Origin of the sequence: Microbacterium sp. NPDC056057 (assembly GCF_042266945.1) — a bacterium.
Classification (GTDB): domain Bacteria; phylum Actinomycetota; class Actinomycetes; order Actinomycetales; family Microbacteriaceae; genus Microbacterium; species Microbacterium trichothecenolyticum_C.
The window spans coordinates 745,120-801,431 of record NZ_JBHJWS010000001.1; the positions used below are offsets into that span (position 1 = coordinate 745,120).

The window sequence follows — 56,312 nt, forward strand, 5'->3', positions numbered from 1 at the left end:
AGCGCCGCGGCGAACGACTTCGCCCACAGCAGCTCGATGACGAGGATCGCGGCCGACGAACCCGGCTCGAGGTTCTCGGCCAAGTACAGGATGTCGTCCTGGCCCGCGAGTCCGGCGAGGTCGAGCGCCGGAGCGCCGTCATCGACGGTGTCGGAGAGCTCGAGCACCTCGATCTCGCCCTCGGGCGAGCGGCGGGCGAACACGAGGTCGAGCACGTTCACCGTGCCCGAGGCGACGAGGTCGTCGATCGCCTGGAGCACCGCCGGACCCGGGCGGTCGCCCTCGAAGCCGATCGCGTAGAACTCGATCGGGCCGTAGTCGAAGGTCGTCATGTCTTCTCCTTGTTCCGGTGCCGGCTTACGCCGCCAGCGCCTTGGCCTTGAGGGCGTCGAACTCCGCCTGCGAGATCGCGCCCGAGTCGAGCAGCGACTTGGCCTTCGCGATGTCGTCGGTCGCGCTGGAGCCGCCGGAGCCCGCCGTCTGGCGGATGTAGGCGTCCTGTGCGGCGCGGAGCTCCTGCGCCTGCGCGATCGAGCGCTTCTGCATGCCGTTGCCGCGGGCGATCAGGTAGATCAGCGCGGTGAGGAACGGAACGAAGATCAGGAACAGGATCCAGATCGCCTTCAGCCAGCCGTTGAGCGAGTCGTCGCGGAAAAGGTCGCCGATGATCGAGAACAGCACCATCAGGTACGCGACGAAGACGAAGATCCAGAAGAACCAGAGGATGAAGTCCCAGATGCCGCCACCCATGTCACACCAGCTTTCTCGACGGGACGAGCCGTCGGAATCGAATTGTCGAAGGGCCGACGCTGTCGCGGTCATCCCCTGGCAGAACCGTACTACCTAAACGCGGCAGACGAGCAAGGAAAATCCGTGCCGCGTCGGACTGTTCCCCCGGCGTTCAAAGGCCCCATTATTAGGGCATGACCGACCCCGCCGACCTCGCCTCGTCGTCCGTGTCCGCCGAGCAGGTGGTCGCGGTGGAGCAGGAGCGCCCCCGCCGCTTGGCCAAGGTGCTGGCAGGGCTCGACCATCCGCTCGCGACCGGCTTCCTCGTCACCATCGGCGTGCTGGGCGCGATTCTGCTCGGATCGGCCATCGGGTCGATCTCGACGATCCTCGTCTACATCATCCTGGGCATGTTCCTCGCCATCGGCCTCGACCCGATCGTGCGGATGCTCGAGCGCCACAAGGTCAAGCGCGGCGCCGGCATCGCCATCGTGTTCGGCGGCTTCGCGCTCATCGCGGTGGCGTTCTTCGTCTTCGTCCTGCCGCCGGTCATCGCCCAGATCGTGCAGCTGGTGCAGGCGATCCCGGAACTCGTCGAGAACATCCCGCAGTCCGACTGGTTCGCGCGGCTCGCCCCCGACGCGCAGGTCGCGGTGCTCGGCGCCCTCGAGCAGATCGCCGCGTGGATCTCGGCGCCGTCGACCCTCGCGGCACTGGGCGGCGGTGTGCTGGCGGTCGGCGTCGGCTTCGTCGCGGCGATCTCGGCGAGCTTCGTCGTCATCGCGCTGACCCTGTACTTCCTCGCGTCGCTGACGGCCGCGAAGCGCGCCTTCTACGACCTCGCTCCTGCCCACAGCCGCGTGCGCCTCGCGGACCTCACGGAACGCATCACCGACTCCGTCGGCAGCGCCCTCATCGGGTCGGTCATCCTCTCGTCGATCAACGCGGCCGTGGTGTTCGTGCTCCACGTTGTGATCCAGCTGCCGTTCCCCGCACTCATGGCCGTCATCGCCTTCGTGGTGACGCTGATCCCGCTGTTCGGCTCGGTGATCTTCTGGATCTTCGCGTCGATCATCGCTCTGTTCACGAGCCCCGAGCAGGCGCTGATCTTCTTCGTCGCGTACCTCGTCTACATCCAGATCGAGTCCTACGTCGTGAGCCCGCGCGTCATGAACAAGGCGATCGAGATCCCCGCCGCGCTCGTCCTCATCGGCGCCCTCGCCGGCGGCGCGCTCGCCGGCATCGTCGGCGTCCTGGTCGCCCTGCCCGTGATGGCGTCGATCCTGCTGATCATCCGCGAGGTCGTCGTACCCCGGCAGAACCTCAAGGTCTAGCCGGCTCCCTGCGGGTGGCGGACGGATGCCTCGGGCCGAGGCATCCGTCCGCCCCATGCGTGCGCCCCCGCTGCCCGTTCGCACCGAGACAGGGGATTCCCGCCGATACCGAGGGTGACGTCATCGGGTTCGGCGCAGATCCCTTGGTTCGACGAGGTCGACGCCCGGGGCAGCAGCATCCCTCGCGCGGCCGCTATCCGCGAGACAGGGGATTCCAGCCGAGACTTAGGACCTCCCGCCCGGTTTCGGCGATTCTGCTTTGGGTCGCGGAGCGAACGACCGCGGATTCTGCGCAAGCGTGCGCAGCATCAGCGACTGCCGCGGGTGCGCCGGCACCAGCCCCGTGGCCCGCAGCTTCTTGTCCAGCGGCTCGAACCGCAATGTGTCAGCCCAGTCCCACCGTGCGAAGCCACCCTCGTACCGGCGCAATCGGTCTTCGCGCGTCTTCTCCGCCACGAAGTGTGCCTTCATCGCCTCGGGATCGTCGGCGTCGTACTTGCCGTAGCCGTCGGATTCGCCGATGATCCGCAGACGGCGCCAGTAGAAGTCCGAGCGATCGGTCTCGCCCTCGTAGTGGAACACCTTCTGGAGCAGCGGCGCCTCGTATCCCAGCCATTCGATGACGGCACGGCTCACCGACTCTCCCACCGATTCCGAGACCGGACAGGCACGCGCCTGCACCCAATCGAGTTGACGCACCCCACGGCGATTTCTCTGTGTGCGACCGCGCTCGCTGACATCGATGCTCTCGCCGCGCCTTTCCAGAATCCGGACGGCCGCGTCCACGACAGCGAGCGCAAAAGCCGGCGGAAGCACGCGGGCCAGGTCGACGGCGGTATCGCCGAGCGCTGTCACCTTCATGCCCAGGGCGCCCGTCACATCCCGAGGATCGACGTGACCGTGCACGATCACGTCGCCTTCGGACCACGATCGGCCACCCGCGCTCAGCACATGGATGTGCGTAGGTTCGCCGAAGATCGGCAAACCCTGCAGCACCGCGGCCGACTCGAGACAGAAGACCGGCGACTGCCAGGTGCGGGCCACGGCGAGCACTCGCAGGCGATAGCGCTCCCAGGGGTCGAGGTGGTCCCAGACCTTCTTCCGCACGTAGGCCCCCGCGCGGACGCGATGGAGCTGTCGGTCGCGATCGAGCCGTGCGACGTCGAACGGCTGCTCGCGGGTGAGCAGCAAGGTCGCACCGGGGCTCGCGTTCATCGCTCCAGCCTGCGTGTGCGTGCTGCGCTGCGTGGCGTCTGCCGCCCCGGTTGTGGGCTGTCGACTCGATTGCCCCCGCGCGGACCGCGGGGGAGGAGAGGCGCGCGCCGAGCAGCCGATCGGCGAGGCAGGGGATTCCCACCGAGACCGAAGGCGACGTCCTCGGTCTCGGCGGAAACGCCATGGCTCGACGGTTCAGGGCTCTCCAGCTACTCGAGCGCGGGCGCGCGGGCGGCGCGGCCCGGTGCTCCAGGGAGCGCGGCGGCCACCCGGGGGTTTCGGCGAGACCTGGGGTGACGGCCCCCGGTCTCGGCCGGGATGCCTTGGTTCGCGAATGGGACGATGGGGGGCAGCATCCGTTCGCTCGCGTCCGCTGTCGCCGAGACAGGGGGTTCTCGGCGAGACCGGGGGTGACGGCCCCGGTCTCGGCCGGGATGCCTTGGTTCGCGAATGGGACGGTGGGGGCAGCATCCGCCAGCTCCCGTCCGCTGGCGCCGAGACAGGGGGTTCTCGGCGAGATGCGGGGTGAGGTCCCCGGTTTCGGCAGGGATGCTGTGGTTCGCGAGTAGACGCCGGCAAGCAGCGCGGGAGCGGGGGACGGCGGGCCGCGGAGACACCGGAGGGGACGGATGCCTCGGGCCGAGGCATCCGTCGCCAGGAACGTCAGTTCAGCGCAGAGGTGAGGCGCATCAGGCCGTCGAGGAAGGTCGCCTTGGCGGGCTCGCGGCGCCACTCCTCGAGGGTGAGCTCGCGGCCGGCGTCGCGGTAGGCCTGCTCGACCTCGCGCATGCCGGCGACGAAGGACTCGCCGCGCACCATCAGCGAGACCTCGCTGTTGAGGCTGAAGGAGCGGATGTCCATGTTGCTCGAGCCGATGACGGCGATGTCGTCGTCGATCGAGAAGTGCTTCGAGTGCAGGATGAACGGCTCGGGGTACAGGAAGATGCGCACGCCTGCCTCGAGGAGCACCTGGTAGTACGAGCGCTGCGCGTGCCAGACCATGAACTGGTCGCCGATCTCGGAGACGAACAGCTGCACCTCGAGCCCGCGCTGGCAGGCGCTCGTGATCGCGTAGACCATCGCCTCGTCGGGCACGAAGTACGGGCTCGTCAGGATGACCTTCTCGGTCGCGCCGTAGATGAGCGACAGGAACAGGCGCAGGTTGTTCTCGGTGTCGTAGCCTGGCCCGCTCGGGATGACCTGGCACTGCAGGGCGTCGGGCGCGGTCGAGACGGGAAGCTGTGCGGGCGGCACCTGGGCGGTCTGCGAGAGGTCCTCACCGGTCTCGATGAGCCAGTCCGACAGGAAGACGGTATTGACGGATGCCACGACCGGCCCGGTCAGCCGCGTCATGAGCTCCTGCCACTTGAGGCCGCGCTTGATGTTCTTCGGCGAGTCGTAGTGCCGGGCGATGAGGTTCTGCGAGCCCATGAATGCGACGCGGCCGTCGACCACGACGATCTTGCGGTGGTTGCGCAGGTCGGGGCGCTGGTACTTGCCCTTGAAGGGCTCGACCGGGAGCATCCACGCCCATTTGACCCCGATGCGGTCGAGCTCGGCCAGCATCTTCTTGCTGTCGGCCACCTTCTTCGTCGCGACGTAGTCGGCCAGGAGACGCACCGTGACGCCGCGCGCGACGGCGCGCTCCATCGCGGCGAAGAATCCGCGGGTGGTGTCGTCCCACCCGACGATGAAGAACTCGATGTGGACGAAGTCCTTCGCGGTGTCGACCTCGGCGGCCATCGCGTCGATCGACTCCTGGTAGTGCGGCAGGAGCGTCGCCTCGTTGCCGTCCGAGGCGGGGAGCGCCGTCAGGTTCTGGTTCTGCTGCACCACACGCTGGAACCAGCGCGGCCACGAGGCATCCGTCTCGTCCAGCGCATTCGCGGTCACTCTGCCGCGGATGATCTCGTCGATGCGCGCCTGCTCGGCACGCCGCTTCGCCGGCAGGCGGAAGTTGCCGATGACGAGGTAGAGCACCACGCCGACGCCCGGCAGCACGACGATGAGCAGGATCCACGCCATCGCCGCCGTGGGCTTTCGGCCCCGGGGAATGACGATGAGCGCGGTGATGACGATCGCGGCGTGCACGAGCGCGGCGAGCGACCAGGTCAGGTTGGCGAAGAAACCGGAGTCCACGGGGTAAGTGTGGCACCGCCCACCGCCGCGACGCGTCGTTCACAGCGCGTGATTTCGCGGCGCGTCGCACGCCTCCCGGGCGCGCTCGAGCCGGGGCGCGTTGTCGGATGGATGCTGCGTGCGCGGTGTGTGGCGACGGATCGGCGTGCCCCACGGCCCGGGTGGACCGGTGCGAGTGGCGGGCCTCGCTAGATTCGGCACATGACGACGACCGCACCTGCGCCGCGCCCGCGGTGGCTGTTGCCGACCTTCGCCGCGTACCGGCGCGAGTGGCTGGCGCCCGACATCATCGGGGGCCTCTCGGCGGGCGCCGTCGTCGTGCCCCAGGCGATGGCGTACGCGACGATCGCGAACCTGCCGGTGCAGGTCGGCCTGTACACCTGCATCGTGCCGATGCTCGTGTACGCCCTGCTCGGCGGCAGCCGTGCGATGAGCGTCTCGACCACCTCCACGATCGCGACACTTACCGCGACCACGTTGGTCTCGGCCGGGGTCGCCCGGAGCGCCGACGACGCCCTCGGCTCGCTCATGATGCTGACGCTCCTCGTCGGGGCGATCCTCCTGCTGTGCCGGCTGTTCACGCTCGGCTCGCTCGTGGAGAACATCAGCGGCGCGACGCTGCTCGGCATGAAGATCGGCGTCGGCGCGACGGTGGCGGTCGGGCAGCTGCCCAAGCTCCTGGGCGAGACGTACAACTTCTCGGGTCACGGCTTCATCCGCTCGCTCGTCGCCGTCGGCGAGGCGTTCGGCAGTGTCAACGGGCCCACGGTCGTGCTCTCGGCGGCGTCGATCGCCACGCTGCTCGTGCTCAAGCGCTTCGCGCCCAAGGTGCCCGGGACCCTCATCGTGGTCGTCGGCGGCATCCTCCTCGTCGCGTTCGCCGGCCTGGCCGACGCCGGCGTAGACCTCATCGACCCGGTCCCTTCGGGACTGCCGGTGCCGGGCCTGCCGGACTTCACACACCTGCCGGCGCTCGTGCCGGGCGCGCTGGCCATCGCGGTGATGGCGTTCCTGGAGTCGGCGGCGGTGGCCCGCGGCATCCGTCAGTCCACCGAGCCGCAGATCGACAGCAACCAGGAGCTCTTCGCGACCGGTGCCGCCAACGTCGCCGGTGCGTTCTTCACGACGATGCCCGCGGCGGGCGGCTTCTCGCAGAGCGCCGTCAACCAGAGCGCCGGGGCCAAGACGCAGCTCTCGACCCTCGTGACCGTCGCGCTCGCCGTGCTGGTCGCGCTGTTCCTCGGGCCGGTGCTCAGCCTGCTGCCCGAGGCGACCCTCGCCGCCATGGTGTTCGTCGCGGTGATCGGCCTCATCGACATCCCCGAGCTCATGCGGTGGCGACGCATCAGCCCGCGCGACTTCTGGGTCGCGGTCGCCGTCGCGGTGATCGGCCTGGTCGCCGGGCTTCTCCCCGCCGTGTTCCTCGGCGTCGTCGTGACCCTGGTGATGGTGCTGCGCGAGCTCAACATCCCCAAGGTCGAGGTCGAGGACTCGCGCGGCGACGCGGTGGTCCTGCACGTGATCCGCGCCATGTACACGGCGAACGCGCTCGAGAACGAGCAGGCGATCCTCGCGCTCGCCGCCGACCGGGACGCCGCGGCGGTCGTGCTCGACCTCGAGCGGCAGTACCTCATCACGATCACGGTGCTGGACATGCTCGAGGACCTCGACCGCGAGCTGTCGCAGCGGGGCGTCGTCCTGCACATCGCGGGTCTGCCCGAGACGGCCGCGACGGTCGCGCGTCGAACGCCGTGGTACCAGCGGCTGCAGGCCGCGGGCCGCGTGCACGCGAGCGTCGAGGAGGGGCTGGCGGCGGCATTCGGGTGATCTGCGCCCGGCCGTCTTCGCTGAGCCCGGGTATTTGCGCCGAAACCGAGGGTGAGGTCCCCGATTTCGGCCGAGATCCCTTGGTTCGGCAGACGACGCCGGGCGAAGACAGAGAGCGGATGCCGCAGCCCTGGGCCGCGGCATCCGTGCGCGCTGCTCCCCGGCCTTGCCCGAGGCAGGGGATTTGGGCCGAGACCGAGGGCGACGTTCCCGGTCTCGGCGGAGATCCCTCGGCTGGGCGGGACTCCACGCCGGACCGAACGACAGAGGACGGATGCTGCGACCCGAGGCCGCAGCATCCGTCCTCGTTCGTCCGGGTCAGTCGCGCGCGTAGGCGGCCGCGAGGTGCGCCTCGAGGTCGAGGTACACGTCGTCGGCGATGACGAACACGACCTTGGAGATCTCGCCGCCGGTGAAGTCGAACCCGTAGCCGTACAGCGACGACACCGGGTCGGCGCTGTCGCGGCCGATGGTGAGGCCCTCGCCGCAGAGCGAGAAGTGGCCGAGCACCGTGCGGATCTGCTTCTCGCCGACCTGCTGATCGTCGATGTAGAGCCGCACGGGACCCTTCGGCTCGCGGTAGTCGCCGGTGCCCTCCTTGACGAACTCGACGCCGATGATGTGCTTGCCCGAGGTGGGGGCGGGCGCCGAGACGCGGTCCTCCGGAGGGATCCCGAGGAAGTTGTACACGTAGTGGACCTCGCCGTCCTTGACCACCAGCGCGTGACCGCCGAACCGCGAGCCGTGCGCGAAGATCACGCCCTCGGTGTCGGGAGTGAACTCCACCTCGGCCGCGATCTTGTACGACCCGCCGTGCACGTTCGCCGCCGACCGCTCCGGCACCTCGCTCGTGCCGGGGTAGTAGACGAACTGCCCCGACGGCGGTGCCGGCTGGTGGAACTCCATCGCAACGAAGGTCTCGAAGTCCTTCGGGTTGCCGATGATCTGCAGGTCGTTCAGCGGCAGCACCTTGTTCGCCTTCGCCTCCTCGAGCCAGAGCGCCTTGAGCTCCTCGAGCTTGTCGGGGTGCTCCGCCGCGAGATCGTGCGCTTCCGCGCGGTCGACGTCGGTGTGGAAGAGCTGCCACGTGTCTTCGTCGAAGCGGCTGCGGCCGGCCATGGGCCCGTGCTCGGTCACTGCCTTCCATCCCTCGTGCCAGATTCCCCGGTTGCCGAGCATCTCGTAGTACTGCGTCTGCTTCTGCGTGGGCCCGTCCGCCTCGGCGTCGAAGGAGTAGCGCATCGAAACGCCCGACAGCGGGGTCTGCTCGACACCGTTGTAGGTGTCGGGGAAGGCCACGCCGCACGCCTCGAGGATCGTCGGCACGATGTCGGTGGAGTGGTGATACTGGTGGCGCACCTCGCCCTTCGCCGTGAACCCGGCCGGCCAGTGGATCACCATCGGGTCGCACACGCCGCCCTGGTAGACGTAGCGCTTGAACATCTTGTACGGCGTCGAGAACGCCGCCGCCCACCCGGTGGGGTAGTGGTTGTAGGTGTCGGGCGAGCCGAGCTTGTCGACCAGGCGAAGGTTGTCTTCGAGGCTGTCCGGGTAGCCGCCGAAGACCTTGCCCTCGTTGACCGAACCGTTGGGGCTGCCCTCACCCGAGGCGCCGTTGTCGGCGCAGTAGATGATGAGCGTGTTGTCGAGCTGGCCGGACTCCTCGAGGTAGTCGACGATCCGGCCGACCTGCGCGTCGGTGTACTCGCTGAAGCCGGCGAAGACCTCGGCCATGCGGCTGAACATCGCCTTCTGCTCGTCCGACAGCGTGTCCCATGGGAGTACCTCGTCGGCGTCGCTGAACGTTCCGTCGGGCATGGGGTTCAGCTCGGTCAGCGCGGTGTCGGCCGGAAGGATGCCCCGCTCGACCATCCGCGGGAGCACCCATTCGCGGTAGGCCTCGTAGCCGTCGTCGAACTTGCCCTTGTACTTGTCGATGTACTCCTGCGGGGCGTGGTGCGGGGCGTGGTTGGCGCCGGGGCAGAACCACAGGTACCAGGGCTTGTCGGGCTCGGTCTGCTTGACGTCGCGGATCATCCTGAGGGCCTGATCGGCGAGGTCCTTCGACAGGTGGTAGCCCTGCTCGGGGAGGTAGGGCTGGTCGATGTAGTGGTTGTCTTCGGCCAGCGAGGGGTACCAGTTGTTCGTCTCGCCGCCTACGAAGCCGTAGAAGCGGTCGTAGCCCTGCGCCAGCGGCCAGTTCTTCTTGGACGCGCCGGCGGTCCATTCGTCGATCGGCACGTTGTGGTTCTTGCCGACCCAGAACGTCGACCAGCCGGCATCCCGCAGGACGTGGGCCATCGTCGCATTCGACGGCGGGATGTGCGAGTTGTAACCGGGGAAGCCGGTCGAGGACTCCGAGATCGTCGCGAAGCCGTTGAGGTGGTGGTTGCGACCGGTGAGGAAGGTCGAGCGCGTGGGGGAGCACAGCGCGGTGGTGTGCCACTGCGAATACGTCAGGCCGCCCTCGGCAAGGCGGTCCATCGTCGGCATGTTGATGCGCCCGCCGTACGGCGACCACGCGGCCATCCCGGTGTCGTCGTAGAGCACGACGAGCACGTTGGGTGCGTCCTTCGGGGCCTTGGTCGGCAGGAAGGCATCCCAGTCCGCCACCGAGTCGCGGACGTCGAGTTCGATCTTTCCCTGGAATTCGCGAGCCACAGGGTCTCTCCGTTCTTCACACACGTCACAAAAAAGCAAGGAGGCCCGACGAGGCCTCCCACTTGGCACCCTAGTTGGGACTCCGTGTCTCGCGGAAGGGTCGACACGCATGCCCGCTAGAGTCGCGGCATGAGCGAGCCGCTGCCCTCGTGGCGCGACACGGCGACCCGTGCCGCGATCCTGGAGTTCGTCGCCGCCGTGACCGCCGAGGGAGGCCCGGACTTCGTCCCGCCGGACGCCCGCGTGGCCGTCTTCGACAACGACGGCACGCTGTGGACCGAGAAGCCGATGCCCACGCAGCTGCACTACCTGCTGCAGCAGTGGAAGGCTCAGGCCGCCGCCGATCCGTCGCTCACCGGCCGCCAGCCCTACAAGGCCGCGGCGTCAGGCGACTTCGCGTGGCTGGGCCACGCGGTCGACAAGCACTACACCGGCGACGACTCCGATCTCGGCCTCCTCATCGCGGCCGTGTCGGGATCGAGCGCCGGTGCGAGCGTCGAGGAGTACGAGGCATCCGTCGCCGCGTTCTACCGCGATGCCCGCCACCTGTCGCTCGGGAGCTCGTACGCGCACACCGTGTACCAGCCGATGGTCGAGCTGATCCGCTACCTCGAGGCGCACGGGTTCACCGCCTACATCGTGTCGGGCGGCGACCGCGACTTCATGCGGCCGATGACCCAGGACTACTACGGCATCCCGGCCGAGCGGGTCGTCGGCACCGGCATGGGCCTCGAGTACGACGCCGACGACAACGTCCTGCGGTACACCGCGAAGCTCGCGTTCTTCGACGACGGCCCCGAGAAGCCGGTGCGCATCTGGATGCGCGTCGGGCGGCGCCCGATCCTCGCCGTGGGCAACTCGAACGGCGACATCCCGATGCTGCGGTTCGCGCAGGGCAACCCGCGCAGCCTCGCGCTGCTCGTGCACCACGACGACGACGCCGGGCGCGGCGACGAGCCGTACGACAGGGGCACGGAGCAGGCGCTGGAGGCGGCATCCGTCCACGGCTTCACCGTGGTGAGCGTGCGCGACGACTGGTCCGAGGTCTTCCCGCCGGCGGAGTGAGGGTCAGGCGGCTGCGCCGCGTGCGGGGCGTTTCGTCTCGCTTCGCTCGCTCAACGACCGGGGGTCGGGGACCTGGTCAGGCGTCGGCGGCGCAGCGGAAGCCGATGTGCGACATGCCGGTGTCCTCGGCCTGGGGGGAGCGCGCGGCGGGGCGGAAGCGCAGGCAGTAGTCCGGCGAGCACAGGTGCGAGCCGCCCTTGAGCACGCGGCGCGGGATCGACGGGAAGCCGTCCTGCGCGCTCGCCGCGGCGAGCAGGTTCGCGCGTTTGCCGGCGTCGACGGGCTTGTCCGACAGGCGCAGGTGGCGCGGCGTGTAGTAGTCGGTCGTCCACTCCCAGACGTTCCCGGTCATGTCGTACAGCCCGTAGCCGTTGGGCTCGTACGAGCCGACGGGTGCGGCATCCCCGACGCCCTGGTTGTCGTAGGGGAAGCGCCCGAGCCACGAGTTCGCCTGCGCGACGCCGCCCGGGTAGGGCTCGTCGCCCCACGCGAACCGCGCGCCCTCGAGCCCGCCGCGCGCGGCGTATTCGTGCTCGGCCTCGGTGGGCAGGCGCAGGCCCGCCCAGTCGGCATAGGCGGTCGCGTCCTCGAAGGCGACGTGGACGACCGGATGCTGCAGCCGCTCGTCGATCGAGGAGCCGGGTCCGAACGGCCGGCGCCAGAACGCGCCCGGCTGCCACCGCCACCAGTTGCGCCAGTCGCGCAGGTCGACGGGGCCCGGAGTCGGCGTGAACACCATCGCCCCGGGGACGAGGTCGGCGGGATCCGCGCCCTCGAACGCGGCCGGGTCTAGCTCGCGCTCGGCGACGGTCACGTACCCGGTGTCGTCGACGAACGCGGCGTACTGCGCGTTGGTCACCGCGTGCCGGTCGATGCGGAACGGCGCGACCTCCCGCTCGTGCACGGGCTGCTCGTCGGGGTAGAACTCGTCCGACCCCATGCGGAACACGCCGCCGTCGAGGAGCACCTGGTCGTGAGTCGCCGCAGTCACCGCTCCACCGTAGCCCGGCGCTTCATTGCTCACCTGTCACGATGTGCCGCCCGGCCCGACACATCGTGACAGGTGAGCAGACAGGTGAGGGTCAGAACGAGCCGATGCCCTTGCCGATGAGCGAGACGCCGATGACCAGCAGCAGCACGGCCATGATGACCGCGTTCTCCTTCGAGAGCCACACGCGCAGCGCGTCGAGCGGGCCGCGGAGCTTCTCGGCGGCGATGAGGTAGCCGACGACCGGAACGAGGACGGTGGATGCTGCGATCAGCGTGAACACCACGATCACGAGCACGATCGACCCGACGTCGAGCCCCGCCGACCCGATGTCGACGCCGGCCGCGGCGGCCAGGAGGAGGTTCTTCGGGTTGATCGCCGAGAGGAGGAAGCCGAGGCCGAGCGCGACGGGGAAGGTGACCTTGTCGATCGCCTGCATCCACTTCGGCATCTGGGGCTCCTCGCCCGCCTTGGGCCGTCCGCGCCACTGACGCAGCGCCAGCAGCAGCAGCCCCGCCCCCAGCACGAGCTGGATCACGCCCTGGATCGGCTTCGAGGCATCCTCGTCCTGCTCGGGGAGGATCGATGACAGCAGCGTGAACACGGACACCGCGACCACGATGCCCAGCACCCAGCCGAGCAGGAACCCGACGCTCGTGACCCGGGCCTTCGGCGACAGGAGCATGAGGATCGCCGCGATGATCGGGATCGGGCTGATCGCCACACCGAGGGCGAGGGGAAGGATCTCTCCGATGACGGCGCCCATGGGCGTCCTCCTGAGGGGTGTCGAACGATATCGGCGTGGCCACCGTATCGGCCGATCGCCGTCAGACGCCGTTGATCCGGTCGCGCCACTCCAGGAGCGCCTTCACCGGCGCGAGGTCGTAGTCGGGTCCGTCGATCGCCGGGACGATCAGCCGGAAGCCGAGGTCGTACAGGCGGGACGCGGCATCCGCGTCCTCCAGCAGCGGGCCGAATCCGCGCACCGTGTACCCGGTCGACAGCTCGATCTCGGCCGGATCGCGGCCCTCACGTGCGCACCATTCGTGCAGCACGCCGATCTTTCGGTCGAGGTCGTCGAGCTTGGTGAAGGTGTGCCAGATGTCGGCGTGCTGGGCCACGAGTCGCAGTGTCTTCCGCTCGCCCTGGCCGCCGATGAGGATCGGGATCCGTCGCGTGGGCGGCGGGTTGAGGCGCTCCCATCGGGCACGCACGCGCGGGAGGTCCTCGGCGAGGTCGTCGAGCCGCGAGCCGACCGTGCCGAACTCGTAGCCGTAGGCGTCGTAGTCGGGCTGCGCCCACCCCGAGCCGGTGCCGAAGATGAGCCGGCCGGTTCCGGTCGCCCGAGCGCTGATGTGGTCGACGGTGCGGGCCATGTCCGCCTGCAGATCGGGGTTGCGATACGAGCTGCAGTTGACGAGCGGCCCGAACTCGACGCGTTCGGTCTGCTCGGCCATCGCGGCGAGCACCGTCCACGCCTCGAAGTGCGCGGCCTCGAACGGCTCGGTGAGCGGGAAGAAATGGTCCCAGTTGAAGACGACGTCGACGCCGAGCTCCTCCGCGCGCAGCACGGCATCGCGATAGGCCGTGTACGACCCGTGCTGCGGCGCGAGCTGCACGCCGATCCGCAGCGGACGATGGTCCGCGGGATGCCTCGACGAAGTCACGTCGAAGAGCCTCTCAGTTCTTCGGCTCGATGCGGAGCACCTCGGGCGATTCGCCGACCGTCAGATCGTCCACGACGCGGAGCGTGCGCGCGAGGTCGTCGACGCTGCCGATCACGGTGCCGAAGCGCTCGCGGTCGGAGCACACCGAGGTCACGGTGACGAAGTGCGTGCCGGTGTCCCACGTGTAGGTCGCGAACGGAGGAGTGCGCTGGTCGGAGGGGAGCGCCATCTCGAGCTTCTCGCCGATGCCGAGGTAGGGGTTGCGGAAGCTCTCGGTGTCGTCGTACTCCATCGGCATCATGGCGCGGGCGGCACGGAGGTCGTTGGTGGCCTGCTGCACCTGGGCCATCACGACGACGAGCTCGGCGTCGGCCTTCCACACCCACACCAGCACGCGCCCCGCGGCCTTGCGCATCAGGAACGGTGCGGCCTGACTCATCGCCCAGGCGGCGAAGCCGTTCCCGGAGCGCGGCTGCCCGGTGGCCCCACCCGACGACTCGATCGGCGTCGCGCCCGCAGGGCCGATCATCAGGCCGCCGGCCTGGTTGAGCAGCATCCGAATCGCCGTCTTGCGGTGACGGCGCCCTCGGAAGCCGAGCGACTCGGTCACGGGCACCCAGAGGTTCGGGTCGGCGTCGGCCTGCAGGCGGGGCATGCGACCAGGGTACGTGCCTCCACTGGCGCGTTCCTGGGGAGCCCCCGGAAACCCCTCGGGTAGGGTGGAGGGCGCGTGGCGCCAGCCGCTGCCGCGCGTCCCCCGCCGCACAGACAGGCCCCCAACCCGTGACCGATCCTGCGACGCCCGACGACACCCCCGCCGACGCCGCGAGTCCTCGCGCACTTACGATCCTCTACGGCGCCGACACGTTCCTCCCGCACGTGAACGGCGCCGCCCGTTTCGCGGAGCGCCTCGCCGCCGGCATGGTCGCGCGCGGCCACGAGGTGCACGTGATGGCGCCCAGCAAGCGGCACCGCGACCACGGCACTTTCACCGAGGTCATCGAGGGCCAGTCGATGACGATGCACCGGCTGCCGTCGTGGCGCTGGTACCCGCACGACTGGCTGACGTTCGTCATGCCGTTCCGATCGAAGTACTACGCCCGCCGCGTGCTCGACAAGGTGCAGCCCGACGTGGTGCACATCCAGTCGCACATCATCATCGGCCGCGGTCTCACGCGCGAGGCGCGCAAGCGCGGCATCCCCGTCGTCGCGACGAACCACGTCATGGCCGAGAACGTGCTCGACTTCACGGTGCTCCCGCCGTCGTGGACCCGGTACGCGGTGAAGCTCGCGTGGGAGGACGCCGAGCGCACCTTCAAGATGACGCGCGCCGTCACGACCCCGACGCGCAAGGCCGCCGAGTTCCTCGAGCGCACGATCGACATCGACGGCGTCATCCCGGTCAGCTGCGGCATCGACGCGGCGAACTACACGGCCGACCTCACGCCCCGTGACGCGCACCGTCTGGTGTTCGTGGGACGCCTCACCACCGAGAAGCAGATCGACGTCGTGCTGCGCGCCATCGCGAAGCTCGACCCGGCGCTCGACGTGCGGTTCGACATCGTCGGCTCGGGCGACCAGCGCCGCAACCTCGAGCAGCTCGTCGCCGAGCTGGGCCTCGGCGACCGCGTCTTCTTCCACGGTCACACGACCGACGAGGAGCTGCGGGCGCTGCTCACCGACGCGAGCCTCTTCGTGATCGCCTCGATCGCCGAGCTCCAGTCGATCGCGACGATGGAGGCGATGGCCTCGGGCCTGCCCATCGTGGCCGCCGACGCCGTCGCGCTTCCCCACCTCGTGCACGACGGCGAGAACGGCTACCTCTTCCGCCCCGGCGACGTCGACGACCTCGCCGCCAAGCTCACGACGGTGCTGACGCAGACGCCGCACGAGCGCGCGCGCATGCAGCAGTGCTCCCTCGAAGGCGTCAAGGTGCACGACATGAAGCGCACGCTCGACACGTTCGAGGCGCTGTACCGCGACGAGCCCCTTCCCGATTAGGTCATCGTGCACGTCGTGATGTTCGGCGACCAGCACGTCGAGTCGCTCGGCGGGGCGCAGGTCTCGATGCGCCTGCAGCGCCGCTTCCTCGAGAAGGCCGGGCACACCGTGACGATGGTCGCGCCGGGGATGCACGGCCCGCGGGCGCGCGCGGCTGCCGGTGACTCCGCCTATGTGGACCTGCCGTCGATCCCCGTCACGGTGGACCGCGAATACTCCATGACGTGGCCGGGCCGGCGTACGGATCGGCGGTTGGATGCTGCGATGGCAGGCCTCCCGCCGGTCGACGTCGTGCACATCCAGGGGGACTTCTGGGGCGCATTCATCGGAGTGCGTTATGCGCAGCGCCATAGCATCCCGATCGTCCACACGATGCACAATCGGCTCGACGTCGGCATCGAGGCGACCACGCCGTTCCCGAAGACCGTGCTGCGGGTGCTGAACGCGTGGCAGCGCCGCGCGCTCGGGCGCCGCATCGGCGAGTCGGAGCGGGGTCACGATGGCTGGGCGTACCTGCGCCGCTTCGGCGCCCGGGCCGCCGCGATCACCGCGCCGTCGACGCACTTCGCACGCCGGCTCGAGGCGAACGGGGTCCTGCCCGCGGTCGGTGCGCCCGCGATCGACGTGATCTGGAACGGCATCGACGACGACGTGCTCGACGAGGTGCTCGCGACGGCTTCGACCCAGCGCGCCCCCGGCAAGCCGCGGTTCGTGTGGCTCGGGCGCATGAGTCCCGAGAAGCGCCTGATGCCCTTCCTCGAGGCGCTCGCCGCGTCGGGCATCGAGGCCGAGGTCGAGGTGATCGGCGGCGGCGGCCAGCTGCGCGCAGCGCGGCGCCTCGTCGAGAAGCTCCAGCCGCGCGCGACCGTGACCTTCGCGGGACGGATGCCGTACGCCCAGACCCTGCGGCGCATCGCCGCCGCCGACGCCGTCGTGCAGACCTCGATCGGCTTCGAGACACAGGGCATGACGATCTTCGAGGCGGCCTCGCTCGGCACGCCGTCCGTGGTCAGCGACCCGGACCTGGCGGCAGAGCTCGGCGGGGGCTTCTGGGCTGTGGGGGACGGCGTGACCGCGGACCCGTCGGTCGCCGCGCTCGCGGACGCGCTGCGGGCGGCAGCATCCGATATCTCCGCGGGAACGCCCCGCGTGCCGGACCCGACCATCCGCGAGCGCTTCCGGCAGTCGTCGCGCACCGCGGCGATGGTCGAGGTCTACGACCGCGTCACCGTCCGCTGATTCAGGTGTCGCAACACGCGGAATCGCGTTGGCGATCCCGCGTGTTGCGACACCGGAAGTGCGTAGCGGGTCGGCGCGCCTTCACACAGGTGACGCAACACGCGGAAGGGCGGTAGCGATCCCGCGTGTTGCGACACCCGAACGCGGGACTGGGCCGACGGGCGCGGGGTCAGGGGAGGCGGGTGCGGTCGGTGGGAATCCGGCGGTAGCCGTCGGAGTGGAGGGCGGCGATCGTCGATGCGAAGGCCACCGCGGACAGGGCTGCGAGAAGAATCACCATGAACATGGCAGAAACGCTACGCTTGCGTCAGTCCTGCCACGAGTGGCAGAATGGACACACATCGCACGAAAACTGCCAGTCGCGGAGGTTCGCATGAAGACAGTGGCCTGCATCGTCACGGACGGCTTCGCGCCGTTCGAGTTCGGCGTCGCCTGCGAGGCGTTCGGCCTCGATCGGTCCGACGACGGCATCCCGAACTTCGACTTCCGCGTGGTCACGCCCGACCCGGGAGTCGTCCAGTCCAAGATGGGCTTCTCGATCAACGTCGACGCCGACCTCTCGTTCGCGTACGAGGCCGACCTCGTCGTGGTGTCCCCGGTTCCCCACCAGTACTGGGGCAACGTCGACGACCGTGTGCTCGACGTCATCCGCGCCGCGGTCGCCCGCGACGCGTGGGTGCTGAGCGTGTGCAGCGGATCCTTCGTCGTCGCCGCCTCCGGTGTGCTCGACGGCCGCCGTGCGACCACGCACTGGATGTACGCGCAGAAGATGAAGGAGATGTACCCCTCCATCGACATCGACCCCGACGTGCTCTACGTGCAGGACGGCCGCATCATCACGAGCGCCGGCACCGCGGCCGGCCTCGACGCGTGCCTGCACCTGCTGCGTCAGGAACTCGGCGCGGAGCTCACGAACATCATCGCCCGCCGCATGGTCGTGCCGCCCCAGCGCGACGGCGGTCAGGCGCAGTTCATCGCGAACCCGCTTCCGGCCACGACGTCGCTGTCGCTCGCGCCGGTCACCGACTGGATGCTCGACAACCTGCGTCTCGACCTCACCGTCGACCAGCTCGCGACGAAGGCGCACATGTCGCCGCGCACGTTCGCCCGCCGGTTCAAGGCCGACTTCGGTGCGACGCCGGCGGCGTGGCTCGCGAGGCAGCGGATCATCCACGCGCAGCGCCTGCTCGAGAAGACCGATCTCGGCCTCGACCGCATCGCCTACGAGAGCGGGTTCGGTTCGGCGGCGGTGTTGCGGCAGAACTTCGCGCGCGTGCTCGGCACCACGCCGACCGCGTACCGCTCGCGCTTCACCTGCCACCTCGATGAGATGACGAATGCCTCGGCCTCCGCCGAAGCGGGAGCCGAGGCATCCGTTCTCGAGTCCGTCGCGTAGGGCGTTCTCACGCCCTGCAACGGGGTCAGGCCTTCTTGGCGTCGATCTCCTTGCCGTGCACGGTGAGCGCGTAGATCACGAGGATGTCGACGGCGAGCAGCGCCAGCGACAGCCACGGCTGCACCGAGATGAGCGTGATCTGGCCGATCGCGTTGAGCGCCACCAGGATGATCGCGATGACGCGGGCCCACGTCGCGCCCAGGAGGAGGAAGACGCCGACGAGGATCAGCAGCGCACCGGAGATCAGGTGCCACCAGCCCCAGCCCTGGACGTCGATCGAGAAGAGCGCTTCCTGCCCGAGGAAGTAGGCGGTGTCAGGGCCGATGAGCGCCTGCAGGCCGTGGAAGGCGTCGATGGTGCCGCCCACGATGAGGACGACGGCGGCGAAGACGCCCCATCCGGCCCATCCGGAAGTGTTGACATCTGAGTTGGTCATGGCGAGGTCCCTTCATGTCGGCCGGAGAGGCCGTTCAGCGTCGGGCGTCGCGGCGCCCGTGCGGTGTTGGTGCCGCTAGGCGTCAGACTAGCCATCCTGGGAGAATCCTGGGAAGAGTTCTCTTCATGCAGGTCGCGTGAATTACGCGCGATGTCCGTGCGCGTCGAAAAGGTTCCTGCCGCGCGCAGGGAGGCCTTCGCTAGCGTGTGACCGTGGGGTTCGATCCGAGATCGTGGTTCTCCCGTAAGACGCTGCGCAAGGACGCGGTCGCGGGTGTGATCCTCGGCGTCGAGGCGGTGCCCGACGGACTTGCGGCCGGCCTCCTCGCCGGGGTCAACCCGCTCGCCGGTCTCTACGGCTACCTCTTCGGCATGGTGGGCGCGGCCGTGCTCACGAGCAGCGCGTTCATGGCCGTGCAGGCGACGAGCGCGATGGCCCTCGTCGTGTCGGATGCCGGGCTCGAGACGCTGCCCAACCCGGATCGCGGGCTCTTCACCCTCGCGATCCTGACCGGCATCATCATGGTGATCGCGGGCCTCCTGCGCGGCGGGCGGCTGATCAGCTTCGTTCCGACGCCGGTCATGACCGGCTTCGTCACCGCGATCGGCGTCAACATCATCCTCGGTCAGCTGTCGAACTTCACCGGCTACCAGGCGGAGGGCGCCAACCGGCTGCTCAAGACCATCGACGTGCTCGTGCACATCGGGCAGTGGAACATCCCGTCCCTGGTCGTGGGCGCGATCGCCGTGCTCATCATCGTGGTGCTGCTGCCGACCCGCGTCGGCAGCATGGGGCTCGTCATCGCGGTCGTGGTCGGCTCGGTGTGCGCCGTGCTGCTGAACCTGTGGGTGCCGAACTCGGTGGTGCTGCTGCGCGACATCGTCGACGTGCCGCGAGGGCTGCCGGCCCCGGTGCTGCCCAGCATCGCCGACGCGCCGAACCTGCTCATTCCCGCGCTGTCGCTCACCTTCATCGGCCTCGTGCAGGGCGCGGCGGTGTCGGCCGGCATCCCGACCGCCGACGGCAGGCGCGCCGACGCCAACCGCGACTTCATGGGCCAGGGGCTCGGCAACGTCGTGTCGGGGCTGTTCCAGGGCATGCCGGTCGGCGGGTCGATGTCCGGCTCGTCGCTCATCGTGCAGGCGGGGGCGAAGACGCGCCTGTCGTTGTTCGTCGCGGGGGCCGTGATGGCCGTCGTGATCTTCGCCCTGGCCGACGTCGTCTCGTTCGTGGCGATGCCGGCACTCGCCGGGCTGCTCATCGTCGTCGGCTGGCGCGCGATCAAGCCGAGTCGCATCTACTCGGTGATCAAGTCGGGCCTGCTGCCCACGACGATCATGGCGGTGACGTTCGGACTGACGCTGATCATCCCGCTGCAGTTCGCCGTGCTCGTGGGTGTGGGGCTCGGCGTCATCCTGTACGTCGCCGAGCAGTCGAACAGCGTGCGGGTGAGGGCCGTCGTGATCGCCGACGACGGTCGCATGCGCGAGACCGATCCACCCGCGGTCGTCCCTGCGGGCGAGGTGCTGGTGCTGCAGCCCTACGGCAGCCTCTTCTTCGCCAGCGCGCCGGTGTTCGAGCGGCAGCTGCCCGACGTCAGTCGCGAATCGAGCGGCTCGGTCGTCATCGTGCGTCTGCGCGGCACCGACGAGATCGGCCTGTCGCACGTGGAGGTGCTGCGGCGGTTCGCGGCAGAGCTGCGCGACGCCGACTCGACGCTCAAGGTCGTGGCCACGGAGGACCGCGTCGTGTCGCAGCTCGACGCCGGTGGGCTCACCGCCGACATCGGCGCCGACAACGTCTACCGCGGCACCGAATGGGTGGGCGAGGGGCTGCGCCGCGCCTACGCAGACGCTCGGGCGGAGATCGAGGACTAGCGTCGCGTTGCTCGAGGAGCGGCTCGCTGGTAAACTTGAGCCATGACGACTCAACTTTGACGAAGAGTTGAGATCCACAGATTTCAGGAGACAGATGAACGCCACGCAACAGCCCGGGCAGGAGGACGCGCAGAGCGCCCTCGAGCAGTTCGGGATCAACCTCACAGACCGTGCCCGACAGGGCAAGCTCGACCCCGTCATCGGGCGGGACAGCGAGATCCGGCGCGTCAGCCAGGTGCTGACCCGCCGCACCAAGAACAACCCCGTGCTCATCGGCGAGCCCGGCGTCGGCAAGACCGCCGTCGTCGAGGGCCTCGCCCAGCGCATCGTCGCGGGCGACGTCGCCGAGTCCCTCAAGAACAAGGAGCTCGTCACCCTCGACATCTCGGCGCTCGTCGCCGGCGCGATGTACCGCGGCCAGTTCGAGGAGCGCCTGAAGAGCGTGCTCAAGGAGATCACCGAGTCCGACGGGCGCATCATCACGTTCATCGACGAGCTGCACGTGCTCATGGGCGCGGGCGGCGGCGAGGGGTCGGTGGCCGCATCCAACATGCTGAAGCCGATGCTCGCCCGCGGCGAGCTGCGCCTCATCGGCGCGACCACGCTGAACGAGTACCGCGAGTTCATCGAGAAGGATGCTGCGCTCGAGCGTCGCTTCCAGCAGGTCTACGTCGGCGAGCCCAGTGTCGAGGACACGGTCGCGATCCTGCGCGGACTCAAGGGCCGCTACGAGGCCCACCACGGCGTCACCATCAACGACGGCGCGCTCGTGGCCGCGGCATCCCTGTCCAATCGCTACATCCCCAGCCGCCAGCTTCCCGACAAGGCCATCGACCTGATCGACGAGGCGATGAGCCGGCTCAAGATGGAGATCGACTCGAGCCCGCTCGAGATCGACCAGCTGCGGCGCCAGATCGACCGCATGCGGCTGGAGGAGCTCGCCCTCAAGAAGGAGAAGGACTCCGCGTCGAAGGAGCGCCTCGCCACACTGCGGGAGCACATGACCACCGCCGAGGCGGAGCTGTCGGTGCTCGAGCAGCGCTGGCAGCGCGAGCGCGCCGGCCTCAACCGCGTCGGCGAGCTCAAGAAGCAGCTCGACCAGGCGATCATCGACCGCGACCGCGCGCTGCGCGAGGCCGACTACACGCGGGCGTCGAAGCTCGAGTACGAGACCATCAAGCGCCTCGAGGTCGAGATCGCGCAGGCCGAGCAGGCCGAGGCCGCGTCGACCGAGGAGCGCATGGTCAACGAGCAGGTGACCGACGAGGATATCGCCGCCGTCATCGCGGCGTGGACCGGCATCCCGGTCGGCCGTCTGCTCCAGGGCGAGTCGGAGAAGCTGCTGCACCTCGAGGCGGAGCTCGGCAAGCGCCTGATCGGGCAGAAAGACGCGGTGAAGGCGGTGTCGGATGCTGTGCGCCGCTCTCGTGCGGGCATCAGCGACCCCGGTCGCCCGACCGGGTCGTTCCTCTTCCTCGGCCCGACCGGCGTCGGCAAGACCGAACTCGCCAAGGCGCTCGCGGAGTTCCTCTTCGACGACGAGCACGCCATGGTGCGCATCGACATGTCGGAGTACGGCGAGAAGCACTCGGTCTCGCGCCTGGTCGGTGCCCCTCCGGGCTACATCGGGTACGAGCAGGGCGGCCAGCTCACGGAGGCCGTCCGCCGGCGTCCCTACTCGGTCGTGCTGCTCGACGAGGTCGAGAAGGCGCACCCCGAGGTGTTCGACGTGCTGCTGCAGGTCATGGACGACGGCCGCCTCACCGACGGCCAGGGTCGCACGGTCGACTTCACGAACGTGATCCTCATCCTGACGTCGAACATCGGCTCGCCGATCCTCATCGACCCGGTGCTGTCGGTCGACGAGAAGCGCGACGCCGTCATGGCGATCGTGCGGCAGGCGTTCAAGCCCGAGTTCCTCAACCGGCTCGACGACATCGTGATGTTCGCCGCGCTCAGCCAGGACGACCTGGCGCAGATCGTCGAACTCGCCGTGTTCGCGCTGCAGCGCCGCCTCAAGGACCGCCGCCTCACCCTCGCGGTGACGCCGGACGCCCGCGCCTGGCTCGCCGAGCGCGGTTACGACCCGGTGTTCGGCGCGCGGCCGCTGCGCCGCCTCATCCAGTCCGAGATCCAGGACCGCCTCGCGATGGCCCTGCTCTCGGGCGGCGTGCGCGACGCCGACGTCGTCCGGGTCGATGTGGCGGCGGACGGCTCCTCGCTGGTGCTGACAAGCGACGGTCCGGCCGCGCCCGAGCCGGCGACGGACGACGACGACGTGATCGAGGCGGAGCTCCTCGACGACTGATCCTGTTCTCCGATATCGGATCGGTGAGACGCCCGCCTGCTGTCGGCTCATCGGCTGCGCGGGCGGCGCACGCCGAAGAGATTCGTTGTGAAGACGCGGATGCTACGGAATGCGGATACAGGACGAGGGATACCTCTCTCCGACTTGACCACATGGGCCGTTACTGGCTCGGAGGTCGCTGCGGCGGCTTCGGCGAGACGAGCCTGGAGTTGCTGGTACACCTCGCCGGCGCGATGCAGGCTCCGCCGCGTGGATGCGTCCTGGATGAGTCGGACCCACGGAACGTGACGCGACAGTGGCTCAACGTAGAGCACCGTCGTCAGTGTCACGTAGAAGGCGATCGTCACCCAGCCGAGCCAGGCGAGCGCGGTGGGGAGCAGCACAATCGCCACGGATGTCGCGAGGCCCAGGGCGGGGAGGGCCAGGAGCACTCGAATGAACCACCGTGCAGCGCCCCTGGCAGAGCGGTCAGCGCTGGCGCGCCAACCGATGAGGATCAGCAGCTGCCCAAGGAGAAGTCCGGCCGCGATGCCCATTGCCTGACCCAGATATGCCGTTCCCCCGAGCTGCAGTCCCAGCGGGACAACCGCTGCCACAACCCACGAAGACACCGGGACCGCCCACGCCATCGCTTCGGCGCGTCGCGAAGCGGTCGGATCGGTGTCGCCCGCCAGGTTGCCTGCGAGCCGCCCGACTCGCGCTCGTCGGTCTACGAGATCCGCCTTCGCACGCGCCAGCTGCTGCTCCGGGGTCGCAACCGCGATGATGCTCACGCCGACAAACGAGATCAGCCACCCGGCAACAGCGATGACGAGCGCTCGCGGCAGCGCGGCCGAGTCCGCCGCGATGGCGGGCAGCGACAGGCTGGAGATCGCCGCTAGCGTGGCGAGGGACAGGACCAGTGTCGCCTGGATCGGCGCGCGGGCTCGCTCGGCGATCGCACTCCAATCTCCGCCGAAGCCTGTGGTCGCCGCTGTGGCAACGAGAATGGTCGCGACCACGCCGGCGATTCCGATCGCGTCGTCGAACACGGGCATCGCCCAGGCGCCGACCGTCCGCACGGGCGCCCAGAAGTCCCCCGTCGGGCCGAAGTCGTTGGTCATCAGCGCGACCACCAACCACGGAACGGTGAGCGAGATCACGATGTACGGCCAGAAGAGCCAGACAATCCACGTTCTCGTTCTCCGCTGCCTGCGCGCCGCCTCCTCCGCCTGACGTCGACCGCTCATCGTCCTCACTCCTCACCGTTCGTTGCGAGAAGCATCCTGTCGACCTCCGACAACCCGGCGGGTGGTGACGTTCAGGTCGCGGCGGAGCCCGATTTGCTCCTGGCCTCAGGCGGTGTTCTTGGTTTGGGGCGCGGGCCGTCCGTTTGGGGCGCAGGCGGCGCGCCCCAAACGGACGCGGCGCGCCCCAAACGTCAGAGGCAAAGGAGGAAAACGGATGCCGTGCCCCGCAGCGGCGGGCCGAGGCATCCGTCTCTCGGATCCGGGGTGGATCAGTCGTTCACGAGCACCGAGTCGGCGGCGGGGCGGCGCACGCGCGGGGCGTTCTCGCGGGCCTGCAGCTCCTCCGACGCGAGGCGGATGTCGCCGAGCTCGCCGACCGCCATGACGGTGACGGGGGTGAAGTCGGAGCTGAGGTCGAAGCCGGCGGCGATGGCGTCGCGGTCGAAGCCGCCCATCTGGTGCGTCGACAGGCCGTCGGCGTGCGCCTGGACCGTGAAGTGCGCGGCGACCTGGCCGGTGTCGTACTGCGCCCAGCGCATCGGCTCGCCGTCGCGCGTGGTCTCGGCGACGAACACGACGAGCGCGGCCGCGTCGCCCGCCCACGCGCTGTTGAAGCCGGCGAGCGAGGCGAGCACGGTCGCGTGCGCGGCCGAGCCGCGACGGGCGACGATGACGCGCCAGGCCTGCGTGTTGGCGGCGGTCGGCGTCCAGCGGGCGGCCTCGAGCGCGCTCGCGAGGGCGGCCTCGTCGATGACCGACTCGCGGTCGAAGATGCGGGTGCTCCAGCGCTCGGCGAGCACGTCGATGATCGGCGCGTCGGTCTCGGCGGTGCGGGTGGTGAGAGTGGACATGGGCTGCTCCTCTGGGGTCGAGCGATCTCTGCCGGGACCCCGTCGGCCCAGATCCATGCAACGACATGGACCTGGGAACATTCCCTCCATGTCCTCCCGTGTCGCCGAGCGGCCCGTGAGAGCATCGACCCGTGCGCACCGTCCGTGCTCTGTGGGGTTCTTCGCATCCGGGGCCGACGCTCGTCGTGACTGCCCTCGCCCTCGCCCTGGGCATCGCGACGGGGCTCGAGGCCTGGCGGCTGGCGCTGCTGACGACGTCGGTCTTCGCGGGGCAGCTGTCGGTCGGCATCTCGAACGACGCCCTCGACGCGGAGCGCGATCGCGCGGTCGGCCGCACCGACAAGCCGATCGCCCGCGGCGACGTGTCGGCGCGGGTCGCCTGGGGCGCCGCGCTCGGTCTGCTGGCGTCGGCTCTGGTGCTCTCGGCACCATTGGGATGGCGGATGCTGGCCGCCCACGCGCTCGCCCTCGGCTCGGCGTGGGCCTACAACGCGGGGCTGAAGTCCACGCCGTGGTCGATCGTGCCGTTCCTCGTGAGCTTCGGGATCTTCCCGTCGCTGGCGACGCTGTCGGCGCCGGATCCGTCGTTCGCGGCGTGGTGGGCGTGGGTCGCCGGCGCGTCCCTCGGCGCCGCCGTGCACCTCACGAACGTGCTGCCCGACCTCGACGACGACGCGCGCACGGGCGTGCGCGGGCTGCCCCACCGGCTGGGACCGCGGGTGGCGGCGATCGTCGCCGCGCTCGCTGTGGTCGGCGGTGCGGTCGCGGTGCTGCTCGGCGCCGCGGGCGGTGACCTCGGGGCCGTGTCGCTCGTGTCGTGGATCTTCTTCGCGGCCGTCGTGGCCGTGGCGGCGGTGACGGCGTGGCGTGCGATCTCGAAGCCACCGACGCGCGCGCTGTTCCGTCTCGTGATGCTCGCGGCGCTGCTCCTCGCGGCCCAGCTCGTGGCGTCGGGCAGCGCCTTCGTCGCCTGAGGCCTCAGCCCGGGGTCGAGGCATCCGTTCGCCCCTCGCGTCCCAGGCTTGGGGCGCGCCGCGGTCGTTTGGGGCGCATGGGATGCGCCCCAAGCCGGACGCCGTGCGCCCCAAACCCCCGCAGTCCAGCGCCGCGGTCGGCGGTGGCGAGCGGAGGCCGGAACGGACGGTGCCCCGAACCCGAGACGGGCCGGGTCAGGCGTCGACGTCGAAGCCCATCGAGTACGCGCGGGCGAAGAGCCGGGCCGACGGTCCGGTGAGCATCGCGCGCACCGCCGTGCGCCTCAACACGTCGCCGCGACCGCTGGGCCGGCCGAGCGCGGTGTTCACACTCGCCAGCGTCGCGGCACGTCGCGCCGACTGGACCCGACGGGCTTCCCACCGCAGCAGCCCGAGGTCGGGGGCACGGCCGGTGCGCGCCCAGGAGGCGAGGAGAGGCGCCAGGGTCACCGCGTCGAGCAGGCCGAGGTTCATGCCCTGGCCGCCGATCGGGCTGACCTCGTGGGCGGTGTCTCCGATCGCGAACACGCGGCCGTGACGCAGCCGGGGCGCGACGACCCGGCGCACGCCGAACGACGTCGCCGCCGTCACCGCCTCGGCCGCAGCCGCCTCCCCGCGGCGCGCGAGCGCGTCCCGCAACCGCCGAGTGCGGGCCTCTGGGTCTTCGTCGGCGCCCGGCGCGTCCCACGCGACGAACCGGCGGCGGCCGCCGGGCAGCGGGAAGGACTCGAGCACGCCGTCCGGATCGAGGTGGATCACCGCGAGCTCGCCATCGGCGTCGGCGGCAGCATCCGTCATCAGATAACGGTCGCGGTAATCGCGCGCCGGCACGGCACCCGGACGGTAGACGAGATCACGTGCGGCGCCGCCGCCCGCGACGACGACGATGCGGCTCTCGGACTCGATGGGGCGGCCGAGGAGTCCGGCCCGCACCACGACCGCGTCACGATGCGGGATCACCGCGAGCACGTACGCGCCGCGCAGCGGCTCGGGAGCCGCTGTTCCGAGCACGGACTCCGTGGTCGCCTGCGGGAGGGTCGCCACGAAGGGGAAGCGCGCCGGCAGCACGTCGAAATGCACCGTCCCGAGCAGGCGCCCGCGCGATCGGGCCTCTCCGCGGCGCACGCGCACCGCCTCGGCGAGGAGTCGGTCCGTGAGCCCCGACGGTTCGAGGGCGGCCAGGACGGGGGAGTGGATGCCGATGGCCCGGGTGCCGTCGCCGACAGCGGGTCGCCGCTCGAGGAGCTCGACGTCGACGCCGCGGCGGGCCAGCTCGCCGGCGAGCAGCATCCCGACCGGACCGGCGCCGACGACGGTGACGTCACGCACGGCCGCGCCCGACGGCGAGGAGGCGGAAGGGCACCGGCGCCTGCACCGTCCACGCGCCCGGACTTCTGGCCTCCAGCGCGGCCGTGAGTTCGGCGCGCGTGTAGCTGCGGCGGATCGAGCGGAGGCCGTCGGTGCGCAGGAAGGTGCCGCGCTCGAAGGGGGTGATCCCGACGGCGTAGAGCCCGTACGCCGGCCGCGAGCGGGCGATGTCGCTGTGCAGCACGATGCCGCGGGAGAGCGCGCGGGACTCCTCGACGAAGTCGCCGAGGCCGTCGCCCAGGTGGTGGAGGACGTGATTCGACAGCACCGCGTCGTACGTGCGCCCCTCGGCGACCAGGGTGGCGGCATCCGCTCTCCGGAAGCTCGCGCCGGCGATCGGCCCGCGCGCCATCGCCACCTCGTGCGCGCGCGGGTCGGGGTCGATGCCCGTCCAGGTCACCTCGAGCCCGTCGTGCCGGGCGGCCGCGGCGAGGCGCGCGACGAGGTCTCCGCCGCCGGAGCCGATATCGAGGACGTGCGCCGGCCGGCCCAGATCGGCGAGATGAGGGCGCAGCCGCGTGCGATACACGACGCCCCAACCCGAGACGAGGCGGTTGATCGTGCCGAAGCGCCGCAGCGTTGCGCGCAGCGCGTCCGGATCGCAGTCCGGGTCGTCCATGAGCTCGGCGAGCCGGTCGTCGCGGACGGCGAGGCTCATGCCGGCACCGCCGCCGTCACGCCGAGGCCGCCAGGGCGAGGCCGACGTCCTCCGCGGTCGTGACCGCCGGGCGGCGCCGCGTCATCAGCGCCGATTCGACGGTGAGCCCCGGGCCGAAGGCGAGGCCCGCGACCCGAGCGCCATCGGGGACGTCGTCGTCGCGGAGGAGCGACGCGAGGATGAACAGGATGGTCGCGCTCGACATGTTCCCGAAGTCGCGGAGCACGGCCCGCGACGCCGCGAGCGCGTCGGGCGGGAGGTCGAGCCCGGCCTCGACCCGGTCGAGCACGCTGCGCCCGCCGGGATGCACCGCCCACACGTCGGGGGGCGTGTCGTCGCCGAGGAACCTGCCCACCGCTCCCTGGATCTCGCGGCCGATGATGCGCGGCACCTCGGCGGAGAGGATCATCTCGAACCCGTTGTCGCCGATCGTCCAGACCATGTCGGTCTCACCCTCGTCGGTGAGGGCGGTGCCGAACCTGTCGAGGTCGAGTCCGCCGGGGTTCCCCGCGGTCGGATCGGCGGTGACGATCGCCGCCGCCGCGCCGTCGGCGAAGACGGATGCCGCCACGATCTGCTGCGGATCGTTCGACGGCCGCAGATGCAGCGTGCACAGCTCGGTGCACACGACCAGCACGACCGCATCCGGTCTCGACGCCGCCAGAGCCGAGGCGACCCGCAGCGCGGGCAGCGCCGCGGCGCAGCCGATGAAGCCGAGGTGGCACCGCTCGACTGTCGGGCGCAGGCCGAGATCGCGGACGAGGCGATAGTCCGGGCCCGGCGCGAAGAGGCCCGTGCACGAGACGGTGACCACGTGGGTCACTGCGGAAGGATCGATGCCGCCGTCGGCCAGGGCCGTTCGCGCGGCGGCGGCCGTGAGCTCCGGGGCCGACGCGATGAAGCGCTGGTTGCGCGCGCCCGTCGTGGGGGAGAGGAGCCGGCCCTCGGAGTCGACGAAGGCGGCGTCGTCGGGCGCGACGGCAGCCGACGCGAACTCGGCCAGCACGGTGTGCCGCTGTTCGATCGCCGACGCGTCGAAGACCGCCTGGATGCGGCGCCGCGCGAGCCGGTCGGCCCCCTCCTGCGCCGCGAAGATGTCGCGCGCGACCGCCTGCGCGATGCGGGTGGGCGGAACAGCTGTGCCGATCGAGACGATGCGGGCCGTCATGGTGCAACCTAAGCACGCCCATGCCCGGATGGGCACGATCTTGCCGGAAACCCGCAGGTCGGGTACGGCTCGGCGGTCGGCCGATCGCATCGCCGTGGTCGAACTCAGGCGTTTCCGCAGAGACCGGGGACCTCGTCCTCGGTCTCGGCGAGATCCCCCTGTTTCCCGGGGTTGAGCGGCGGGGGACGGATGCCTCGGCCCGTACCCTGCGCGGCGGGCCGAGGCATCCTGGTCTGTCAGCCGGCGGGCTCGTGGTCGGCGTGCTCGGCGTGCGCGTCGGGGAGCTCCCGCATGCGCCAGAAGGGGCCGATGACGACGAACAGGCACGCGAGGAGCTCGCCGGTCGCCGCGATCCACAGCGTCGGAACGGTCCCGATCCACGTTCCCAGTGCACCCGCGAGGAGTGCTCCGATCGGCATGACCCCCCACACCACGAAGCGGATCGACGCGTTCATCCGGCCGAGGAGGCGCGGCGGGGTGATGCGCTGGCGGAAGGTCACCTGCGTGATGTTGTACAGCAGGATGGTGAAGCTCATGATGAACCCCTGAACCACCAGCAGCGGAAAGGCGAGCGCCGGCACGAGAGAGATCACCGGGAGGAAGAACGGCGCGACGCTGAACGCGATCGCGCTGACGGGGATCGCCCGGGCCTCGCCGAGCCGCGCCATGATCCGCGGCGTCAACATCGCCCCGACGAGTCCGCCGACTGCCGACAACGAGAACACGATGCCGAACATCTGCGGGCTCAGGCCCAACTCGCGCAGCACGAAGATCGGCACGAGCGTCTGTGCGATCGTCCCGAAGAAGTTCGCGGTTCCCGTCGTGCCGACGATGCGGCGCAGCAGCGGATTGCCGAACACCCAGCGAAGGCCCTCGCCGATCTCTTGGACGAGGGGCCTGCGATCCTCGGCCGGGCGGGGCTTCTCGTGGTCGCGGGTGAAGAGCAGGGCGATGAAGGAGGCGACATAGGTGCCGACCGTGGCGAAGATCGCGAACGGCGCCGTGAGCGCGCCGATGAGCCAGCCGCCGACGCCGGGGCCCGCGATGTTGGCGAGCTCGTAGGTCGACTGCAGCTTGCCGTTCGCCTCGCCGATCTGATCGGTGCGCACGAGTGAGGGGATGATGCTCTGGTACGAGACGTCGAAGAACACGGTCGCGACGCCCATGATCAGGGCGACGACGATCATGTGCCATATCTCCAGCACTCCGAACAGTGCGAGCGCCGGGAGCGTGGCGAGCGCCACCGCCCGGACCGCGTCCGCCCAGATCATCACGCGGCGCTTGCGCATGCGGTCGATCCACGCTCCGGCGGGAAGGCCCACCACGAGGAAAGCCGCCACCTGCGCCGCGTTGAGCAGCCCGACCTCCCACTCCGTCGCGTTGAGCATCAGCACCGCGAGCACCGGGATGGCGAGTTCGGTGATCTGCGCGCCGAACTGGCTGAGCGCCTGTCCTGACCACAGGGTGAGGAAGTTGCGGTCGCGCCACAGCGAACCCTTCGGCGCCGGCGTGGGGGAGGCGCCGGCCGCAGCATCCTGATCCGCTTCGATCGCCTCGGCCGCAGCAGCACGCGACGTGAGTGTGGATGCCTCGGCCCAGGCCTCCGCGAGGACGGCGTCGTCGACGGCCTCGGCCTCGCGGACCTCGTCTGATTGGGACATGCCAATCAGTGTGCGCGACTGATTGAGAACTGTCAATCGGTCTTGTACGCTGACCACGTGACCGGGGATCGCGAGGAGCGGATTGAACTGCGGGACGGGGATCCCGAGGCGGAGGCGCGGATGCGCGCGCTGAGCTCGCCGCTGCGTCTGCGGGTGCTCCGGCTGTGCGCCTTCGAGTCGCGCACCAACAAGGAGCTCGCCGAGCTGCTCGACGTGAACCCCGGCACGATGCTGCACCACGTGCGCACGCTCGTGCAGACCGGCTACCTCGCCGCCCAGCCCGAGCGCACCGGCGCCCAGGGAGCGCGCGAGGTTCCTTACCGGGCGACCGGACTCTCGTGGCGCACCTCGATGCCCGGTGGCTCGCCCGTGCTCATCGAGACGTTCCTGCAGCAGATCCAGGGGGTCGACCCCGACGATCTCGACACCACCTGGCTCGGACTCAAGCTCAACGACGAGCACAAGGAGGAGTTCCAGCACCGCCTCTACGAACTGGTCAACGAGTTCAAGCAGCGCGATCCCGACGCTGACGGCGACACCTACTCGTTCTTCAGCACGCTCCACCCCGACGACAACCCGCCCGCCCCGGCCTGACGGCCGTTCTTGCGGTTCGCAGAAGGGCGCGCGAACTTCTCTTCATGACGGATGCCTCGGGGCACAGCTGGGCCCACGCGCCCGGAGGCTCCGAACGACGCGCCAGCGGCGTTTGGAGGGGGCGTGGGGACCGTCATAGCGTCAGGGCATGACCATCGCGACGGCCGACCTCTACGACGAACGCGGCGACGAGCTGGACTCGCTCGCGCTGCAGCTGCACGACATCGGCGGGCGCGTCGCGTTCGACGGGCCGATCCGGACGGTGCGGTGCCACCGCGACAACGCGCTCGTGAAGGCGCTGCTCGCCACCCCGGGCGAGGGTGCGGTCCTCGTGGTCGACGGCGGTGGATCGCTCGAGTCCGCGCTGGTCGGCGACCTCATCGCGGCCTCCGCGGTCGAGAACGGCTGGGCGGGGATCATCGTGCACGGCGCGATCCGCGACCGCGTCGCGATCGGCGAGCTCGACCTCGGCGTCAAGGCGCTCGGTTCGAACCCGCGCAAGAGCGCGAAGGCGGGCGTCGGCGAGGTCGACGTGCCGGTGGTCATCGCGGGCGTCGCGTTCGTCCCGGGCACGCACGTGTGGGCCGACGCCGACGGGGTGCTCGTCGAGCGGTGACAGGCTCTGCGCGCGGGGGTGGTGCGCGCGGCGCGGCGCGCTCGTATGGTGGGGGCTGATGTCCAGTACCGACGGGACGCCCGCCCGCTACCTCGCCCGGGCCATAGAGATCGCGACCGAGAACGTCCGCAATGCCGGCGGCCCGTTCGGGGCGGTCGTGGTGTCGGCGGACGGCCAGGTCTTCGAGGGCGTGAACCGCGTGACCGCCGACCTCGACCCGTCGGCGCACGCCGAGGTGGTCGCGATCCGGCGGGCGTGCCAGGGGCTCGGCACGTTCGACCTCAGCGGCGCCACGCTCTACACGAGCTGCGAGCCGTGCCCGATGTGCCTGGGCACCGCGCTCTGGGCTCGCGTCGAGCGGGTGTATTTCGCCGCCGACCGTGAGGACGCCGCCGCTGCGGGCTTCGACGATGCGGTCTTCTACCGCTACTTCGACGGCCACCCCGAGCACCGCGACATCATGCCCGTGGAGTCGATCGACCTCACCCCCGAGCACCGCATCGCGCCGTTCACCGAGTGGGGCCAGACTTCGACCCGCATCGAGTACTGACCGCTCCGCGACCGCCGTGAGCGTGTGCTGCGCCCCGCCTCCGCGCGAGACCGCACGACAGCACCTGAATCGCGCGGACGACGGTGCTACCGCGCGGTCTCGCGGTCGGCGTCGACCGGCGCGGCCTCCTCGATCAGCTGCAGGAGCTGAGCCGAGACGCTCACCGCGATCGTCGCGGGCTGCTTGCCGGGGATCCCGGGCAGGCCGATCGGCGTCGTCACTCTGGCCAGGGCGGCCTCGTCGTGGCCGGCCTCCTGGAGGCGCGCGCGGAAGCGTGCCCACTTGGAGCGCGAGCCGATGAGGCCGATCGAGGCGATGGCCTCGGTGCGCAGCGCCTGGTCGACGATCGCGAGGTCTTCGGCGTGGTCATGGGTCATGACGAGCACGTGCGTCCCCGCCGGCACCGACGCCAGCACGGCCTCCGGCACCGGAGCCTGGTGCACGTGCACCCCTGCGACCGCGTCGGCGAGCGGCCCCGGCGCGCCGTCCACCCCCAGGCGCGTCGCCGCGAGCATGGCCTCGCGGGAGTCGACGAGGTGCAGGTCGAGGTGCTGGCGCGCGAGGATCCGCGCCACCTCGAGCCCCACGTGTCCCATTCCGAACACTGCGACCGACGGCACGACCCGCACCGGTTCCAGCATGAGCGTGACCTCTCCTCCGCAGCACTGCACGCCGTACTCCGTGGTCTCCTTGTCGCTCAGGGTGAGCGTCAGCAGCTCCGGCTCGGCGGTTCCGGAGGCCAGCATCGCGCGGGCGCGCGCGACGGCGGTGGCCTCGAGGTTGCCGCCCCCGATCGTCTCGAAGACCTCGCCCGGCGAGACGACCATCTTGGCGCCGCCGTTGCGCGGGGCGTGACCGCGCACCATCGCGAGCGTCACGATCACCGCGGGCGTGCGGGCGTCGCGCAGGCTCCGCACCGCGTCGAGCCAGTCCACGGCCGGCCTCAGCGGCCCGCCGTGAGCAGGTCGGGCTCCGCAGACCCGGGGTCCGCCGCCCGGCCGACGCCCGCGGCATCCGCCCCATCGCGGGACACGGATGCCGCGCCCGCATCTCCTGCGCCGCGTGCGGCCTCGATCGCCCAGAACACCGCCTCGGGGGTGGCGGGCGAGCCGAGCTCGACGCTGCGCCCGGCCGGGCCGAAGGCCCCGACCGCCTGTCGCAGCGCCTCGCGCACGCTGAACGCGAGCAGCAGCGGCGGTTCGCCGACGGCCTTCGAGCCGTAGACGGCGCCGTCCTCGCGGGCGTCTTCGAAGAGCGCGACGTGGAACTCCTCGGGCATCTCGGAGAAGCTCGGCAGCTTGTACGTGCTGGCCGACGGAGTCTGCAGGCGGCCGCGCGTCGGTCCGTCGCCGGTGTCCCAGCGAAGCTCCTCGAGCGTCAGCCATCCGGTGCCCTGCACGAAGCCGCCCTCGATCTGGCCGATGTCGAGCAGCGGTGAGAGCGAGTCGCCGACGTCGTGGACGATGTCGACGCGGCGGAGGCGGTACCCGCCGGTGAAGCCGTCCACCTCGACCTCGGCCGCGGCGCAACCGTAGGCGAAGTACTTGAACGGCGACCCCTGCTGGCGGTCGGCGTCCCAGTGCAGCCCCTCGGTGCGGTAGTAGCCCGCCGCGAACAGCTGCACCCGCTGCAGGTAGGCAGCTCCGACGACCTCGGCGAACGTCAGCCGTCCGCGGCCGCCGAGCGGCACGACGTAGCCGTCGGAGAACCGCACGTCGCGCGCGTCGACGCCGAGGAGGCGCCCCGCCACGGCGGCGAGCCGGCCGCGGATCTCCTCGCACGCGAGCTTGACGGCGCCGCCGTTGAGGTCGGCGCTCGACGACGCGGCGGTCGCCGAGGTGTTGGGCACCTTGTCGGTGCGGGTCGGCGCGACCCGGACAGCCTCGAGCGGCACCCCGAGCGCCGTCGCGGCCACCTGCAGCATCTTCGTGTGCAGACCCTGGCCCATCTCGGTGCCGCCATGGTTGATCAGCACCGAGCCGTCCTTGTAGACCAGCACGAGGGCGCCGGCCTGGTTGAACGAGGTGAAGGTGAACGAGATGCCGAACTTGACCGGAGTCATCGCGAGCCCGCGTTTGCGGTCGGCGTGCGCCTCGTTGAACCGCGAGATCTCGTGGAGGCGGGCGTCGAGGTCGGCCTCGCCACGGAGGCGCTCCCAGATCGCGGTGAGCCGCCCGGCGTCCTTCACCGGCTGCAGGTAGTGCGTCGACTGCCCCGGTCGGTAGAAGTTCTTCTTCCGCAGCTCGAGGGGATCGATCCCGAGCACGGGTGCCGCCCTGCCCAGGATGTCTTCGATGAGGAACGCGCCCTGCGGGCCGCCGAAGCCGCGGAACGCCGTGTTCGACGGCTTGTGCGTCTGCGCGACGCGGCCGTGCACGCGCACGTTCGGGATCCAGTAGGCGTTGTCGACGTGGCAGAGCGCGCGGCCGAGCACCGGCTCCGAGAGGTCGAGGCTCCAGCCGCCGTCGGCGGTGAGGGTCGCGTCGAGCGCCTGCAGGTACCCGTCGGCATCGAAGCCCGCCCGCCAGGCCAGATGGAACGGGTGGCGCTTGCCCGACATCGTGATGTCCTGCGTGCGGGTGAGCCGCAGGCGCACGGGGCGTCCGGTGAGCTTCGCCCCCAGCGCCGCGATCGCCGCGAACCCGTGCGGCTGCATCTCCTTGCCGCCGAAGCCGCCCCCCATTCGCAGGCACTCGACGGTGACCTCGCTCGAGGCCACGCCGAGCACGTGCGCCACGATCTCCTGCGTCTCGGAGGGGTGCTGCGTCGAGCACTCCACGAAGTAGCGCCCGTCGGGGTCGCGCACGGCGAACGAGGCGTGCGTCTCGAGCGAGAAGTGCTCCTGCCCGCCGACCACGCTCTCACCCTCGAACACGAACGCCGAGGATGCGAGGGCGGATGCTGCGTCCCCGCGTGCGATCGTGCGGGGTACGCCCTGGAACGACCCCGCGTCGATCGCCTCCTGCACCGTGATCAGCGACGGCAGCGGTTCGTACGAGACCGTGACGGCGGCCGCCCCCTGGCGCGCAGCATCCGTCGTCTCTCCCAGCACCCAGACCAGCGCATGGCCGAAGAACATCGCCTCGGTCGGGAAGAGGGGCTCGTCGTGTTTGACCCCCGCGTCGTTGACGCCCGGCACATCGTCGGCGGTCAGCACCCGGACGACGCCGGGGACCGCGTAGGCGGGCGCCACGTCGACGGTGACGCGCGCATGCGCGACGGTCGACGGCACCGGCCATGCCGTCAGCACCCCGTGGGACCGTGCGGCGATGTCGTCGGTGTAGACGGCCGCGCCGGTCACGTGCAGCGCCGCGCTCTCGTGCACCGCGGGGCGACCGACGACCGGGTTCTCGGGGCGATCGGCGAGCGAGCTCATGCTGTCGCCTCCTCGTCATCGGCCGACGCCGCGAAGAGCGCCGGCAGCGCCGTGCCGAGCATGCGTGCGCGGTACGCGGCGCTCGCGCGGTGGTCGTCGAGCGGCGTTCCTTCGCGCTGCAGGACGACGGATGCCGCGGCCACCGTCGCGGCGTTCCACGGGCGTCCCCCGAGGGCTTGCTCGGTCGCGTACGCGCGGAGCGGCGTCGCGGCGACGCCTCCGAGGCCGATACGCGCGCTCGTGACGGAGCCGCCGTCGAGCTCGAGGGCGAAGGCGACGGCCACCGAGGAGATGTCGTCGAACCGACGCTTCGAGATCTTGTGGAATGCGGTCAGGCCGGCCGTCGGCAGCGGGATCCGCACCGTCCGGATGAGCTCGTCGCGACGCCTGACCGAGGTGCGGTACCCCGTGAAGTAGTCGGCGAGGTCGACCTCGCGCTCGCCGCCGCCGGCCGAGACGAGCACGACGCTCGCCCCGAGCGCGAGCAGCGCCGGAGCCGCGTCGCCGATGGGTGAGGCGGTGCCGAGGTTGCCGCCCAGCGTCGCGCGGTTGCGGATCAGGCGCGACGCGAACTGGGGGAGCAGCTGAGCGAGCAGCGGCACCCGCTCGCCCACGTTGCGCTCGATCTCCGACAGCGGCACCGCGCCGCCGATCTCGACGGTGCCGCCGGTGATCTCGATGCCGCGCAGCTCGGGCAGTCGGTCGATCGCGACCACGAGTGGCGCGCGGGCGCCGCGCAGGTTCACGTCGACGCCCCAGTCCGTGCAGCCGGCCACGGCGAGCGCCTCCGGTTCGTCGCGCAGCAGCTGCAGGGCATCGTCCAGCGTCTCCGGGCGGACGAACCGCCCGTCGGCTGCTCGCACCTCGGTGGCGACAGCTGCCGGCGCCGGCGCGGACAGCCGCTCACGGAGCGGATCATCGGGCAGAGGCATCCCGAGCCCGAAGGCCGCGTCGCGAATGGGTCGGTAGCCGGTGCAGCGGCACAGGTTGCCGCTCAGCGCATGCAGCTCGAATCCGTTCGCCCCGTGCTCGCCGTCGGCCGTGCCCGCCGCGCGGTCGGACCGGTAGAACTCGGCGGCCATCGCGCACGCGAACCCGGGCGTGCAGTAGCCGCACTGCGAGCCGCCGGCGGCCGCGAGCTGCTGCTGCACCGGATGCAGGTCGTCGGGTGAACCGAGGCCCTCGGAGGTCACCACCTCCTGCCCGTCGAGCGCATGGACGGGTACCAGGCAGGCGTTGACGGGGGTCCACACGGCGGTGCCCTCGGGGCCGGCCGTGGCGACCATGACCGCGCAGGCGCCGCACTCGCCCTCTGCGCAGCCCTCCTTCGCGCCGGTCAGTCCGAGGCTGCGCAGCCAGTCCAGCGCGGTGGCGTGCGCGACCGCGCCCACGAGCGGGACGACCCGCCCGTTGACGGTCACAGCGCTGTCACGGTTCGTGCGGATGCCGGGAGTCTACGCCGCGCCCACGGTCGCGCGAAGGTGCGCCGCGGCCCCTCTGGACATGCCCTGCGGGCAAGAGGATCGTTGGCCGCGGCACAACCACTGGGAGGCTGTCATGTTCACACCCGATCGGCCGTTTTCTAGCTTCGCCGTACCCGACATCGGCGCAGCAGCGGCCTTCTACCGCGACACGCTGGGGCTCGACGTCACCGTCTACGAAGAGATGGGCGGAGGCTTCACCATCGCGCTGCCCGGCGAGGGCAGCATCTTCGTCTACCCGAAGGAGGATCATGAGCCGGCCGTGTTCACGATCCTCAATTTCAGCGTCGCCGACGTCGATGCCGCCGTCGACGATCTGAACAAGCGCGGCGTCGTCACGAAGATCTACACCGACCCCGACTACGGCACCGACGAGAAGGGCATCTCGCGCGGGTTCGAGGGCGGCCCCGACATCGCGTGGTTCAAAGACCCTGCGGGCAACGTCATCTCCGTCGGCCGCATGGAGCCGCAGATGATGGGCGGCCAGTAGGCGCTCCTCAGGGAAGCACGGGCCATCCGGCGGGGCCGAGCGACCCCGCCGGATACTCGTCGAGGGGCACGTCGCCGGTGCGCCAGGCCGCCAGCACGGGATCGACGATGCGCCAAGACTCCTCGGCCGCGTCCCCGCGCACGGCGAGGGTCGCGTCGGCGTCGAGGATGCCCGACAGCACCTCGCCGTAGGCCTTGAGCGCGCCCTCGCCGAGGTCGGCCTCGAGCAGCGCCCGCTCGAGTTCGAACGGGTCGTCACCGCCGTTGACGTTGAGTTCGAGATCCATCCGGTCGGGGCCGAGGGAGAAGCGCAGAACCGACCCGGGCGCCGCCCCGGTGAGGCCCTCGGGGACGTGGTTCACCGGGCGGAAGGTCACCACGACCTCGCCGTCCTTGCCGGCGAGCGCCTTGCCCGACCGCAGGGTGAAGGGCACGCCCTCCCACCGCTCATTGCGCACCTCGCACGTGACCTCGGCGAGCGTCTCGGTCTCGAGCGACGGGTCGACGCCCTGCTCGTCGGTGTAGGACGGCAGCTCGCGGTCGCCCACCTTGCCGGCCGTGTAGCGCGCGCGCCGGGAGGCCTTCGCCGGATCGTCGCCCCACACGTGGGTCGCGCGCAGCACCGCGGCCGTCGCATCCCGGAAGTCCCGCTCGTGCAAGGTCGCCGGCGGCTCCATCGCGAGCACCGCCATCACCTGCAGCAGGTGGCTCTGGATCATGTCGACGAGGGCCCCCGCGCGGTCGTAGTAGCCGGCGCGGCCCTCCAGCCCGAGCGTCTCGTCGTACCGGATGACGACGGATTCCACGTCCTGTGCGCGCCACACCGGCGCGAAGACGCGGTTCGCGAAGCGCACGCCCAGGAGGTTCAGCGTCGTCGACCTGCCCAGGAAGTGGTCGATGCGGAACACCTGCTCCTCGGGCACGAGCCGGGCGAGCGTCGCGTTGAGCGCGTGCGCGCTCGCCTGGTCGACGCCGAACGGCTTCTCGAGGGCGAGCACCGTGCCCTCGGGGATGTCCACGCCGACGAGCGCCTCGCACGCGGCCTTCGCGACCGCGGGCGGCACGGCGAAGTACAGGGCGATCCGTCCGTCGTGGTCGGCGAGCAGCCGCTCGAGGTCCTTCGCGTCGGTGATGTCGGCGTGCGTGTACGTCGTGTCGGCCACGGCGTCGAAGGCGCCGGCGAACCCGGCCGACTCGAAGGACGAGCGCACCGTCTGCCGCCAGCGCTCGTCGTCCCAGTCGTCGATGCCCGCGCCGCGCAGGCGCACCGAGCGCTGCGGCTCGCGGGTCAGCAGCTGGCCGAGCGCGGGCAGCAGCAGCCGCGAGGTGAGGTCGCCCGAGGCGCCCAGGATGAGCAACGTGGTCTGCGCCGACATGCGCCTCACGCTACCCACGGCCGCGCGTGCGCGGCAGGGTCTGGCGCGTGGAGCGCGCCCCGTGCAAGCGGTCCTCTTCCCAAACTCCGCGCGAAGAGGACAATGAGCACAGACGCCTTGGACGCACAGCATCCGACCCGACAGGCGTGGTGTCCTGCCCGTGACACCGCCTCCCGCGCAGGGGTGCTCGTGACGTCCGCGTCTGAGCAACTCGATCACGGGGAGGGACCGCCATGTCCGATCTCACACGCCTGCGGACACTTGCCTGGGGAGTCGCCTTGGCCACCGCGGCCGCGCTGACCGGTGCAAGCCCGGCATGGGCCGCTGCGCCCGCCAACGACGACATCAGCCAGGCGACCGTTGTGCCCGGGTTGCCGTTCACCGACACCGTCGACACGCGCGAGGCCACCTTCGATCCATCGACCGACAACGCCGCGTGCGGCGCAGCGACCGTCTGGTACCGCTGGATCGCGTCGGCCGATGACTTCGTCCGATTCGACACGGTGGGCAGCGATTATCAGGCGTCGTTGGCGGTCTACACCGGTGAGCCTTCCGACCTTTCGCTTCTCGAGTGCAACGACGGCTCGTTCGGATTGCCGGCGGAGATCGCTCGGCAGGTCGAGGCCGGTGTCACGTACTTCATCGCGGCCGGCACGTGCTGCGGGGGCGGCGAGGCCGGCCAAGTCGGACCCGGTGGGAACCTGGTGTTCCGGGTTCAGCAGACGGTACCGCCCGTCACCGACTTCGCCGTGGCGGTCGACTCCGGTGTGGTCTCCCGCGGCGTCGTGACCGTGCAGGGAACGGTCACCTGCGACCAACCCGCCACCTCCTTCGTCGAGGTCACGGTGAGGCAGCGCCGGGGTCAGCGTTCCGCCGAAGGGGTCGGATCCGGCCTGATCGAGTGCGGGCCGGCGCCGACCGCATGGACGTTCGTGCTCGAATCGTCCACCGGGATCAGGTTCCGTCCGGGGGACGCGGCCTACGACGCGATCGGCAGCGCATACGGCCACGGCGGGGGATTCACCAACACGAGCATGATCGACCAGCCGCTGCGGCTGCGGCCCGGCGGCTGACGGCGGCATCGGGTCAGTCGCCCCGGCGCCGACGACGAAGAAGGGATGCCGCAGCCGGGGGCTGCGGCATCCCTTCCACTGATCCAGGGGTCAGCCGGCGAGGGCCTCCGAGAGCTTCACGCGACCGCCCATGCGCAGCAGCGAGTTCTCGTAGATGCGGGCGGCGATGAGGATCGCCGCGACGCACGTCGCCATGAGGATCACGATCGACAGCAGCGGCTCCCACCACTGCGCCTGCCCGAGGAAGATGCGCATCGGCATGCCGACCGGCGCCGAGAACGGCACGTACGACATGATCGCGAGCACCAGCGGGTTGTCGTTGAAGAAGATGACGAGGAAGTACGGCGCCATCACGAGCATCGTCAGCGGCATCGTGGTCGAGCCGATGTCCTCCTGGCGCGACACCATCGAGGCGGCCGCCGCGAACAGCGACGCCAGCAGGATGAAGCCGAACAGGAAGAAGATCGCGAACCAGGCGATGGGGGCGCCGAGGCCCTGCAGCAGCGCGGTCTGGTCGGTCACGGTGAGGCCGATGATCGCGATCGCGGCGAGGATCAGGATCTGGCCCATCGCGAGCACCGTGTTGCCGATGACCTTGCCCGCGAGCAGCGACCGCACCGGGATCGCCGAGATGAGGAGCTCCACCACGCGCGTCTGCTTCTCTTCGACGACGCTCTGCGCGATCGTGCCGCCGAACAGCGACGCGGCGAGCAGGAACACGATGCCGAAGCCGATCGCGGCGATGTAGCCGAGCGCCGCGTTGCCCTCTTCGGGGCTGAGCAGCTCGACCGGCGGCAGCTGTGCGAGCTGCAGCATGAGCTGCGTCGGCGCGGACGACTCCGCGACGATCGCGAACCCGGTCGGCGAAGAGGTGTCGCCCACGACCGCGGCATCGACCTCGCCGTCCGTGACGAGCGCCTCGGCGGCCGCGCGGTCTGCCACGTCGGTGACGTCGAGGCCCTCGGTCTGCGCGACATACTGCTGCGCATCGGCGGTCACCGCGACCGGCGTGCCGCTGTTGTTCGCCGCCTGGAAGCCGCCCCAGATGACGATGGCCAGCGCGCCGATGAACAGGATCGCCGTCGAGATGACGAACGCCTTGCTGCGCAGCTTCGAGCCGATCTCGCGCTCGGCGACGAGCCAGATCGCCTGGCCCGCGCCCAGCGTGCTTCCGCCCCGGCTGGTGTCGGTGGTGCTCACTGGATGACCTCCTTGAAGATCTGCGCGAGGGACGGATGCTGCGGCGCGAAGCTCGCGACATCGCCCTGTGCGACGGCGCGGCGCAGCACCCGCTGCGCGGTCTCGTCGCTGTCGGCGTCGAACACCGCGTAGCCGCCGTCGAAGTCGAGCACCTCGACGCCCGGCTCGGTGCGCAGCCACCCGGCGTCGCCGGCCGAGACGAGCTCGAAGCGGCGGTTGGAGTGCTGCGCGCGGAGGGCGTCACGCGCGCCGGCCGCGCGGATGGTGCCGCCCGCGATGATCACGAGGTCGTCGCACAGCCGCTCGACCACGTCGAGCTGGTGCGACGAGAACAGCACGGCGGCGCCGGCCGCGGCACGCTCCTGCAGCACGCCGGCCACGACGTCGACCGCGAGCGGGTCCAGGCCCGAGAACGGCTCGTCGAGGATCAGCACCTGCGGGTCGTGCACGAGCGCGGCGGCGATCTGCGCGCGCTGCTGGTTGCCGAGCGAGAGCGTCTCGACGTTGTCGTCCAGGCGCTCGCCGAGTCCGAGCTGCTCGAGCAGCGCGCGGGCGCGGGTCGAGGCATCCGTCTTCGAGAAGCCGTGCAGGCGCGCGAGGTACGTGATGTGCTCGTGGACTTTCATCTTCGGGTAGAGCCCGCGCTCCTCGGGCATGTAGCCGAAGCGGCGGCGGTCGGAGGCCGTCACCTCGGCGCCGTCGAGGGTGACGGTGCCGGCGTCACCGGCGAGCACCCCCAGCACGATCCGCATGGTTGTGGTCTTGCCCGCGCCGTTCCCGCCGACGAAGCCGGTCAGCCGGCCGGGCCGCACGTCGAACGACACGTCGTCGAGCACGCGGCGACCTCCGTAGCTCTTGCCGATACCGCGAAGCTGCAGCATCCCTGTCTCCTCTCGATCCCCCTGCGATCGAACCTACGGATGCGGCGGCGCGGCGTCCTCCCCCTGCGGGTGGATTCGGCGTGCTCCGCCGCGAGGCGGATGAGAGATCTTTCATGCGCCGGAATAGAAGCGGCGTGCATGTGCTTGCATGGATGTGGAACGTCCACGGTGGTCCCCACCGGGGACGCCTTTGCTTTTTCTAGGAGAACCCACATGTCCGAGCGGACCATCGGCTACATCGTCGGCAGCATCTCGTCGACCTCCATCAACCGTCGTCTCGCGAAGGCGCTCGAGCGTCTCGCCCCGGAGGGCACCACCCTCGTCGAGATCCCGATCAAGGACCTCCCCTTCTATTCGCCCGACCACGACGCCGACTTCCCCCAGGTTGCGCGCGACTTCAAGCAGGCGATCGCCGACGTCGACGGCGTCATCATCATCACGCCCGAGTACAGCCGCTCGATCCCCGGCGTGCTGAAGAACGCCCTCGACTGGTCGGCGCGCCCGTGGGGCCAGGGCTCGTTCGACGGCAAGCCCACCGCCGTCATCGGCACCTCGGGCGGCGGCATCGCCACCGCAGCGGCGCAGCAGCACCTCAAGGCGATCCTCAGCCACTACAACGCTCCGACGCTCGGCCAGCCCGAGGGTTACGTCCAGACCACCCCGGGCCTCTTCACCGAGACCGGCGAGGTCACCAGCGAGCAGACCGCCGACTTCCTCATCGGCTACCTCCAGGCCTTCGGCGCGCTGGTCGACCGCTACGCCGCGGTCCCCGTCGCCGCCTGATCCTCCCCCCGGTCGGCCTCACCCCGGGCCGATGACCCGTTCCAGCACCCCGGATGCCCCGGCCTGGCGCCCCTCGCGGCGCCGGTCCGGGGCATCCGTCATCCCCCGCCCAGGGCGCCGTCCGCACCGCGTTCTGGCGAGTCGCCAAGAACGGCTGCTGTTCGGGTGGTTTCTGGCGAGTCGCCAAAACGCGGGCTCCGGCGGAGGCGGCAGGGCGAGCGAGCAGGTCAGGCGAGGCCGTGGCGGTGGGCGTAGACGACGGCGGCGACGCGGTCGCGGGCGCCGAGCTTCTGCAGCACGTTCGAGACGTGCGTCTTCACGGTGGCCTCGCCGATGTACAGGCGCTGCGCGATCTCGGCGTTGCTCATGGCCTGCGCGACGAGCTGCAGCACCTCCCCTTCGCGGTCGGTGAGCTCGACCGCCGGCGACGCGTCGACCCCGACCCCCGCCTCTGCCCGCGAGAGTACAGCTGGTCGCCGAGAGGTAGGGAACGAACCACCCCCTCGTCCACCAGCTGTACTCTCGCGGTCGGGGGAGGGGTTCGAGGGGGCCTCCGTGGATGCGGGCTGGGCGAAGCGGGCGATGACGCGGCGCGTCACCTCGGGCGCCAGCAGCGCGTCGCCGGCCGCGGCCACGCGCACGGCCGAGATGAGCTCCTCGGGCCCGGCGTTCTTCAGCAGGAACCCGCTCGCGCCGGCGGCGAGCGCGTCGAACAGGTAGTCGTCGCGGTCGAAGGTCGTCACGACCACCACGGCGGTCTGAACCGACCCGACGATGCGCCGCGTCGCCTCGAGGCCGTCCATGTCGGGCATCTGCACGTCCATGCAGATCACGTCGGGACGGAGATCGGATGCTGCCGCCACCGCCTGGACGCCGGTCGATGCCTCGCCCACCACGGTGATGTCGCCCGCGGACTCGAGGATCATGCGGAAGCCGGCCCGCATCACGGCGTGGTCGTCCACGAGCAGGACCCGGATCACGCGCCGACCGCCTGTGCCGGCACGGCCAGGGGCACGCGCAGTCTGACGAGGAACCCGCCGCGGGCGCGCGGCGCGGCCTCGAGCTCGCCGCCCGAGGCGGCGGCCCGCTCGCGCATGCCGACGAGGCCCAGACCCGGCCGCATCGGCGCGGCGACGGCGCGGCCGGTGTTCACGACCTCGAGCTCGACGGCATCGGGCGCGTAGCGCAGGCGGACGTCGGCGGCAGCATCCCGTCCGCCGTGGCGTCGTGCGTTCGTGAGCGCCTCCTGGGCGACGCGGAACACGTTGACCTGCACGAGCTCGGGCAGCTCGACCGGGTCGCCGACGATCGTGAGGCTCGTGGGCAGGCCGTTGTCGTTCGCGTGGGCGACGAGTTCGGCCAGAGCAGACAGGTGCACCGTGGATCCTCCTTCGGCGTCGCCGCCGGAGGTGCGGAGGGTCTCGAGCAGCTGGCGCAACTCGACGAGCGCGGAGCGGGCGGACGACTCGACTCCGAGCAGCGCGGTGCGCGCAGCATCCGGATCCCGGTCCAGCACGGCGCGCGCGGCACCGGCCTGGACGCCCATCGCCGAGACGTGGTGCGCCACCACGTCGTGCAGCTCGCGCGCGATGCGCACGCGATCGAGCGCCACGGCCTGGGCGGCGGTGACCTCGCGCTCGCGCTCGAGCTCGCGGGTGCGCTCCTCGAGCACCGCGCGCGCCATCGCGGCGGCGTAGGCGCGATCGCCCATGTAGTACGCGCCGCCGAAGAACCCGGCGTTGATGAGCAGCTGGATGAGCATCATCGCCGCGAACGGCGAGAACAGCCCCGCCCTCGACAGGCTCTCGTCGGACGGATCGATCGCCGCCTGGAACATCGTGATGAGCAGCCACACGAACATCGCGATGATCACGCCGACGCGCACCCACATCGCGCGACGGCGGTCATCGACCCAGGCGCCGACGGTGTACATCGCGATGAACATGGCGATGTTCGAGACGTAGAGGTCGGGGATGCGGAAGGTCACGCCCATGAAGAACACCACGGCGATCGCGATCACGACGAGCTCGGGGAAGCGCCGCCGCACGGCGAGTGGCGCGGTGAGGCCGAGGCTGTAGAGCAGCGCCCATTGCATGCCGGCGTTGGCGTCGGCGCCGTAGATCCCGGCGACGGAGCCGAGGGCGGTGCTGATGACCGCCGCGACGAACAGGCCGCCGGCGAGCCACACGTCGTTGCGCAGCTCGCCCGCGGTCGGCGCCGGGCGCCGCGCGGGGTGCGCGGAAGGCAGGTCGGACATCCCTCCACGCTACGGGGGCGCGGGTCCTGCGGCATCCCCCGCGAGACGGAGACTCGGTCCCCACGCCCCCTCCAGACGCCGCTGGCGCGTCGCCCGGAGCCTCCGGGCGCGTGGGCCCAGCTGCGCCGCAGGCGCCCGTCCCGGTAAGTTAGCGAGCGTTCACCTCGCGTCGACAGGGGATCCCGTGCATGACCGCAACGCGGGGCTCGACCCCGAGACCCAGTTCGTCGAGATCTACCGCAACCTCGGCACCTACGACTTCGCGTGGGACCTCAATCAGTCGCTGAGCTTCGCGCTGTTCCGCACCTATGCGGTGCCGTCGATCGGGCGCCTGCTCGACGAGACGGGCGAGTTCGAGCGCGCGCCGCAGAAGCGGTACGACGACACCTCGCTGCTGCTCGAGGTGCCGCTGCTCGAGGGGTTCGAGAGTCCTCGCGGTCGCGCGGCGATCCGGCGCATCAACCAGATGCACCGCAGGTACGACATCTCGAACGACGACATGCGGTACGTGCTGTCGACGTTCGTCGTCGTGCCGGTGCGCTGGCTGCACGCGTTCGGGTGGCGTCCGCTCACCCCCGACGAGCGGCTCGCGTCCGTGCGGTACTACCAGAGCCTCGGCCGGCACATGGGCATCACGGACATCCCGGCGACCTACGCGGAGTTCGCCACGCTGATGGACGAGTACGAGCGCGCGCACTTCGCGTACGACGCCGCATCGGCGCGGGTGGCCGATCGCACCCTGGCGCTGCTGGTCTCGTTCTACCCGCGGGTCTTCGCTCCGGTCGTGGAGGTCTTCAGCCGGGCGCTCATGGATCCGCCGCTGCTGCGGGCGTTCGGCTATCGCGAACCGGGGCGGATCGCACGCCGCCTCTCCGCGGGCGCGCTCCGGCTGCGGGCGCGGGCGGTCGCGGTGCTGCCGAAGCGCCGCACCCCGTTCCACGTGATCGACCTGCCGCGCATCCGCAGCTATCCGAACGGCTTCGACATCGAGCAGATGGGGACTTTCGCGCCGGGATGCCCCGTGCCGCACGCGAAGCCGTGAGGCGCAGCATCCGTTCATCTACTTGCTATTGACAAGCGAGCTTGTTTTTTGCAACCATCTTGATGTCGGCGGTCCGGTCGACGCCACGGTGACAAGGAGCAAGGCAATGACGCACATCTTCGTCAACATCCCGACGAACGACCTCGAGCGCTCGAAGGCGTACTACACCGCCCTCGGCTGCGCGCTGAACCCGCTCTTCACCGACGAGAACGCCGCGTGCGTCGTGTGGAGCGACCAGATCTTCTTCATGGTCCTCACGAAGGAGTACTTCGCGACGTTCACCGACAAGGAGTTCGCCGACCCGAAGACGCACGCCCAGGTCCTGCTGTCGATCAGCCGCGAGACCCGCGAGGACGTCGACCGGATCGTGGAGGCGGGGGTCGCCGCCGGCGGCACCGCACCGGGCGAGCCGCAGGACTTCGGGTTCATGTACGCGCGCGACCTCATCGACCCGGACGGCAACGGCGTCCAGTTCATGTGGATGGACCCCGAGGCGGCTGCCAAGGGTCCCGAGGCCTACATGGCGGAGCAGGCGCAGGCGTAAGTGGCGTCCCGCAGCTACGGGCAGTACTGCGGGGTCACGACGGCCGTCGAGCTGATCGGCGAGCGGTGGGCGCTGCTCATCGTCCGCGATCTGCTCGTCGGCCCCCGGCGCTACACCGACCTCAAGCAGGGGCTGCCCAAGATCCCAACCAACATCCTCTCCACGCGGCTCAAGGAGCTGCAGGAGGGCGGTGTCGTGCGCCGCGTGCCGCTCCTGCACTGCGGGCTCGTGTACGAGCTGACGCCGTACGGGCGCGAGCTCGAGCCGATCGTGCTCGCACTCGGCCGGTGGGGATTCCAGGCGATGGGCGACCCCCAGCCCGAGGACGTCGTGACGGCGGACTCGCTCACGATGGCGCTGCGAACGGCATTCCAGACGGATGCTGCGACCACCCTGCCGCCCGCCGACTACGAGCTGCACGTGGCCGACGTCGTGCTGCGCGTGCAGGTCGACGCATCCGGCCTCCGCATCGCGCAGCTCCAGCCGGCCGGACGCCCCATCGACCCGCGGCTCGGCACGCAGGCCTCGACCTCGGGTGAGCCCGACCTCGTCTTCGCGGCGGGTCCCGGCATCCGCCGCCTCATCTCGGGCGAGCTGACCCCGGCCGCCGCGATCGACCAGGACGTGCTGGCCGTCGTCGCCGGCGACGGCACCCTGCTCGAACGCTTCGCCCAGACATTCCACATCCCCGTCGACCCCGGGGTCGTGCTCGTCGCCTGAGCCCGTCCCGCCATGGAAGGAGGCGACCATGACCGGTCGCATCTACATCGACCTGTTCACCACCCTCGACGGCGTCGCGCAGGCGCCCGGAGGCCCGGAGGAGGATCCGTCGAACGGGTTCCCCTACGGCGGCTGGCAGGCGCCGTTCCCCGACGAGACCATCGGCGCCTCGATCGGGAAGGGCATCTCGGAGCTCGACGCCCTGCTGCTCGGGCGACGGACCTACGACATCTTCGCCGGCTACTGGCCGCACCAGTCCGGCACGATCGCGGACGCCCTGAACAGCGCACCGAAGTACGTCGCCTCGCGCGGTCTGCCCACCCTCGAATGGGAAGGGTCGTCGCAGCTCGGCATGGACCTCAACCGCGAGGTCGAGGCTCTGCGCGAGAAGCACGAGAACATCCACGTCATCGGCAGCGTCGACTTCGTGCAGACCCTGCTGAAGGAGCAGCTGTTCGACGTGCTGACGCTGTGGGTGTACCCGGTCGTGCTCGGGCAGGGAAAGAAGGTGTTCCCCGAAGGCGCGCATCCCGCGAACGTCAGGCTGCTCGAGCCGGCGGTGACGGGCCCGCTCGGGGTGCTGCAGCTGCGGTACGGGCCGGCGCCCGGCGAACCGCAGACCGGCGAGATGGGCCCCGAGGACTGAGGCCGTTCGGACACCCGAGGCGTTTGTCTGCGGGCGCCAGAGCGCCCTCCGCTCCACGAGCGGGGCTTTGGCACCCGGTCGTTGAGCGAGACGAAACGCCTCGAGCGCTGCTGCGAACTCCGGGTCAGCGGGTCGCGCGGACCGTGACCGTCGCGAGGCGGCCCTCGCGCCCCGAGGTCGGGTCGACGTAGCGGAGGCCGATCACGTGCTCGCCGGGCGCCAGGTCGTGCACCACACGGAGGAGCGGCGTACCCGTGAGCGCGTGGAGGTTGCCCGTCCAGACGCCGTCGACCGAGACGGCGACGGTCAGTCCGCGCCGTCCGTCGAGCAGGAGGTAGAGGTCGTCGGCGCGACCGTCGAAGTCCGCGTCCTGCAGCGGCGCGTCCAGGGCGCCGTTCGAGGCGGTCACCGTGGGCGCCGGGAGCGTGAACGGGCCGATCGTGGAGCTCGGGGCGGAAGCCTCGGCGCCGGACGCCGTCTGGACCGCGCGCACCGTCAGACCGACGCGCAGCAGGTCGCCGGGGATCACCGCCGAGAACCGCCCATCGGAGGCGACAGCGGTCGTCGTGAGGGTCGAGCCCGTCTCGTCGATCAGCGCGACGGACGCACCCGGCGTGCCGGTGCCGGTGATCGCCGAAGGAACCGGCGCATCGAGGTCGCGAGCCGCGTCGAGCGCGGGTGACGCGCTGACGACGGGCTCCGGGTCAGGGGACGGAGTCGGAGTCGGGCTCGGGTTCGGGTTCGGCGACGGGCTCGTCGCCACGGGCGCCGTCAGCTGCGGCGCCGGTGCGGGCTCCGCTCGCGGCGCGGGTGCGGGTGCAGGCTCCGGAATCGTCTCGAACGCGTCGAGCTCCGGCACGACCGCGGATTCGGCCGGTTCGGCCGGCTCGTTCACGGCGTCCTCGGGCGCGGTCACCGGGTCGGCGGCAGCATCCGTCTTCCCGTCCGCCTCGACGGCAGACGCGGGTTCATGCGCCGGCGCGCCCCACGACGGCGCGAGTGCGATCGCGACCGCCGCGGCGGCTGCCACGGCCACCGCACCCATGCCGATCGCGATCCCCGTGAGGGGGAGGGCGGCAGTGCCGGCGCCCCCCGCGCCGGCACCCCCGCCAGAGGCGCCCCAGACGCCTGTTTCCCCAGAGCCGGACGCCCCGCCACCCCCGGTGGGCGTTCCGGCGATCACCGCTGCCACGGCCGGAGTGGCATCGGCGGTATAGGCGAGGGCCCCAGCCCCGCCGAGGACGAGAGGCAGCAGCACCATGCGGAGCTTCTGCGAGACATGTTCGATGTCGGCCGCGACGATGCGGCAGGCCCGGCAGGTGCGCAGGTGCGCGTCCAGGCGCCGGCGGTCATGGCGCGTGACGGGCTTGCGCTCGCTCGCGACGAGCAGTTCGCACACCCAGCGGCATTCCGCGGGCCGTGCGGGGTCGCTGATGTGGGCCTGCAGCCACGCCTGCTTGAAGCCTTCCCGCGCACGGTACGCGAGGGCCGACACCGCGTTGGCGCTCATGCCGAGGAGTGGCGCGACCTCGCGCGGCTTCATCCCCTCGACCTCTAGGTACCAGAGGATCGTGCGCCACTGGGCGGGCAGCTCGCGGAACGCCTGCGCGAGCACGGAGCGATCGGCCACGACCTCGGCGAACTCCGCAGCCGAGTCCGCGGACCGCTCGTCGAGATCGTCCAGCGGCGTCTCGGCGGTGCGGCGCCCCCACGACGCGGCGACGTTGCGGATGGTGGCGAACAGGTACGGGCGGAAGCCGTCCTGCGGCCCCCCGCCCTTGCGGATCGCGGAGAGGATCGAGGTGAACGCCTCCGACACCAGATCGTCGGGATCGACGTTCGGGCTCACCGCCCGCGCCGCGCTGCGCGCGCTCGCGACGTGACGCTCCCAGAGCACGGCGTAGGCCGCGTCGTCGCCGGCGCGCGCCGCCGCGACGAGATCCTCGTCGGAGCGCTCGGCAAGCGGGCCGTCGACGACGGCGCTCTGGTGGGTCGACACTTCTCTCCTCGCCGGGGGGCTTCGGATGTCAGCCGGCCGCGGGGCGGCGACGGCGTGATGACGCGTTCCGGGAAGCTCCTCGGGAGGGGCGTCCGGCACCGCGCGGTACGGGGGTACAACAGGCAAGACGACGCCGACACGAAATCATGACGCGCGGCGCGAAGATTTCTCGCGGAGATTCTCCGGAGATCACGGATGCCGCGGGCCGCAGCATCCGGAGTCTCAGAAGATCATCGGTCGATCGTCGTCGTCGGGGCCTTCGAGGTCGAGGTCGACGACGACCGGCACGTGGTCGCTCGGGGCCTCGCCCTTGCGCTCGTTGCGGTGGATCGTCGCCCCCGTGACGGCGTCGGCGATCGCGTGCGAGCCGAGGATGAAGTCGATGCGCATGCCCTCGTTGCGGGGGAAGCGCAGCTGCTTGTAGTCCCAGTAGGTGAACCCGGTCGGGATGAGCGGGCGCACGACGTCCTGAAGTCCCGCCGCCTCCAGGGCGGCGAACGCCTCGCGCTCGGGCGGCGACACGTGGGTCGCGAAGCCCTGCACGACGGAGGGGTCGCCGTTGTCGGCATCGGTCGGGGCGATGTTGAAGTCGCCGACCAGCGCGAGCGGGAGGTCGGGGTTCGCGGTCAGCGACTCCGCCGTGTACTGCTCGAGCGCCGACAGCCAGTCGAGCTTGTAGTAGTAGTGCGGGTCGCCGAGCGACCGGCCGTTGGGCACGTAGAGGCTCCAGACCTCGACACCGCCGATGGTCGCGCCCATCGCCCGCGCCTCCTGCGGGGCGTCGGGGCCGTTGTGCCCCTTCTCGAAGCCGGGCATGCCCGGGAAGGCGGTGCGCACGTTCGTGAGCGGCTCGCGGCTGGCGATGGCGACGCCGTTCCACTGCGAGAAGCCGTATGCCTCGACGTGGTAGCCCGCCTCTTCGAACCGGTCGAACGGGAACTGCTCGGTCTTGCACTTGATCTCCTGCATCGCGAGCACGTCGATGTGCTCGCGCACCGCGAAGTCGACGATGCGGTCGACCCGCGCACGGATCGAGTTGACGTTCCAGGTGGCCAGGCGCATGGGATCAAGCCTAGGCGGGGCCGCGGACGTCGAACGGCGCCGATGCGGATGCTGTGACCCCTGGCGTATCAGTGCTCCGAGGAGGATTCTCCTTTCTGTCAGCGGCCGCGTCCGCGGTCGGGAAAGCGAGACCCACCATGGACCACGACTGCGGCTGCGGCCACGCGGCCTCCGCCGCGCACGACGACATGCCCCTCGAGTTCGACGCCGACGGCGAGCTCGTCGCCGGGCCGATCATCCGGCCGGAGCTGCCGACCCGGCCGTGCCCCCTCGGCACGCTCGACGGCTCGTGGCTGCTCGAGCTCGAACGGCGCACCGTGTTCGCCCCCGAGGTGCGCGGCGCGCTGCGCATCGAGGTCGGCGCCTCCTCGCTGCGCATCTCGGGCGACATGTACTCGCGGCGCGTCTTCCCGCCGGTGCTCGGCGAGGTGCAGCGGCCCATCCCGATCCCGGATCCGGGGCCGGCCGCAGGTGCCGACGCGCTGGCCCGCGATCTCGGCGCGGGCGAGGATCCGGCCGTCGCCGACGTCCTCCCGGTGAGTCTGCGCACCTACCCCGCATTCCCCAAGACGGAGTACTCCTGGTACTTCCGCTCCAACGGCGCCACCTACGTCGACGGCACCCTCACCGTTCAGATTGTGCGGCACCTCTGGAACCGCACGACGCAGGAGTTCGTCTCCACCGACACCGGCACGCTCACGCTCCGCTGCCGGCGGCCGCTCGTGCTGGCGCCCGCGTCCGCGCTCGTGGCGCCCTCGCAGCGCATGACGGGGACGCTCTCGATCGGCGGCACCGTCACCAACGTCACGGCGGGCAAGACGTCGCCGATGTACCGCGGGTGCCGCATCGAGGTGGATGCCATGGTCAACCGCGTGTTCCCGGCATCCGCCACCATCGGTTCGGGGGCCGCGGCCAACGTGCGCTCGGTCTACGCCTCGGCCGGCTGGGACGTCACCGTCGTCACCGACGAGATCGACGTGCCGAACGACGCCGATCTCACGAACGCCGAGCTCGCGACCCTCATGTCGGGGCACCGCCAGACGGTGGCCGGTGAGCAGTGGCGGCTGTGGCTGTTCGTGGGCTCATCGCAGGGCGGCCTGTTCGGGATCATGTTCGACGACGACACCGTGCCGCGCGAAGGCGCCGCGGGATTCGCCGACGTGCAACTCGGCAACGAATCGTTCATCGCCGCCGCGGCACGCAACAGGCCTCTTGACGAGGTCCCGGCGGCGTTCCTGCGCACGCTGGTGCACGAGGCCGGCCACGCGTTCAACCTGTGGCACCCCAAGCACGACGTCCACAACCCGGGCATCGGCATCGAGATCATGAACCAGACGGGCGACGTCATGGGCTTCGCCACGGTCGCGAACCCCTACCCGGGCAACGCCGCGTTCGTGTTCTCGGAGCACGACCGCACGTCGCTCATCCACTCGCCCGACCCGCAGGTGCGGCCCGGCTGGAAGAACTTCGGCTGGGGCCACGGCAGCCTCTCGGCGGGACTGCCGGCACCGGTCGACGTCGCGGGTCTCGCGGGCGACACGGGCGATGACGCGCTGCAGCTGGCGCTCACGATACCCGCGCAGGCGTTCGTCGGCGAGTACGTCACCGCCGAGGTCGCGCTCACGAACGTGTCGGACCAGCCGCGCACGGTCACGACGCTGATCAACCTGTCGGAGGGCGACCTCGTGTTCCTGCACACGTCGCCCGACCACTCGCTCGAGCATCTCGTCGACGTCGCGATCGGGTGCGGTCCGCGGCCGACGACCGTGCTGCAGCCGGGGGAGTCGATCCGCAACCACGTCCAGGTGTTCTTCACGAACCAGGGAGTGACCTTCACCGTGCCGGGACGCCACACGGTCGCCGCGCAGCTCGAGGTCGATCCGGTGACGACGGTGCGCTCGGCGCCGGTGACGGTCGACGTGCGCGGGCCCGGCTCGGACGCCGAGGTCGACATCAGCGCGAAGACGCTCACGCCGGGTGTCGGTCGCGCGATCGCCCTGGGCGATTTCGCGACGGATGCTGCCGCCCGAAGTGTGCTGACCGCCCTGGCCGAGCAGCACAGCGACACCGACACGGGCGCCGCCGGGGCGCTGGTGCTCGCGAACTCGCTGGCGCGTTCGTTCACCGACGTCCGCGCTCGCGGCGTGCGGGACGCGGCGCCGGACGAAGCGGCGCACTTCCTCGAACTGGCACTGGCCGGCCGGTCGGCCGAACGCGTCGCCGCTCTCGCCGTGACGGTCGCGAGCCCGACCGAGAGGAACGCGCCGGTCGTCGCCGACACGGTGGCGGCGCTCAAGGCGCGCACGAAGGGCGGCGCGAGGTCGGCAGCAGGGAAGGACGTCGCGGCGGCCGAGCAGATCGCCGAGGACTTCGTGTCGCCGCAGGGGCGCTGACCCGGTGACAACGGCGCTGCGCGGGGGAAGGATCGACGTGTGACTTCCGATGCGCAGGGCGGCGGCGGGCTGGAGCTCCGGCTCCGGCTCGCGGCCGCGACCGTTCCCCTCGACCGCGTCGCCTTCGCCGAGGTGGAGGTCGCGGCGGTCGGCGGTGCGGAGACCGTGAGCGCCCGGCTCAACCTCATCGAGGGCGACCTCGAGGTGGAGGTGACGGGGCCCGACGGGCGCGTCGCCCGCGCCACCTGGCCGTGGCCTGCCGACTCGGCGCCGCGCTCGGTCGCACTCGCGGCGGGGGAGCGCCTGGTCGCGGGGGTGCCCCTCGTGTCGGAGGGCAGCGAGCCACTCTTCCCCGTGACCGGCCGGTACGAGGTGGTGGCGCGCTTCGCCGTTCGACCGGGCGAGACGCTCACGTCGAATACGGCGGTGCTCGTGCGCACCGCGGGCGAGGACGCCGCGCTCGCCGCGGACCTCCGCGATCGCGATGTCGTGCAGAGCCTGCTCGGAGCAGGAGTCATCGGCGCTGCAGAGCCGGCACTCGAGCGTCTCGCCGAGTCGGAAGACGCGGGCACCGCGGCGGCCGCCCGTCTGGCGCTCGCACGCACGGACGCCCTCGCCGAGGCTGCGGCGGATCCCGCGGTGTCGCGAGCCGTGGCGGCGCTGCTGCCGCCGGGCGCCACCGGGAACGACGAGCGACGCGAGGCGATCACGTCTCGCGCGGCTCCGCGCGACGTCGCGATGCTCAGCGGGCGACCGGTCGAGGACAGAACCGACGCGGCTGTGGAAGACTGAGGCGCCATCAGCCATGAGAAGGGCCGTCATGACCGTCAAGAACCGCGTGCTCGCCGGCGTCCTCGCCGTCTGCGTCGCCTCGGGTGCAGGCATCGCCGCCGCAGCACCCGCCCAGGCCGCGACGATGGGGTACAAGTCCTTCACCATCACGAAGTCGGGTTACACGACCAGCACGGCATGCCTGGCGGCGCAGCGCTCGACCGCGTGGTCGATCACGAACTCCGGGGGGATCATCTATGCCGGCGATGCCTGCGGTTACTGGGGCTCGGCGCAGAAGTGGGGCTTCTCGACGACGTACAAGAAGCTGGTCCCGATCGGCTCCTGAGCGGCGCCGGGGCGCAGCATCCGTAAAATCGAGGGCATGACCGCCGCCTCCACGCCGCAGCTCGAAGCCGACCGCCAGTATCTGATCGCGCTGATCCAGGACGAGGCGGTGTTCCACGGGGACTTCACCCTCTCGAGCGGCAAGAAGGCGACGTACTACGTCGACATGCGCAAGCTCACGCTCGACCACCGGGCGGCCCCCTCGATCGGCCGCATCATGCTCGACCTCATCCGCGACGTCGACGGGATCGTCGCCGTCGGCGGCCTCACCCTCGGCGCCGACCCGATCGCCAACGCCGTGATGCACGAGTCCGCGCGCACCCACAAGCCGCTCGACGCCTTCGTCGTGCGGAAGGAGCCGAAGGACCACGGCCGCGGACGCCAGGTGGAGGGAGCGGATGTCGCGGGCAAGCGCGTCGTCGTGCTCGAAGACACCTCGACCACGGGCCAGTCGGCGCTGAAGGCGGTCGAGGCGCTCCGCCGCGAGGGCGCGGAGCCCGTCGCCGTCGCGGTCATCGTGGACCGCAAGACCGGGGCGCAGGCGGCCGTCGAGGCCGAGGGCCTGCAGTGGCTCGCGGCCATCGACCTCGACGACCTGGGCCTCGACCCGCAGTAGAACTCCTGGGGTCTGTCACACGCCGGCGGCGGCCGGTGTCTCCATGTCGAAGGACCGAATCGACACGGAGGTAGACATGAGCAGCGACACCCGCATCCCCACCGCAGAGGTCACCGGCGTCTCCGGCACGCTGATCAAGGCGGTCGCCAAGAAGATGGTCGGCCGCGTGCCCGACTCGCTCGGCGTGCTGTGGCACCACCGCGGTGTCATGAAGGACTCGATGGGCATCGGCCAGAAGGTCGAGCGCTGGCACGAGCTCGACCCGGGCCTCGCGACCTTCGCCGCGATGGCGTCGGCGGCGACCATCGGCTGCAGCTTCTGCCTGGACTTCAACTACTTCATGTCGCGCAACCGCGAGGTGGACGCTGCGAAGGTGCGCGAGGTGCCGCGGTGGCGGGAATCCACCCTGTTCACACCGCTCGAGCGCCGCGTGATGGAGTACGCCGAGGCGGCGAGCCAGACGCCGCCCGCGGTGACCGACGAGCTCTCGGATGCGCTGCTCGAGGACCTCGGCCCGGCCGGGCTCGTCGAACTGGCCGCCAGGGTGGCGTTCATGAACATGTCGGCGCGCATGAACATCGCGCTCGGCATCCGTTCCGAGCACTTCGCGGATGCATGCGGCCTGCCTCCGCTCGCCGCACGGCCGGCCGTCGGCGCTGCCGCGTAGGCTCCCGGCCATGAGCACCGCCGCCGTCGACGACCCGTTC

51 protein-coding genes (2 of these 51 only partly in view) are annotated in these 56,312 nt (G+C 70.8%); 25 read left to right on the forward strand and 26 right to left on the reverse strand.

Annotated features, from left to right (window positions below; all coding sequences use genetic code 11):
* Positions 1–332, reverse strand: partial view of a DUF6325 family protein gene (locus tag ACFC1K_RS03165; RefSeq protein WP_310286560.1) — the 5' portion only. Its footprint begins 85 nt before the window's first position; the window shows 332 of its 417 coding nt (coding positions 1–332); it begins with the start codon at positions 330–332; the stop codon falls past the left edge of the window.
* Positions 333–357: 25 nt separating this feature from the next.
* Positions 358–750 (reverse strand): SHOCT domain-containing protein, encoded by a 393-nt coding sequence (locus ACFC1K_RS03170; protein WP_310286559.1) that lies wholly within the window; start codon positions 748–750, stop codon positions 358–360.
* A 173-nt stretch (positions 751–923) separates the two neighbouring features.
* Between ACFC1K_RS03170 and ACFC1K_RS03175 the strand changes: the two genes are divergently transcribed.
* Complete coding sequence (locus tag ACFC1K_RS03175; protein ID WP_375870393.1) at positions 924–2,063, forward strand: AI-2E family transporter; 1,140 nt, start codon at positions 924–926, stop codon at positions 2,061–2,063.
* Positions 2,064–2,288: 225 nt separating this feature from the next.
* On the opposite strand, the gene ACFC1K_RS03180 is transcribed toward ACFC1K_RS03175, so the two are convergent.
* Both ACFC1K_RS03180 and cls read right to left on the reverse strand, forming a co-directional pair.
* Positions 2,289–3,278, reverse strand: coding sequence for a hypothetical protein (locus ACFC1K_RS03180; RefSeq protein ID WP_375870394.1), 990 nt, complete (start codon positions 3,276–3,278; stop codon positions 2,289–2,291).
* A gap of 663 nt (positions 3,279–3,941) precedes the next feature.
* Positions 3,942–5,417, reverse strand: a complete 1,476-nt coding sequence (gene cls, locus ACFC1K_RS03185; RefSeq protein WP_310286556.1) for a cardiolipin synthase — start codon at positions 5,415–5,417, stop codon at positions 3,942–3,944.
* Positions 5,418–5,618: 201 nt separating this feature from the next.
* Here cls and ACFC1K_RS03190 point away from each other — a divergent pair, with 201 nt between their 5' ends.
* Positions 5,619–7,244, forward strand: a complete 1,626-nt coding sequence (locus ACFC1K_RS03190) for a SulP family inorganic anion transporter (protein WP_375870395.1) — start codon at positions 5,619–5,621, stop codon at positions 7,242–7,244.
* Between the two features lie 318 nt (positions 7,245–7,562).
* Here the strand turns inward: ACFC1K_RS03190 and ACFC1K_RS03195 are convergent, their stop codons facing one another.
* A complete protein-coding gene (locus tag ACFC1K_RS03195; protein WP_375870396.1) occupies positions 7,563–9,905 on the reverse strand; it encodes an arylsulfatase in 2,343 nt (780 codons plus the stop codon).
* Between the two features lie 129 nt (positions 9,906–10,034).
* Here ACFC1K_RS03195 and ACFC1K_RS03200 point away from each other — a divergent pair, with 129 nt between their 5' ends.
* A complete protein-coding gene (locus tag ACFC1K_RS03200; RefSeq protein WP_375870397.1) occupies positions 10,035–10,970 on the forward strand; it encodes an HAD family hydrolase in 936 nt (311 codons plus the stop codon).
* Between the two features lie 76 nt (positions 10,971–11,046).
* On the opposite strand, the gene ACFC1K_RS03205 is transcribed toward ACFC1K_RS03200, so the two are convergent.
* The 4 genes from ACFC1K_RS03205 to ACFC1K_RS03220 all read right to left on the reverse strand — a co-directional run bounded on the left by ACFC1K_RS03205 (position 11,047) and on the right by ACFC1K_RS03220 (position 14,280).
* A complete protein-coding gene (locus tag ACFC1K_RS03205) occupies positions 11,047–11,961 on the reverse strand; it encodes a formylglycine-generating enzyme family protein (RefSeq protein WP_375870398.1) in 915 nt (304 codons plus the stop codon).
* 91 nt (positions 11,962–12,052) lie between these two features.
* The gene (locus tag ACFC1K_RS03210) at positions 12,053–12,724 is read right to left on the reverse strand and encodes a GAP family protein (protein ID WP_375870399.1); all 672 of its coding nucleotides are present in this window, start codon (positions 12,722–12,724) and stop codon (positions 12,053–12,055) included.
* Positions 12,725–12,785: 61 nt separating this feature from the next.
* Complete coding sequence (locus tag ACFC1K_RS03215) at positions 12,786–13,625, reverse strand: LLM class F420-dependent oxidoreductase (RefSeq protein ID WP_375870400.1); 840 nt, start codon at positions 13,623–13,625, stop codon at positions 12,786–12,788.
* A gap of 13 nt (positions 13,626–13,638) precedes the next feature.
* Complete coding sequence (locus ACFC1K_RS03220; RefSeq protein ID WP_375870401.1) at positions 13,639–14,280, reverse strand: hypothetical protein; 642 nt, start codon at positions 14,278–14,280, stop codon at positions 13,639–13,641.
* 128 nt (positions 14,281–14,408) lie between these two features.
* Between ACFC1K_RS03220 and ACFC1K_RS03225 the strand changes: the two genes are divergently transcribed.
* The 3 genes from ACFC1K_RS03225 (at position 14,409) to ACFC1K_RS03235 (ending at position 18,261) form a co-directional block, all read left to right on the forward strand.
* Complete coding sequence (locus tag ACFC1K_RS03225) at positions 14,409–15,626, forward strand: glycosyltransferase (RefSeq protein ID WP_375870402.1); 1,218 nt, start codon at positions 14,409–14,411, stop codon at positions 15,624–15,626.
* Positions 15,627–15,632: 6 nt separating this feature from the next.
* On the forward strand, positions 15,633–16,865 hold the full coding sequence (locus ACFC1K_RS03230; protein WP_375870403.1) for a glycosyltransferase: 1,233 nt from the start codon (positions 15,633–15,635) through the stop codon (positions 16,863–16,865).
* Positions 16,866–17,238: 373 nt separating this feature from the next.
* The gene (locus ACFC1K_RS03235) at positions 17,239–18,261 is read left to right on the forward strand and encodes a GlxA family transcriptional regulator (protein ID WP_375870404.1); all 1,023 of its coding nucleotides are present in this window, start codon (positions 17,239–17,241) and stop codon (positions 18,259–18,261) included.
* Positions 18,262–18,286: 25 nt separating this feature from the next.
* On the opposite strand, the gene ACFC1K_RS03240 is transcribed toward ACFC1K_RS03235, so the two are convergent.
* Positions 18,287–18,697 (reverse strand): hypothetical protein, encoded by a 411-nt coding sequence (locus tag ACFC1K_RS03240; protein WP_310286540.1) that lies wholly within the window; start codon positions 18,695–18,697, stop codon positions 18,287–18,289.
* Between the two features lie 212 nt (positions 18,698–18,909).
* On the opposite strand from ACFC1K_RS03240, the gene ACFC1K_RS03245 reads away from it, so the two are divergent.
* Together ACFC1K_RS03245 and ACFC1K_RS03250 are read left to right on the forward strand one after the other, a co-directional pair.
* The gene (locus tag ACFC1K_RS03245) at positions 18,910–20,574 is read left to right on the forward strand and encodes a SulP family inorganic anion transporter (protein ID WP_375870405.1); all 1,665 of its coding nucleotides are present in this window, start codon (positions 18,910–18,912) and stop codon (positions 20,572–20,574) included.
* Positions 20,575–20,668: 94 nt separating this feature from the next.
* Positions 20,669–22,882 (forward strand): ATP-dependent Clp protease ATP-binding subunit, encoded by a 2,214-nt coding sequence (locus tag ACFC1K_RS03250; RefSeq protein WP_375870406.1) that lies wholly within the window; start codon positions 20,669–20,671, stop codon positions 22,880–22,882.
* Between the two features lie 47 nt (positions 22,883–22,929).
* On the opposite strand, the gene ACFC1K_RS03255 is transcribed toward ACFC1K_RS03250, so the two are convergent.
* Both ACFC1K_RS03255 and ACFC1K_RS03260 read right to left on the reverse strand, forming a co-directional pair.
* Positions 22,930–24,111, reverse strand: coding sequence for a hypothetical protein (locus tag ACFC1K_RS03255; protein WP_375870407.1), 1,182 nt, complete (start codon positions 24,109–24,111; stop codon positions 22,930–22,932).
* A 269-nt stretch (positions 24,112–24,380) separates the two neighbouring features.
* On the reverse strand, positions 24,381–24,962 hold the full coding sequence (locus tag ACFC1K_RS03260) for a nitroreductase family protein (RefSeq protein WP_375870408.1): 582 nt from the start codon (positions 24,960–24,962) through the stop codon (positions 24,381–24,383).
* 131 nt (positions 24,963–25,093) lie between these two features.
* Here ACFC1K_RS03260 and ACFC1K_RS03265 point away from each other — a divergent pair, with 131 nt between their 5' ends.
* A complete protein-coding gene (locus ACFC1K_RS03265) occupies positions 25,094–25,936 on the forward strand; it encodes a UbiA family prenyltransferase (RefSeq protein ID WP_375870409.1) in 843 nt (280 codons plus the stop codon).
* A gap of 195 nt (positions 25,937–26,131) precedes the next feature.
* Here the strand turns inward: ACFC1K_RS03265 and ACFC1K_RS03270 are convergent, their stop codons facing one another.
* The 4 genes from ACFC1K_RS03270 to ACFC1K_RS03285 all read right to left on the reverse strand — a co-directional run bounded on the left by ACFC1K_RS03270 (position 26,132) and on the right by ACFC1K_RS03285 (position 30,791).
* Entirely contained in the window at positions 26,132–27,265 is a 1,134-nt protein-coding gene (locus ACFC1K_RS03270) for an FAD-dependent oxidoreductase (RefSeq protein WP_375870410.1), read from the reverse strand.
* Positions 27,258–27,962 (reverse strand): methyltransferase domain-containing protein, encoded by a 705-nt coding sequence (locus tag ACFC1K_RS03275; protein ID WP_375870411.1) that lies wholly within the window; start codon positions 27,960–27,962, stop codon positions 27,258–27,260. The genes ACFC1K_RS03270 and ACFC1K_RS03275 overlap by 8 nt, the downstream gene beginning before the upstream one ends.
* 16 nt (positions 27,963–27,978) lie before the next feature.
* Entirely contained in the window at positions 27,979–29,130 is a 1,152-nt protein-coding gene (locus tag ACFC1K_RS03280) for a type III polyketide synthase (RefSeq protein WP_375870412.1), read from the reverse strand.
* Positions 29,131–29,366: 236 nt separating this feature from the next.
* Entirely contained in the window at positions 29,367–30,791 is a 1,425-nt protein-coding gene (locus tag ACFC1K_RS03285; protein WP_375870413.1) for an MFS transporter, read from the reverse strand.
* Positions 30,792–30,848: 57 nt separating this feature from the next.
* Between ACFC1K_RS03285 and ACFC1K_RS03290 the strand changes: the two genes are divergently transcribed.
* The 3 genes from ACFC1K_RS03290 (at position 30,849) to ACFC1K_RS03300 (ending at position 32,551) form a co-directional block, all read left to right on the forward strand.
* The gene (locus ACFC1K_RS03290; RefSeq protein WP_375870414.1) at positions 30,849–31,385 is read left to right on the forward strand and encodes an ArsR/SmtB family transcription factor; all 537 of its coding nucleotides are present in this window, start codon (positions 30,849–30,851) and stop codon (positions 31,383–31,385) included.
* A gap of 148 nt (positions 31,386–31,533) precedes the next feature.
* Positions 31,534–32,001, forward strand: coding sequence for a ribonuclease E activity regulator RraA (gene rraA, locus ACFC1K_RS03295; protein WP_375870415.1), 468 nt, complete (start codon positions 31,534–31,536; stop codon positions 31,999–32,001).
* A gap of 58 nt (positions 32,002–32,059) precedes the next feature.
* Positions 32,060–32,551 (forward strand): nucleoside deaminase, encoded by a 492-nt coding sequence (locus ACFC1K_RS03300; protein WP_310286518.1) that lies wholly within the window; start codon positions 32,060–32,062, stop codon positions 32,549–32,551.
* An 86-nt stretch (positions 32,552–32,637) separates the two neighbouring features.
* Here the strand turns inward: ACFC1K_RS03300 and xdhC are convergent, their stop codons facing one another.
* The 3 genes from xdhC to ACFC1K_RS03315 are packed head-to-tail and all read right to left on the reverse strand — an operon-like array spanning position 32,638 to position 37,348.
* Positions 32,638–33,486, reverse strand: a complete 849-nt coding sequence (gene xdhC, locus ACFC1K_RS03305; RefSeq protein ID WP_375870416.1) for a xanthine dehydrogenase accessory protein XdhC — start codon at positions 33,484–33,486, stop codon at positions 32,638–32,640.
* 8 nt (positions 33,487–33,494) lie between these two features.
* The gene (gene xdhB, locus ACFC1K_RS03310) at positions 33,495–35,927 is read right to left on the reverse strand and encodes a xanthine dehydrogenase molybdopterin binding subunit (RefSeq protein WP_375870417.1); all 2,433 of its coding nucleotides are present in this window, start codon (positions 35,925–35,927) and stop codon (positions 33,495–33,497) included.
* Positions 35,924–37,348, reverse strand: a complete 1,425-nt coding sequence (locus tag ACFC1K_RS03315) for a xanthine dehydrogenase small subunit (RefSeq protein ID WP_375870418.1) — start codon at positions 37,346–37,348, stop codon at positions 35,924–35,926. The genes xdhB and ACFC1K_RS03315 overlap by 4 nt, the downstream gene beginning before the upstream one ends.
* Before the next feature lie 136 nt (positions 37,349–37,484).
* Here ACFC1K_RS03315 and ACFC1K_RS03320 point away from each other — a divergent pair, with 136 nt between their 5' ends.
* Positions 37,485–37,898 carry a VOC family protein gene (locus ACFC1K_RS03320; RefSeq protein WP_310286512.1) on the forward strand — a complete coding sequence of 138 codons (414 nt, stop codon included), beginning with the start codon at positions 37,485–37,487 and terminating at the stop codon, positions 37,896–37,898.
* A gap of 7 nt (positions 37,899–37,905) precedes the next feature.
* On the opposite strand, the gene ACFC1K_RS03325 is transcribed toward ACFC1K_RS03320, so the two are convergent.
* Complete coding sequence (locus ACFC1K_RS03325) at positions 37,906–39,273, reverse strand: glucose-6-phosphate dehydrogenase (RefSeq protein ID WP_375870419.1); 1,368 nt, start codon at positions 39,271–39,273, stop codon at positions 37,906–37,908.
* A gap of 233 nt (positions 39,274–39,506) precedes the next feature.
* Between ACFC1K_RS03325 and ACFC1K_RS03330 the strand changes: the two genes are divergently transcribed.
* Positions 39,507–40,346, forward strand: a complete 840-nt coding sequence (locus tag ACFC1K_RS03330) for a hypothetical protein (protein ID WP_375870420.1) — start codon at positions 39,507–39,509, stop codon at positions 40,344–40,346.
* Between the two features lie 90 nt (positions 40,347–40,436).
* On the opposite strand, the gene ACFC1K_RS03335 is transcribed toward ACFC1K_RS03330, so the two are convergent.
* Together ACFC1K_RS03335 and ACFC1K_RS03340 are read right to left on the reverse strand one after the other, a co-directional pair.
* Entirely contained in the window at positions 40,437–41,546 is a 1,110-nt protein-coding gene (locus tag ACFC1K_RS03335) for an ABC transporter permease (RefSeq protein WP_375870421.1), read from the reverse strand.
* On the reverse strand, positions 41,543–42,427 hold the full coding sequence (locus ACFC1K_RS03340) for an ABC transporter ATP-binding protein (RefSeq protein ID WP_375870422.1): 885 nt from the start codon (positions 42,425–42,427) through the stop codon (positions 41,543–41,545). The genes ACFC1K_RS03335 and ACFC1K_RS03340 overlap by 4 nt, the downstream gene beginning before the upstream one ends.
* A 213-nt stretch (positions 42,428–42,640) precedes the next feature.
* Here ACFC1K_RS03340 and ACFC1K_RS03345 point away from each other — a divergent pair, with 213 nt between their 5' ends.
* On the forward strand, positions 42,641–43,210 hold the full coding sequence (locus tag ACFC1K_RS03345) for an NADPH-dependent FMN reductase (protein WP_310286505.1): 570 nt from the start codon (positions 42,641–42,643) through the stop codon (positions 43,208–43,210).
* 227 nt (positions 43,211–43,437) lie between these two features.
* Here ACFC1K_RS03345 and ACFC1K_RS03350 read toward each other — a convergent pair whose 3' ends face one another.
* Both ACFC1K_RS03350 and ACFC1K_RS03355 read right to left on the reverse strand, forming a co-directional pair.
* Positions 43,438–44,190 carry a response regulator gene (locus ACFC1K_RS03350; protein ID WP_375870423.1) on the reverse strand — a complete coding sequence of 251 codons (753 nt, stop codon included), beginning with the start codon at positions 44,188–44,190 and terminating at the stop codon, positions 43,438–43,440.
* The gene (locus ACFC1K_RS03355) at positions 44,187–45,467 is read right to left on the reverse strand and encodes a sensor histidine kinase (protein ID WP_375870424.1); all 1,281 of its coding nucleotides are present in this window, start codon (positions 45,465–45,467) and stop codon (positions 44,187–44,189) included. The genes ACFC1K_RS03350 and ACFC1K_RS03355 overlap by 4 nt, the downstream gene beginning before the upstream one ends.
* A gap of 184 nt (positions 45,468–45,651) precedes the next feature.
* Here ACFC1K_RS03355 and ACFC1K_RS03360 point away from each other — a divergent pair, with 184 nt between their 5' ends.
* From ACFC1K_RS03360 to ACFC1K_RS03375, 4 genes are all read left to right on the forward strand, one after another.
* Positions 45,652–46,509 carry an oxygenase MpaB family protein gene (locus ACFC1K_RS03360; protein ID WP_375870425.1) on the forward strand — a complete coding sequence of 286 codons (858 nt, stop codon included), beginning with the start codon at positions 45,652–45,654 and terminating at the stop codon, positions 46,507–46,509.
* Positions 46,510–46,615: 106 nt separating this feature from the next.
* The gene (locus ACFC1K_RS03365; RefSeq protein WP_311294577.1) at positions 46,616–47,053 is read left to right on the forward strand and encodes a VOC family protein; all 438 of its coding nucleotides are present in this window, start codon (positions 46,616–46,618) and stop codon (positions 47,051–47,053) included.
* Positions 47,054–47,773, forward strand: coding sequence for a winged helix-turn-helix transcriptional regulator (locus ACFC1K_RS03370; protein WP_375870426.1), 720 nt, complete (start codon positions 47,054–47,056; stop codon positions 47,771–47,773).
* A gap of 28 nt (positions 47,774–47,801) precedes the next feature.
* Positions 47,802–48,419, forward strand: coding sequence for a dihydrofolate reductase family protein (locus tag ACFC1K_RS03375; protein ID WP_375870427.1), 618 nt, complete (start codon positions 47,802–47,804; stop codon positions 48,417–48,419).
* A 124-nt stretch (positions 48,420–48,543) separates the two neighbouring features.
* Here the strand turns inward: ACFC1K_RS03375 and ACFC1K_RS03380 are convergent, their stop codons facing one another.
* Together ACFC1K_RS03380 and ACFC1K_RS03385 are read right to left on the reverse strand one after the other, a co-directional pair.
* On the reverse strand, positions 48,544–50,418 hold the full coding sequence (locus ACFC1K_RS03380; RefSeq protein WP_375870428.1) for a sigma-70 family RNA polymerase sigma factor: 1,875 nt from the start codon (positions 50,416–50,418) through the stop codon (positions 48,544–48,546).
* A 222-nt stretch (positions 50,419–50,640) separates the two neighbouring features.
* The gene (locus ACFC1K_RS03385; RefSeq protein ID WP_375870429.1) at positions 50,641–51,480 is read right to left on the reverse strand and encodes an exodeoxyribonuclease III; all 840 of its coding nucleotides are present in this window, start codon (positions 51,478–51,480) and stop codon (positions 50,641–50,643) included.
* Between the two features lie 137 nt (positions 51,481–51,617).
* Between ACFC1K_RS03385 and ACFC1K_RS03390 the strand changes: the two genes are divergently transcribed.
* From ACFC1K_RS03390 to ACFC1K_RS03415, 6 genes are all read left to right on the forward strand, one after another.
* Positions 51,618–53,873, forward strand: coding sequence for a hypothetical protein (locus ACFC1K_RS03390; RefSeq protein ID WP_375870430.1), 2,256 nt, complete (start codon positions 51,618–51,620; stop codon positions 53,871–53,873).
* Positions 53,874–53,912: 39 nt separating this feature from the next.
* The gene (locus ACFC1K_RS03395) at positions 53,913–54,665 is read left to right on the forward strand and encodes a hypothetical protein (protein WP_375870431.1); all 753 of its coding nucleotides are present in this window, start codon (positions 53,913–53,915) and stop codon (positions 54,663–54,665) included.
* A gap of 28 nt (positions 54,666–54,693) precedes the next feature.
* The gene (locus ACFC1K_RS03400; protein WP_056366070.1) at positions 54,694–54,990 is read left to right on the forward strand and encodes a hypothetical protein; all 297 of its coding nucleotides are present in this window, start codon (positions 54,694–54,696) and stop codon (positions 54,988–54,990) included.
* 36 nt (positions 54,991–55,026) lie between these two features.
* Positions 55,027–55,605: an orotate phosphoribosyltransferase gene (pyrE, locus tag ACFC1K_RS03405; protein ID WP_045299293.1), complete on the forward strand. Its 579-nt coding sequence runs from the start codon at positions 55,027–55,029 to the stop codon at positions 55,603–55,605.
* A gap of 76 nt (positions 55,606–55,681) precedes the next feature.
* Positions 55,682–56,272 carry a carboxymuconolactone decarboxylase family protein gene (locus ACFC1K_RS03410; protein ID WP_375870432.1) on the forward strand — a complete coding sequence of 197 codons (591 nt, stop codon included), beginning with the start codon at positions 55,682–55,684 and terminating at the stop codon, positions 56,270–56,272.
* A gap of 10 nt (positions 56,273–56,282) precedes the next feature.
* Positions 56,283–56,312, forward strand: partial view of an RNA polymerase sigma-70 factor gene (locus tag ACFC1K_RS03415; RefSeq protein ID WP_375870433.1) — the 5' portion only. It continues 858 nt past the right edge of the window; only the first 30 of its 888 coding nucleotides appear in the window; it begins with the start codon at positions 56,283–56,285; its stop codon lies off the right edge, out of view.

Bases quoted from the DNA above. Each gene is read 5' to 3' on its own strand.
- ACFC1K_RS03170 (WP_310286559.1), bottom strand. From the start codon at position 750: ATGGGTGGCGGCATCTGGGACTTCATCCTCTGGTTCTTCTGGATCTTC.
- ACFC1K_RS03175 (WP_375870393.1), top strand. From the start codon at position 924: ATGACCGACCCCGCCGACCTCGCCTCGTCGTCCGTGTCCGCCGAGCAG.
- ACFC1K_RS03180 (WP_375870394.1), bottom strand. From the start codon at position 3,278: ATGAACGCGAGCCCCGGTGCGACCTTGCTGCTCACCCGCGAGCAGCCG.
- ACFC1K_RS03190 (WP_375870395.1), top strand. From the start codon at position 5,619: ATGACGACGACCGCACCTGCGCCGCGCCCGCGGTGGCTGTTGCCGACC.
- ACFC1K_RS03200 (WP_375870397.1), top strand. From the start codon at position 10,035: ATGAGCGAGCCGCTGCCCTCGTGGCGCGACACGGCGACCCGTGCCGCG.
- ACFC1K_RS03210 (WP_375870399.1), bottom strand. From the start codon at position 12,724: ATGGGCGCCGTCATCGGAGAGATCCTTCCCCTCGCCCTCGGTGTGGCG.
- ACFC1K_RS03220 (WP_375870401.1), bottom strand. From the start codon at position 14,280: ATGCCCCGCCTGCAGGCCGACGCCGACCCGAACCTCTGGGTGCCCGTG.
- ACFC1K_RS03235 (WP_375870404.1), top strand. From the start codon at position 17,239: ATGAAGACAGTGGCCTGCATCGTCACGGACGGCTTCGCGCCGTTCGAG.
- ACFC1K_RS03240 (WP_310286540.1), bottom strand. From the start codon at position 18,697: ATGACCAACTCAGATGTCAACACTTCCGGATGGGCCGGATGGGGCGTC.
- ACFC1K_RS03250 (WP_375870406.1), top strand. From the start codon at position 20,669: ATGAACGCCACGCAACAGCCCGGGCAGGAGGACGCGCAGAGCGCCCTC.
- ACFC1K_RS03255 (WP_375870407.1), bottom strand. From the start codon at position 24,111: ATGAGCGGTCGACGTCAGGCGGAGGAGGCGGCGCGCAGGCAGCGGAGA.
- ACFC1K_RS03260 (WP_375870408.1), bottom strand. From the start codon at position 24,962: ATGTCCACTCTCACCACCCGCACCGCCGAGACCGACGCGCCGATCATC.
- ACFC1K_RS03275 (WP_375870411.1), bottom strand. From the start codon at position 27,962: ATGAGCCTCGCCGTCCGCGACGACCGGCTCGCCGAGCTCATGGACGAC.
- ACFC1K_RS03280 (WP_375870412.1), bottom strand. From the start codon at position 29,130: ATGACGGCCCGCATCGTCTCGATCGGCACAGCTGTTCCGCCCACCCGC.
- ACFC1K_RS03285 (WP_375870413.1), bottom strand. From the start codon at position 30,791: ATGTCCCAATCAGACGAGGTCCGCGAGGCCGAGGCCGTCGACGACGCC.
- rraA (WP_375870415.1), top strand. From the start codon at position 31,534: ATGACCATCGCGACGGCCGACCTCTACGACGAACGCGGCGACGAGCTG.
- ACFC1K_RS03300 (WP_310286518.1), top strand. From the start codon at position 32,060: ATGTCCAGTACCGACGGGACGCCCGCCCGCTACCTCGCCCGGGCCATA.
- xdhB (WP_375870417.1), bottom strand. From the start codon at position 35,927: ATGAGCTCGCTCGCCGATCGCCCCGAGAACCCGGTCGTCGGTCGCCCC.
- ACFC1K_RS03320 (WP_310286512.1), top strand. From the start codon at position 37,485: ATGTTCACACCCGATCGGCCGTTTTCTAGCTTCGCCGTACCCGACATC.
- ACFC1K_RS03325 (WP_375870419.1), bottom strand. From the start codon at position 39,273: ATGTCGGCGCAGACCACGTTGCTCATCCTGGGCGCCTCGGGCGACCTC.
- ACFC1K_RS03330 (WP_375870420.1), top strand. From the start codon at position 39,507: ATGTCCGATCTCACACGCCTGCGGACACTTGCCTGGGGAGTCGCCTTG.
- ACFC1K_RS03340 (WP_375870422.1), bottom strand. From the start codon at position 42,427: ATGCTGCAGCTTCGCGGTATCGGCAAGAGCTACGGAGGTCGCCGCGTG.
- ACFC1K_RS03345 (WP_310286505.1), top strand. From the start codon at position 42,641: ATGTCCGAGCGGACCATCGGCTACATCGTCGGCAGCATCTCGTCGACC.
- ACFC1K_RS03355 (WP_375870424.1), bottom strand. From the start codon at position 45,467: ATGTCCGACCTGCCTTCCGCGCACCCCGCGCGGCGCCCGGCGCCGACC.
- ACFC1K_RS03365 (WP_311294577.1), top strand. From the start codon at position 46,616: ATGACGCACATCTTCGTCAACATCCCGACGAACGACCTCGAGCGCTCG.
- ACFC1K_RS03375 (WP_375870427.1), top strand. From the start codon at position 47,802: ATGACCGGTCGCATCTACATCGACCTGTTCACCACCCTCGACGGCGTC.
- ACFC1K_RS03385 (WP_375870429.1), bottom strand. From the start codon at position 51,480: ATGCGCCTGGCCACCTGGAACGTCAACTCGATCCGTGCGCGGGTCGAC.
- ACFC1K_RS03390 (WP_375870430.1), top strand. From the start codon at position 51,618: ATGGACCACGACTGCGGCTGCGGCCACGCGGCCTCCGCCGCGCACGAC.
- ACFC1K_RS03400 (WP_056366070.1), top strand. From the start codon at position 54,694: ATGACCGTCAAGAACCGCGTGCTCGCCGGCGTCCTCGCCGTCTGCGTC.
- pyrE (WP_045299293.1), top strand. From the start codon at position 55,027: ATGACCGCCGCCTCCACGCCGCAGCTCGAAGCCGACCGCCAGTATCTG.
- ACFC1K_RS03410 (WP_375870432.1), top strand. From the start codon at position 55,682: ATGAGCAGCGACACCCGCATCCCCACCGCAGAGGTCACCGGCGTCTCC.